This is a genomic window from Streptomyces spiramyceticus, from assembly GCF_028807635.1.
In the GTDB taxonomy this organism is placed as follows: domain Bacteria; phylum Actinomycetota; class Actinomycetes; order Streptomycetales; family Streptomycetaceae; genus Streptomyces; species Streptomyces spiramyceticus.
Map to the genome: position 1 here is coordinate 115,344 of NZ_JARBAX010000002.1, position 57,671 is coordinate 173,014.

The 57,671-nt window shown below is 69.8% G+C and carries 48 protein-coding genes (2 of these 48 cut by a window edge); 31 read left to right on the forward strand and 17 right to left on the reverse strand.

Features of this window, described 5'->3' with window-relative positions; all coding sequences use genetic code 11:
- A protein-coding gene (locus tag PXH83_RS24225; RefSeq protein WP_274563135.1) for a VOC family protein crosses the window boundary here: on the reverse strand, positions 1-497 show its 5' portion. 283 nt of this gene lie to the left of the window's left edge; only the first 497 of its 780 coding nucleotides appear in the window; the start codon lies at positions 495-497; its stop codon lies beyond the left edge, outside the window.
- A 173-nt stretch (positions 498-670) separates the two neighbouring features.
- Here PXH83_RS24225 and PXH83_RS24230 point away from each other — a divergent pair, with 173 nt between their 5' ends.
- Complete coding sequence (locus PXH83_RS24230; RefSeq protein ID WP_274563137.1) at positions 671-1,498, forward strand: sulfurtransferase; 828 nt, start codon at positions 671-673, stop codon at positions 1,496-1,498.
- Between the two features lie 81 nt (positions 1,499-1,579).
- On the opposite strand, the gene sepH is transcribed toward PXH83_RS24230, so the two are convergent.
- Positions 1,580-2,644, reverse strand: coding sequence for a septation protein SepH (sepH, locus tag PXH83_RS24235; RefSeq protein ID WP_274563139.1), 1,065 nt, complete (start codon positions 2,642-2,644; stop codon positions 1,580-1,582).
- A 491-nt stretch (positions 2,645-3,135) separates the two neighbouring features.
- On the opposite strand from sepH, the gene PXH83_RS24240 reads away from it, so the two are divergent.
- Positions 3,136-3,906, forward strand: coding sequence for a hypothetical protein (locus tag PXH83_RS24240; protein WP_338054755.1), 771 nt, complete (start codon positions 3,136-3,138; stop codon positions 3,904-3,906).
- Positions 3,907-3,928: 22 nt separating this feature from the next.
- On the opposite strand, the gene PXH83_RS24245 is transcribed toward PXH83_RS24240, so the two are convergent.
- Both PXH83_RS24245 and PXH83_RS24250 read right to left on the reverse strand, forming a co-directional pair.
- On the reverse strand, positions 3,929-5,257 hold the full coding sequence (locus tag PXH83_RS24245; RefSeq protein WP_274563142.1) for a D-arabinono-1,4-lactone oxidase: 1,329 nt from the start codon (positions 5,255-5,257) through the stop codon (positions 3,929-3,931).
- Complete coding sequence (locus PXH83_RS24250) at positions 5,208-6,464, reverse strand: MFS transporter (protein WP_274563143.1); 1,257 nt, start codon at positions 6,462-6,464, stop codon at positions 5,208-5,210. The genes PXH83_RS24245 and PXH83_RS24250 overlap by 50 nt, the downstream gene beginning before the upstream one ends.
- 92 nt (positions 6,465-6,556) lie before the next feature.
- Here PXH83_RS24250 and PXH83_RS24255 point away from each other — a divergent pair, with 92 nt between their 5' ends.
- Positions 6,557-7,696, forward strand: a complete 1,140-nt coding sequence (locus PXH83_RS24255; protein WP_274563144.1) for a ferrochelatase — start codon at positions 6,557-6,559, stop codon at positions 7,694-7,696.
- Between the two features lie 48 nt (positions 7,697-7,744).
- Positions 7,745-8,545 (forward strand): inositol monophosphatase family protein, encoded by an 801-nt coding sequence (locus tag PXH83_RS24260; RefSeq protein WP_274563145.1) that lies wholly within the window; start codon positions 7,745-7,747, stop codon positions 8,543-8,545.
- Between the two features lie 139 nt (positions 8,546-8,684).
- On the opposite strand, the gene PXH83_RS24265 is transcribed toward PXH83_RS24260, so the two are convergent.
- Complete coding sequence (locus tag PXH83_RS24265; RefSeq protein ID WP_214929383.1) at positions 8,685-8,858, reverse strand: hypothetical protein; 174 nt, start codon at positions 8,856-8,858, stop codon at positions 8,685-8,687.
- 328 nt (positions 8,859-9,186) lie between these two features.
- Between PXH83_RS24265 and PXH83_RS24270 the strand changes: the two genes are divergently transcribed.
- From PXH83_RS24270 to PXH83_RS24285, 4 genes are all read left to right on the forward strand, one after another.
- Positions 9,187-9,840: a response regulator transcription factor gene (locus PXH83_RS24270; protein ID WP_028814147.1), complete on the forward strand. Its 654-nt coding sequence runs from the start codon at positions 9,187-9,189 to the stop codon at positions 9,838-9,840.
- A 5-nt stretch (positions 9,841-9,845) separates the two neighbouring features.
- A complete protein-coding gene (locus PXH83_RS24275; RefSeq protein WP_274563149.1) occupies positions 9,846-11,078 on the forward strand; it encodes a sensor histidine kinase in 1,233 nt (410 codons plus the stop codon).
- A 393-nt stretch (positions 11,079-11,471) separates the two neighbouring features.
- Positions 11,472-11,768: a DUF4193 domain-containing protein gene (locus PXH83_RS24280; RefSeq protein ID WP_214929381.1), complete on the forward strand. Its 297-nt coding sequence runs from the start codon at positions 11,472-11,474 to the stop codon at positions 11,766-11,768.
- A 14-nt stretch (positions 11,769-11,782) separates the two neighbouring features.
- On the forward strand, positions 11,783-12,652 hold the full coding sequence (locus tag PXH83_RS24285) for a hypothetical protein (protein WP_274563150.1): 870 nt from the start codon (positions 11,783-11,785) through the stop codon (positions 12,650-12,652).
- Here the strand turns inward: PXH83_RS24285 and PXH83_RS24290 are convergent.
- Positions 12,649-13,119: a DUF3093 domain-containing protein gene (locus PXH83_RS24290; RefSeq protein ID WP_274563151.1), complete on the reverse strand. Its 471-nt coding sequence runs from the start codon at positions 13,117-13,119 to the stop codon at positions 12,649-12,651. The genes PXH83_RS24285 and PXH83_RS24290 overlap by 4 nt on opposite strands.
- Before the next feature lie 123 nt (positions 13,120-13,242).
- On the opposite strand from PXH83_RS24290, the gene PXH83_RS24295 reads away from it, so the two are divergent.
- The 7 genes from PXH83_RS24295 (at position 13,243) to PXH83_RS24325 (ending at position 19,825) form a co-directional block, all read left to right on the forward strand.
- Positions 13,243-13,785, forward strand: coding sequence for a PaaI family thioesterase (locus PXH83_RS24295; protein WP_214929411.1), 543 nt, complete (start codon positions 13,243-13,245; stop codon positions 13,783-13,785).
- Positions 13,782-14,297 (forward strand): dUTP diphosphatase, encoded by a 516-nt coding sequence (gene dut / locus PXH83_RS24300; RefSeq protein WP_274563153.1) that lies wholly within the window; start codon positions 13,782-13,784, stop codon positions 14,295-14,297. The genes PXH83_RS24295 and dut overlap by 4 nt, the downstream gene beginning before the upstream one ends.
- Position 14,298: 1 nt before the next feature.
- Complete coding sequence (locus PXH83_RS24305; RefSeq protein WP_274563154.1) at positions 14,299-15,087, forward strand: DUF3710 domain-containing protein; 789 nt, start codon at positions 14,299-14,301, stop codon at positions 15,085-15,087.
- Between the two features lie 246 nt (positions 15,088-15,333).
- Entirely contained in the window at positions 15,334-17,877 is a 2,544-nt protein-coding gene (locus tag PXH83_RS24310) for a sensor histidine kinase (RefSeq protein ID WP_274563155.1), read from the forward strand.
- 76 nt (positions 17,878-17,953) lie between these two features.
- The gene (locus PXH83_RS24315) at positions 17,954-18,637 is read left to right on the forward strand and encodes a response regulator (protein ID WP_274563156.1); all 684 of its coding nucleotides are present in this window, start codon (positions 17,954-17,956) and stop codon (positions 18,635-18,637) included.
- 33 nt (positions 18,638-18,670) lie between these two features.
- Entirely contained in the window at positions 18,671-19,069 is a 399-nt protein-coding gene (locus PXH83_RS24320; RefSeq protein WP_214929374.1) for an OB-fold nucleic acid binding domain-containing protein, read from the forward strand.
- Between the two features lie 3 nt (positions 19,070-19,072).
- Positions 19,073-19,825 (forward strand): DUF3159 domain-containing protein, encoded by a 753-nt coding sequence (locus PXH83_RS24325; RefSeq protein ID WP_274563157.1) that lies wholly within the window; start codon positions 19,073-19,075, stop codon positions 19,823-19,825.
- Positions 19,826-19,954: 129 nt separating this feature from the next.
- On the opposite strand, the gene PXH83_RS24330 is transcribed toward PXH83_RS24325, so the two are convergent.
- Both PXH83_RS24330 and PXH83_RS24335 read right to left on the reverse strand, forming a co-directional pair.
- Positions 19,955-20,632, reverse strand: coding sequence for a potassium channel family protein (locus PXH83_RS24330; RefSeq protein WP_274563159.1), 678 nt, complete (start codon positions 20,630-20,632; stop codon positions 19,955-19,957).
- Positions 20,629-21,300 (reverse strand): potassium channel family protein, encoded by a 672-nt coding sequence (locus PXH83_RS24335; protein WP_274563161.1) that lies wholly within the window; start codon positions 21,298-21,300, stop codon positions 20,629-20,631. The genes PXH83_RS24330 and PXH83_RS24335 overlap by 4 nt, the downstream gene beginning before the upstream one ends.
- 255 nt (positions 21,301-21,555) lie before the next feature.
- Between PXH83_RS24335 and PXH83_RS24340 the strand changes: the two genes are divergently transcribed.
- The 12 genes from PXH83_RS24340 to PXH83_RS24395 all read left to right on the forward strand — a co-directional run bounded on the left by PXH83_RS24340 (position 21,556) and on the right by PXH83_RS24395 (position 37,738).
- Positions 21,556-23,604: an APC family permease gene (locus tag PXH83_RS24340; protein WP_274563162.1), complete on the forward strand. Its 2,049-nt coding sequence runs from the start codon at positions 21,556-21,558 to the stop codon at positions 23,602-23,604.
- 100 nt (positions 23,605-23,704) lie between these two features.
- On the forward strand, positions 23,705-25,033 hold the full coding sequence (locus tag PXH83_RS24345; RefSeq protein ID WP_274563163.1) for a class I SAM-dependent RNA methyltransferase: 1,329 nt from the start codon (positions 23,705-23,707) through the stop codon (positions 25,031-25,033).
- Between the two features lie 306 nt (positions 25,034-25,339).
- A complete protein-coding gene (locus tag PXH83_RS24350) occupies positions 25,340-25,672 on the forward strand; it encodes a hypothetical protein (protein ID WP_214927992.1) in 333 nt (110 codons plus the stop codon).
- 11 nt (positions 25,673-25,683) lie between these two features.
- Positions 25,684-25,992 (forward strand): pore-forming ESAT-6 family protein, encoded by a 309-nt coding sequence (locus PXH83_RS24355; protein ID WP_214927993.1) that lies wholly within the window; start codon positions 25,684-25,686, stop codon positions 25,990-25,992.
- Between the two features lie 28 nt (positions 25,993-26,020).
- Positions 26,021-26,416 carry a DUF6507 family protein gene (locus PXH83_RS24360; RefSeq protein WP_274563165.1) on the forward strand — a complete coding sequence of 132 codons (396 nt, stop codon included), beginning with the start codon at positions 26,021-26,023 and terminating at the stop codon, positions 26,414-26,416.
- Positions 26,413-28,713 (forward strand): hypothetical protein, encoded by a 2,301-nt coding sequence (locus PXH83_RS24365; protein ID WP_274563166.1) that lies wholly within the window; start codon positions 26,413-26,415, stop codon positions 28,711-28,713. Before PXH83_RS24360 ends, PXH83_RS24365 begins: the two co-directional genes overlap by 4 nt.
- Positions 28,710-29,462: a hypothetical protein gene (locus PXH83_RS24370; protein ID WP_274563168.1), complete on the forward strand. Its 753-nt coding sequence runs from the start codon at positions 28,710-28,712 to the stop codon at positions 29,460-29,462. Before PXH83_RS24365 ends, PXH83_RS24370 begins: the two co-directional genes overlap by 4 nt.
- 68 nt (positions 29,463-29,530) lie before the next feature.
- Positions 29,531-29,782 carry a hypothetical protein gene (locus PXH83_RS24375; RefSeq protein ID WP_274563170.1) on the forward strand — a complete coding sequence of 84 codons (252 nt, stop codon included), beginning with the start codon at positions 29,531-29,533 and terminating at the stop codon, positions 29,780-29,782.
- A 13-nt stretch (positions 29,783-29,795) separates the two neighbouring features.
- Positions 29,796-31,166 carry a type VII secretion integral membrane protein EccD gene (gene eccD, locus PXH83_RS24380; RefSeq protein WP_274563172.1) on the forward strand — a complete coding sequence of 457 codons (1,371 nt, stop codon included), beginning with the start codon at positions 29,796-29,798 and terminating at the stop codon, positions 31,164-31,166.
- Between the two features lie 220 nt (positions 31,167-31,386).
- On the forward strand, positions 31,387-32,340 hold the full coding sequence (locus PXH83_RS24385) for a MinD/ParA family ATP-binding protein (protein WP_274563173.1): 954 nt from the start codon (positions 31,387-31,389) through the stop codon (positions 32,338-32,340).
- Positions 32,337-36,332, forward strand: coding sequence for a type VII secretion protein EccCa (gene eccCa / locus PXH83_RS24390; RefSeq protein WP_274563175.1), 3,996 nt, complete (start codon positions 32,337-32,339; stop codon positions 36,330-36,332). Before PXH83_RS24385 ends, eccCa begins: the two co-directional genes overlap by 4 nt.
- Entirely contained in the window at positions 36,329-37,738 is a 1,410-nt protein-coding gene (locus PXH83_RS24395) for a DUF6177 family protein (protein ID WP_274563176.1), read from the forward strand. Before eccCa ends, PXH83_RS24395 begins: the two co-directional genes overlap by 4 nt.
- A 705-nt stretch (positions 37,739-38,443) precedes the next feature.
- Here the strand turns inward: PXH83_RS24395 and PXH83_RS24400 are convergent.
- The 8 genes from PXH83_RS24400 to PXH83_RS24435 form a co-directional block, all read right to left on the reverse strand.
- Positions 38,444-39,646, reverse strand: a complete 1,203-nt coding sequence (locus PXH83_RS24400; RefSeq protein ID WP_274563177.1) for a cytochrome P450 — start codon at positions 39,644-39,646, stop codon at positions 38,444-38,446.
- A complete protein-coding gene (locus PXH83_RS24405) occupies positions 39,643-42,753 on the reverse strand; it encodes an AMP-binding protein (RefSeq protein ID WP_274563178.1) in 3,111 nt (1,036 codons plus the stop codon). The genes PXH83_RS24400 and PXH83_RS24405 overlap by 4 nt, the downstream gene beginning before the upstream one ends.
- Entirely contained in the window at positions 42,750-43,913 is a 1,164-nt protein-coding gene (locus PXH83_RS24410) for an aminotransferase class V-fold PLP-dependent enzyme (protein WP_274563179.1), read from the reverse strand. Before PXH83_RS24410 ends, PXH83_RS24405 begins: the two co-directional genes overlap by 4 nt.
- A 66-nt stretch (positions 43,914-43,979) precedes the next feature.
- Positions 43,980-44,957, reverse strand: a complete 978-nt coding sequence (locus PXH83_RS24415; protein ID WP_274563180.1) for a proline dehydrogenase family protein — start codon at positions 44,955-44,957, stop codon at positions 43,980-43,982.
- Positions 44,954-46,117 (reverse strand): fatty acid desaturase family protein, encoded by a 1,164-nt coding sequence (locus PXH83_RS24420; protein WP_274563181.1) that lies wholly within the window; start codon positions 46,115-46,117, stop codon positions 44,954-44,956. Before PXH83_RS24420 ends, PXH83_RS24415 begins: the two co-directional genes overlap by 4 nt.
- 56 nt (positions 46,118-46,173) lie before the next feature.
- On the reverse strand, positions 46,174-48,120 hold the full coding sequence (locus PXH83_RS24425; RefSeq protein ID WP_274563182.1) for a prolyl oligopeptidase family serine peptidase: 1,947 nt from the start codon (positions 48,118-48,120) through the stop codon (positions 46,174-46,176).
- Positions 48,117-50,399, reverse strand: a complete 2,283-nt coding sequence (locus PXH83_RS24430; RefSeq protein ID WP_274563183.1) for an ATP-grasp domain-containing protein — start codon at positions 50,397-50,399, stop codon at positions 48,117-48,119. The genes PXH83_RS24425 and PXH83_RS24430 overlap by 4 nt, the downstream gene beginning before the upstream one ends.
- Entirely contained in the window at positions 50,396-51,676 is a 1,281-nt protein-coding gene (locus PXH83_RS24435; RefSeq protein WP_274563184.1) for an ATP-grasp domain-containing protein, read from the reverse strand. The genes PXH83_RS24430 and PXH83_RS24435 overlap by 4 nt, the downstream gene beginning before the upstream one ends.
- 160 nt (positions 51,677-51,836) lie before the next feature.
- Here PXH83_RS24435 and PXH83_RS24440 point away from each other — a divergent pair, with 160 nt between their 5' ends.
- The gene (locus PXH83_RS24440) at positions 51,837-53,036 is read left to right on the forward strand and encodes an MFS transporter (protein WP_274563185.1); all 1,200 of its coding nucleotides are present in this window, start codon (positions 51,837-51,839) and stop codon (positions 53,034-53,036) included.
- Between the two features lie 60 nt (positions 53,037-53,096).
- On the opposite strand, the gene PXH83_RS24445 is transcribed toward PXH83_RS24440, so the two are convergent.
- The gene (locus PXH83_RS24445; protein ID WP_274563186.1) at positions 53,097-54,323 is read right to left on the reverse strand and encodes a helix-turn-helix domain-containing protein; all 1,227 of its coding nucleotides are present in this window, start codon (positions 54,321-54,323) and stop codon (positions 53,097-53,099) included.
- 301 nt (positions 54,324-54,624) lie between these two features.
- On the opposite strand from PXH83_RS24445, the gene PXH83_RS24450 reads away from it, so the two are divergent.
- The 3 genes from PXH83_RS24450 to PXH83_RS24460 form a co-directional block, all read left to right on the forward strand.
- Positions 54,625-54,852 (forward strand): hypothetical protein, encoded by a 228-nt coding sequence (locus PXH83_RS24450; protein WP_274563187.1) that lies wholly within the window; start codon positions 54,625-54,627, stop codon positions 54,850-54,852.
- 71 nt (positions 54,853-54,923) lie between these two features.
- Complete coding sequence (locus PXH83_RS24455; RefSeq protein WP_274563189.1) at positions 54,924-57,524, forward strand: ATP-grasp domain-containing protein; 2,601 nt, start codon at positions 54,924-54,926, stop codon at positions 57,522-57,524.
- Positions 57,521-57,671, forward strand: partial view of an MFS transporter gene (locus tag PXH83_RS24460; protein ID WP_274563190.1) — the 5' end (the start) only. 1,121 nt of this gene lie beyond the right edge of the window; only the first 151 of its 1,272 coding nucleotides appear in the window; it begins with the start codon at positions 57,521-57,523; its stop codon lies beyond the right edge, outside the window. The genes PXH83_RS24455 and PXH83_RS24460 overlap by 4 nt, the downstream gene beginning before the upstream one ends.

The following is a 57,671-nucleotide window of genomic DNA, read 5'->3' on the forward strand; positions in this document are numbered from 1 at the left end:
TCGTAGCCGAACACCGCCTGGTAGAACTTGCCGACCGTCGCCGTCTCACGCGTCATCAACTCGTTCCAGGCGGGCGTCCCGTGGGTCCCGGCGATCGCCGTGCCCAGATGCGCCGCGGCCTGCCAGATGCCGAACACCGCGCCCGAGGGGTCGGAGCCGATGGCCATCCGGCCGGCGTGGTCCGCGTCGAGCGGGCCGACGCCGATCGTGCCGCCGTGGCTCCTGATCGACTCGGCCGTGACATCGGCGTCCTCGGTGGCGAAGTACGGCGTCCACGCGACGGGCAGGTGCCGGTCCGGGGGCAGTTGGCCGATGCCCGCGACTTCCTTCCCGTCGAGCACCGCGCGGACGTACGGGCCGAGCTGCCCGGGTCCTGGCCTGAATTCCCAGCCGAACAGCGCCCGGTAGAAATCCTGGGTCGCGGCCAGGCCGTGCACCATCAGGCTTACCCAGCAGGGCGCACCAGGCGTGTGCCGCGGGATCGCTGGCTCGGTCATCGTCACTCTCTCCTTGGACCATCGGGTTGGTGGTCGTGCAGGAACCGGGCGAGCCGTCGTCAAAGGGGCGCACCCGTGCAGATCTTGCACCACCTGCCCCGCCGTGTGGTCCGGCCGCGCCGTTTTCACAGGTTCCCGCAGGAGAGAATGCCCGCTGCGCAAGGATGGCACTTATGAATGCCATCATCACCGCATCCCAACTCGCGAGCGAGTCGGCGGGGGACCGGCCGCCGGTCCTCCTGGACGTCCGCTATCAAATGGGCGGACCTCACGGCCGTGCCGCGTACGAGGCGGGTCACATCCCCGGGGCTGTCTTCGTCGACCTGGAGGCGGAACTCGCCGGCCCGCCCGGACCCGGCGGCCGCCACCCCCTTCCCGACGTCGAGGCGTTCGGAGCGGTCATGCGCCGTGCGGGCGTCTCTCAGGACAGGCCGGTCGTGGTGTACGACGGCGGGCAGGGCTGGGCCGCGGCTCGTGCATGGTGGATGCTCCGCTGGACGGGCCACCCGGACGTGAGGGTTCTGGACGGGGGTCTCGCCGCGTGGACGGGCCCGGTCGAATCCGAGGTCCCGGCCCCGGCTGCCGGTGACTTCACGCCCGTCCCCGGCGCCGTACCCCTCCTCGACGCCGACGGAGCCGCCGAACTGGCCCGTACGGGGCTGCTGCTCGACGCCAGGGCGGCCGAACGGTACCGGGGCGAGGTCGAGCCGATCGACCCGGTCGCCGGCCACATCCCGGGCGCCGTCTCCGCCCCGACCATGGACAACGTCGGGCCCGACGGCCGCCTGCTCCCCGCATCCCAACTGGCCGCCCGCTTCAAGGCGCTGGGCGCTGCCGACGCCCCGGCGGTCGGCGTGTACTGCGGCTCGGGCGTCTCGGCCGCCCAGGAGGTGCTGGCCCTGGAGGTCGCGGGCATCCCGGCGGCGCTGTACGCGGGCTCCTGGTCGGAGTGGTGCGCCGACACGTCCCGGCCTGTGGCCACCGGACCCGACCCCCTGTAGCCGCGCATGCCGGTGGGCCCGTACGCGATACGTACGGGCCCACCGGGCGGGCGTTACAGTGCTGAGGTTGGCCGAGGGTTGCTAGTCCTGCTTCTTGCGGCGCGTACCGAAGACGATCTCGTCCCAGCTCGGTACGGCAGCGCGCCGTCCCGGCCGGACCCCGTCGGCCTCTGCCTGCCGGTCCGTCGTACCAGTGAGCCGGTCGCGGTGACCGGCCACCGCACGCGGCATCAGGACATCGGCGTACGCGGAACCGGCGCCCGCGGAGGCGGCGGTTGCCGGGGGCTCCTCGGAATCGGGCTCCTGCGCGGTGGCGGGCTCGGCCGTCGGCGGCTCCGGTGGCGGCGCGGGCCGCTCGGGCACCACCATGTCGCCGCGGAAGCTCGGTACCGCCTCCAGCAGGCTGGTCAGCGAATCCCGCTCGCTGCCCGTGCTCTCCTCCGGCTCCGGAGCGGTCGGCCGCTCCATCTGACGGTCGAGGGCCCGGTCCAGCGGACGATCCCGGGGCAGCCGCGCGATCCGCGGTACGAACGGGAAGCTCGGCTCAGGGGCGGCGGCCGAGTCCGCGTCGGTCGGTTCGCCGATCAGCGACCGCGCCTCGTCGTCCACCGCCTGTACGAGCCGCCTGGGCGGGTCGTACGTCCAGCTCGCGGAGTGGGGCTCGCCCGCGACGCGGTAGACCAGCAGCACTTCCCACGTGCCGTCGTCGCGCCGCCACGAGTCCCACAGGACCGTTTCCTTGTCGGCGCCGCGCAGCAGCAGCCGCTCCTGCACCGCCTCGCCGAGCTGGGGTCCTGTCCCGGTGTTCTCGCCGGGGCGGCGTACCGGGGTCTTCCTGGCGCGCTCGGCCATGAAGGCGCGCTCGGCGAGCACGGGACCCTCGAAGCGGCGGACCCGGTCGACCGGAATGCCCGCGAGCTGAGCGACCTCCTCCGCGGAGGCACCGGCGCGTATACGCGCCTGGATGTCGCGAGGGCGGAGATGGCTCTCCACCTCGATCTCGATCTGACCGAGACGGGCGCGGTCGTTGCGCACGGCGGCGCGCAGCCGTTCGTCGATCGGAAGCGTGTACTCCGTGCTGTCAGCAGCCTTCAGCACCAGTCGTGTGCCGTCATTCGAGACGGCCACGACACGCAGTTCGGGCATGGGAACCTCCCGGGTGGTGCCTGCCGACGTCACGTGCGTCGCTGCTTCCGCTAGTCGAGTGTGGCCTGCCCGGGTGCAGCCTGCCACAACATTGCCGAGTTGCCCGGCGTGTCGGGCATCAGCCCCGGATGGCCGTTATGGCACGGTTACCGTTTCACCACTCATAGTGACTGCCTCGTCACTCTGTGCAGTGGGTGCCCCCGATTGGGCCGGACCCAGGGCTCGCCACAGTACTCCATTCGGGCCATGGGGGTGGACCGGCGCGCCACCGAAGTTCTCCCGGTGTACGGGAGTTGAGCCGATCTGTTCTTTCGTGCGAAGTGTGTGTGCGTGTCCTGCTTCACAGAATCGCCGGAAACGGAACTAATCACTTCGCCCAAATGTCTCTTCTTGTTGCAAGACGGATCAGATGGGCGATCAGAGGCTGGTACATGGGCGGGAAGCCGGAAACCGAGACAGGTGAGCAGAAAAAACCGCGAATCGATCTGAGCGTGGCTCAGGTCGCCGGCAGTGCGGTGGCCGCGATCGTGGCGGCGGTGCTCGCATCAAAGCTCGGCGTGTACGGGACGATCATCGGCGCGGGCGTGGTCAGCGTCGTCGCGACCAGCGGCGGCACGATCTTCCAGCATCTCTTCCGGCGTACCGGGGAACAGATCCGCGAAGTCACCGTCCAGGCGAAGCCGAAGGCACGTCAGGTGCCTGTGCCCGACGAGCCGATGCCTGCGTACGCCGACGAGTTCGGCGAGGCCACGACGCACGGCACGCGGGTCAGGGGCTGGAAGCGCTCCGCCGTCCCTGCCGCCCTCGTCTTCGTCCTGGCCATGGGTGGCATCACGGCGTACGAACTGGCCTCCGGCGGCGACCTCAGCGGCGGCACAGGCAGCACCGTGGGCAACGTCCTGCGCGGTGGCGGCGGGGAGCAGGGGCAGAAGCAGACCCCGGCTTCGGACACGCCGTCAGAAGGCAGGCAGAGCAGCGGTACGGACGGCGGCGAGAGCCCCGACAAGGGCTCAGAAGCCGGCACAGGCACCGGCACTGACCCTCAAACCGGCACTGACCAGGGCGCCGGCTCGCCCGACCCGGCCAAGACGCCCACGACGGACGGCGGCGCGACCGGCGAAGCGGCCCCTACGCCCACACCCACTCCCACCCCGACACCGACCGGCAGCACCGGCGGCGACAGCGGCGAAACGGAGAGCGGCGACGCCACCGGCAGTGGCGGCGACGACGCGACGGACAGCGGCAGCACCTCAACTCCGTAACCGGGCAGGGAGGAGCGAGGCGTCAGTCGCCCAGGACCCGGCGCAAGTAGTCATTGGCGAAGAGGCGCTGAGGGTCCAGCCGGTCGCGCAGCGCCGTGAACTCGCCGAAGCGCGGGTACGCCCCGGCCAGGTACTCGGCGTCGCGTGTGTGCACCTTGCCCCAGTGCGGACGGCCGCCGTGCGCGGTCATGATCCGCTCCACCGCGGTGAAGTACGACTGGTACGGGGTGCCCCTGTAGAGGTGCACCGCGATGTACGCCGTGTCCCGGCCGGAGGCCGTGGAGAGCGTGATGTCGTCCGCCGGTGCCGTACGCACCTCGACGGGGAAGCTGACGCGCAGCGGCGAGCGTTCGACGAGTGCCTTCACCTCGCGCAGCGCCTCGACCGCGGCCTCACGCGGGATGGCGTACTCCATCTCCATGAAGCGCACGCGGCGCGGACTCGTGAAGACCTTGTAAGGAATGTCCGTGTACGTACGGGCGGACAGCGCGCGGCTGGAGAGCTTGGCGATGGAGGGTATGGCCGCGGGGACGGCACGGCCGACCGAACAGGCCACCTGGAAGATGCCGTTGGAGAGGAGCTCGTCCTCGATCCAGCCGCTGACTCTGCCGGGCGGTGCGGCGGGGCCCGCGCTGCGGTTGTTGCGCTTGGTGTTGCAGTTGCCGGTGTGGGGGAACCAGTAGAACTCGAAGTGCTCGTTCTCCGCGTGGAGGGCTTCGAAGTCGGCCGTGACCCTGTCGAAGGTCATCGGCTCCTCACGGGCCGTCAGCAGGAAGACCGGCTCCACGGCGAAGGTGATCGCGGTGACGACGCCCAGCGCGCCGAGGCCCAGCCTGGCGGCCGCGAAGACATCGGGATTCCCCTTCTCGGAGCAGGTCAGCAACGAGCCGTCCGCCGTGACCAGTTCCAGGGCGCGTATCTGCGCGGCGGTCGAGGCCGAGTCGCGGCCCGTGCCGTGGGTGCCCGTGCTGGTCGCACCGGCCACCGTCTGCTCCATGATGTCGCCCATGTTCGTGAGCGACAGGCCCTCTCTGGCCAGCGCCACGTTCAGGCGCTTGAGCGGAGTGCCGGCCTCCACGGTCACGGTCCCGGCCGCGCGGTCGATCTTGCGGATGCCGGTCAGCAGATCGGGGCGTATGAGCACACCGTCGGTCGCGGCGGCCGCCGTGAACGAGTGGCCCGTGCCGACGGGCTTCACCTTCAGCCCGTCCTCCGCGGCCCTGCGCACGGCCTCGGCGAGCTCTTCCGCCGAGGCCGGAGTGACTTCCCGTACCGGACGGGCGGTCACATTCCCCGCCCAGTTACGCCACGTGCTCGCCGTCCGGGATGCCGTCCTGGATGTCGTGGCCATCTGCCCCGTGCCCTCCCCGCGTCGGTGCCGGCGTGCGCAGCCGGCGGTACCCCAGGAACGCGACGACGGCCGCGACAGCTCCCGCCGCGACGGGCACTCCGTACCCCGCGTCCGCTCCCGCCGCGTCGACCACCCAGCCTGCGGCCGAGGAACCGAGAGCGACTCCGACGGCGAGCCCGGTGCCTGTCCAGGTCATGCCCTCGGTCAGCTTGGTGCGCGGTACGTGCTCCTCGATGAGGGCCATGGTGGTCACCATCGTCGGTGCGATGGCAAGGCCCGCGACAAAGAGCGCCACGGCCAGAAACGGCAGGTTCCCGGCCAGTTGGAGGGGGATCATACTCACGGCCATGGCGCAGACCCCCACCAGCCACCTTCTGGACGCCGGGCCCTTGAGATGCAGCAGTCCGAAGACCGCTCCCGCGAGGCAGGAACCGAGCGCGTACACGGCGAGGACGAGGCTGGCGGCCGCCTTGTGACCCTGCTCCTCGGCGAAGGCCACCGTCACCACGTCGATCGCTCCGAAGATCACGCCGACGGCGACGAACGTGGCCACCAGCACCTGAAGTCCGGGGGAGCGCAGCGCGGAGCCGCCGGTGTGTTCGTCGCGGGGGTGCGGGACGGGCTCGGTGGCGCGCTGGGCGGTCAGCCAGAAGACGCCGATGACGAGGAAGGCGGCGGCGATCAGCGGGCCCGCCTCGGGGAACCAGGCGGTCGAGAGCCCGATGGAGACGATGGGGCCGAAGATGAAGCAGGCCTCGTCGGCTATGGACTCCCAGGAGTACGCCGTGTGCAGTTCGCGCGGTGAGCCGCGGTAGATCTCCGCCCAGCGGGCCCTGGTCATCGATCCCACGCTCGGTACGCAGCCCGCGCCCGCCGCGAAGACGAAGAGCGTCCACTCGGGGGCGCCCTGATGGGCGCAGATCAGCAGGCCCGCGACCGCCGCGACGGCGACCAGGGTGGCCGGGCGCAGGACGCGGCGCTGCCCGTACCTGTCGACGTAACGCGATATCTGGGGGCCCAGCACAGCGGCCGCCATCGCGAGCGTCGCGGAGAGGGCGCCCGCCAGCCCGTACCGGCCGGTGAGCTGAGAAATCATCGTCACGATGCCGATGCCCATCATGGACAGCGGCATCCGGCCGAAGAAGCCGGCCACGGAGAACGCCTTGGCGCCGGGGGCGGAAAATATCGCGCGGTAGGGACTGGGCAAGGGAGTGCTCCGGTAAGGCGTATAGGTGGGCACTACAGCTTACGGCGGTATCGGGTTCCCGCTCGCCAGTTGAGGGTGGCAGGATCGGAGCCATGCCCGACCAGCGCGATCCCGCCCCTTACGACGCCCTGCTGCTGCTCTCCTTCGGCGGCCCCGAAGGCCCCGACGACGTGGTCCCGTTCCTGGAGAACGTCACCCGCGGCCGGGGCATCCCCAAGGAGAGGCTCAAGGAGGTGGGGCAGCACTACTTCCTGTTCGGCGGAGTCAGCCCCATCAACGAGCAGAACCGGGCGCTGCTCGACGCCCTGCGCAAGGACTTCGCCGAGCAGGGCATGGGCGGTCCGGGCGGCCTGCCGGTCTACTGGGGCAACCGCAACTGGGCGCCCTACCTGACCGACACCCTGCGCGAGATGGCCGCCGACGGCCGACGCCGCATCGCCGTACTCGCCACGAGCGCGTACGCCTCGTACTCGGGCTGCCGCCAGTACCGCGAGAACCTCGCCGACGCCCTCGCGGCCCTGGAGGCCGAGGGGATCGAGCCGCCGCGCGTCGACAAGCTGCGGCACTACTTCAACCACCCGGGCTTCGTACGACCGATGGTCGACGGCGTCCTGAAGTCCCTGGCGGGTCTGGATCCGGACGTACGGGCGGGCGCCCACCTCGCCTTCACGACCCACTCCATCCCGACCGCCGCGGCAGACACGTCCGGCCCGGTGGACGAGCACGGCGACGGCGGTGCGTACGTCGCACAGCATCTGGACGTCGCCCGGCTGATCGCCGAGACCGTCCGCGAAGAGACGGGCGTCGAGCACCCCTGGCAGCTCGTCTACCAGTCGCGCAGCGGCGCCCCGCACATCCCGTGGCTGGAGCCGGACATCTGCGACCACTTGGAGGCGCTGCACGGCGCGGGAGCGCCCGCCGTCGTCATGGTCCCGATCGGCTTCGTCTCGGACCACATGGAGGTCCTGTACGACCTCGACACCGAGGCCACCGCCAAGGCCGCCGAACTCGGCCTGCCGGTCGCCCGCTCCGCAACGGTCGGGGCGGACCCGCGGTTCGCCGCGGCCGTGCGCGAGCTGCTGCTCGAACGGGCGGCCACCGAGCGGGGGCGCGCGGTGGAGCGCTGTGCGCTGGGCGCACTCGGCCCTTCGCACGACCTCTGCCCGGTCGGGTGCTGCCCCGCCAGGTCGCCCAAGCCCGCTGCGGCGGGTGCCGACAGCCCGTACGCCTAGTTGTCTCATTCGGTACGCATCCGTACGTCCGTACGCACAAGGAGAGCTGTGACCGACACCCTCAAGTCCGAGCTGCTCGAACTGGCCCTGGAAGCCGCCCGCCGCGCCGGCGAACTGCTGCGGGACGGCCGCCCCGCCGACCTGGGCGTCGCCGCCACCAAGTCCAGCCCCATCGACGTCGTCACCGAGATGGACATCGCCGCCGAGAAGCTGATCACCGGCTTCCTCGCCGAACACCGCCCCGACGACGGAGTCCTGGGCGAGGAGGGCGCCAGCACCGAGGGCACGAGTGGGGTCCGCTGGGTGATCGACCCGCTCGACGGCACCGTGAACTACTTGTACGGGCTCCCCACCTGGGCCGTGTCCATCGCGGCGGAACAAGGCGGCGAGACGGTCGTCGGCGTCGTGGCGGCCCCGATGCGCCGCGAGACGTACCAGGCGGTCCTGGGCGGCGGCGCGTACGCCAACGGCAGCCGGCTGCACCACCGCGCGGCCCCGCCGCTGGACCAGGCCCTGGTCTCGACCGGCTTCAACTACGTCGCCACCGTGCGCACTCACCAGGCGGACGTCGCCCAGCGCCTCATCCCGAGGCTCCGTGACATCCGGCGCAGCGGCTCGGCGGCCATCGACCTGTGCGACGTCGCCGCAGGCCGTCTGGACGGCTACTACGAGCGCGGACTGAGCCCCTGGGATCTGGCGGCGGGGGACCTGATCGCGCGGGAGGCGGGCGCGGTGACGGGTGGGCGGCCCGGGCAGCCCGCGTCGGGCGAGCTGACGATCGCGGCGTCGCCGGGGGTCTTCGAGCCGCTCCAGGCCCTGCTGGAGGACTTCGGCGCCTGGCACGACTAGACGGGCCGGACCGGCGGGCAACGGACCGCTACGCACGGGGGACCGGCAGGCACGCGAAAGGGCCCCGCACCTTCCCCTCGGTGCCGGGCCCTTCCTTACGTGTACGTGTACGTGTGCTCCGTACGGTCGACCGGGCGGGTCAGGCGCGCGCGGCGCCCACCTCCACGCCGTGTTCCGCAGCGAGGCGGTGCAGGTCGTCCAGCTCTGCCTGCTCCACCTCCGCGAGGAAGTCGTCGCCCGTTTCGCGAGCCATCGTGAGGTCGGATTCCGTGGCCTTTATGCGCTGCAGCAGGCCTGCGGTGAAAGCGTCCATGGGTGCGCCCCCTCGTCATGGGTCGGTGGCACGGGGGTGTGCCGAGGGTCGGGTGGATCACGCGGACCGTCTGGGTACAGGGGACAGAGCGGGCTGTGGCGTGCCACATACAGGGCGTGATCGCGGGGTGTGCAGTCGTCCTCCCCACGGGCTGCCTCATGAAAACCTCAACTGGCCCGAGAATCATGGAATTACCCCGCTGTGCCCGGTCAGGGGCCCGTTCCGGCCCCCTGCCTTACCGCCGGTTTATGGCCGAAAGGGGCAGGATGGCAGCGCACAGTCAATGGGACAGACCTGCCCTCAGGGGCATCAGCGGAAGGAATGCGACGTGCGCGTACTCGTCGTCGAGGACGAGCAGCTGCTCGCCGATGCGGTGGCCACCGGACTGCGCCGGGAGGCCATGGCCGTCGACGTCGTGTACGACGGCGCGGCCGCTCTGGAACGTATCGGGGTCAACGACTACGACGTCGTCGTTCTCGACCGTGACCTCCCGCTCGTCCACGGTGACGACGTCTGCCGCAAGATCGTCGAGCTGGGGATGCCCACCCGCGTCCTGATGCTCACCGCCTCGGGTGACGTCAGCGACCGCGTGGAGGGCCTGGAGATCGGCGCTGACGACTATCTGCCCAAGCCGTTCGCCTTCAGCGAGCTGACCGCGCGGGTACGTGCCCTCGGGCGCCGTACGACCGTGGCGCTGCCGCCCGTCCTGGAGCGCTCCGGCATCAAGCTCGACCCGAACCGCCGCGAGGTCTTCCGCGACGGCCAGGAGATCCAGCTGGCGCCGAAGGAGTTCGCGGTGCTGGAGGTGCTGATGCGCAGCGAGGGCGCCGTCGTGTCGGCCGAGCAGCTGCTCGAAAAGGCCTGGGACGAGAACACCGACCCGTTCACGAACGTCGTGCGCGTCACGGTCATGACCCTGCGCCGCAAGCTCGGGGAGCCGCCGGTCATCGTCACGGTGCCCGGCTCCGGCTACCGGATCTGACGCCCGTGGCCGCGACCCCGGCGCCGCCCGCGGCGCCACCGAAACCGACCTGGGACCCGAGCGGGCACCGGACCTCGTTCCCCTGGCTGCGTCCGACCATCCGGATACGACTGACGCTGCTGTACGGCGGCATGTTCCTGATCGCCGGCATCCTGCTGCTCTCGATCATCTACCTGCTGGCCGCCCAGGCCCTCACGGTGGGCAGTGACCTGCCCTTCAGGATCGTGAGCGGCAAGGTCGAGAGCTCGGTGTGCGACCTGCCGGACCAGGCCACGCCCGAGCAGTTCAACGCGGCCATGAACGCCTGCGTCAACGACCAGCGCCAGCACGCGCTCGACCAGCTGCTCAGCCGCTCGCTGCTCGCGCTGCTCGGGCTCAGCGTCATCGCCTTCGCCTTCGGTTACGCCATAGCGGGCCGCGTCCTGGCGCCGCTCGGCAGGATGACCCGTACGGCCCGCAGGGTGGCCGGTACGGACCTGACCAGGCGGATCGAGCTGGACGGCCCGGACGACGAGCTCAAGGAGCTCGCGGACACCTTCGACGAGATGCTCGACCGTCTGGAGCGGGCGTTCACGGCCCAGCAGCGGTTCGTGGGCAACGCGTCGCACGAACTGCGCACGCCGCTCGCGATCAACCGGACCCTGCTGGAGGTCCACCTCTCCGACCCCGGGGCGCCCCCCGAGCTCCAGCAGCTCGGCAAGACGCTGCTGGCCACCAACGAGCGCAGTGAGCAGCTCGTGGAGGGCCTGCTGCTGCTCGCCCGCAGCGAGAACCAGATCGTGGAGCGCAAGCCGGTCGACCTCGCCGAGGTCGCCACGCGCGCCATCGACCAGACACACGGCGAGGCCGCGGCGAAGGACGTGGAGATCCGTGGCGAGCGAGCGCCCGTCGTCGTACAGGGCAATGGTGTTCTGCTGGAGCGGATCGCCCTCAACCTCGTGCAGAACGCCGTGCGCTACAACGTGGCCGAGGACGGCTGGGTCGAGGTGACCACCGAAGTCCAGCACGGACAGGCGGTCCTGGTGGTCTCGAACACCGGTCCAGTGGTTCCCGCGTACGAGATTGACAACCTCTTCGAGCCGTTCAGGCGGCTGCGTACGGAGCGGACCGGCAGTGACAAGGGTGTGGGCCTCGGCCTGTCCATCGCGCGCAGCGTCGCGAGGGCCCACGGAGGCCGTATCATCGCGGAGCCCCGCGAGGGCGGCGGCCTCGTGATGCGTGTCACTCTCCCGATCTGAGACGTTTCGCGAAGCAGCGCGGCTTGTTCGCTTTACGCGGAATTTTCGGGACGTAATCCTGGAAGGCCCGTGTGTGATCGATCACAGGAGCGGATTTCTGGCCGTCTACTCTCCGTGATCGCCAACGCCCCTGGAAAGCCGGTAAAAGTCCGGGTTTCCTGGGGGTGAGATAACGGGAAGTACACGAGGTGGCGCTCGTGAAGTGTGGCCTCAGGACCGTGTACGGTCCCGATCGCCATCCAAACCGAGCACTCCTGAGGGGCTCGGTTGGGTGTCGATTGAGTAACAGACCTTGATGTGAGGCAAAATCTCCGCCTCAGGTCGGGCACAAGTCCGGCCTCTCACGCGTTACGTGCGCTGAGACACCGCAACCACCCAGAGGGGGAGAGCGACATGGCAACGGATTACGACACCCCACGCAAGACCGATGACGACGTCGACCAGGACAGCCTTGAAGAGCTCAAGGCACGTCGGAGCGACAAGACCGCATCGGCCGTTGACGTGGACGAATTCGAGGCCGCCGAGGGGCTGGAACTGCCCGGCGCGGACCTCTCCAACGAAGAGCTCGCCGTACGGGTCCTGCCCAAGCAGGCCGACGAGTTCACCTGCATGAGCTGCTTCCTCGTGCACCACCGGAGCCAGCTGGCCAGGGAGAAGAACGGTCAGCCGATCTGCCGCGACTGCGACTGAGGTCGGGGTCGGCCGTGGCAGGCGCGACACCGTCAGAACCGTCAAGGAGGAAGCGCTTCCGGCGGAAGGGTTCACCGGAGGCGCCGCACGGCGTGAGCGCGGCCGTCGGCGCACGTGACGACGAGCGAGGCCTGCCGGCCTCGCTCGAAGCTGCGGAAGGGCCCACAGCTCGGGCCCGGCGCCTGGCGGCTGTCAAGCGGCACGCACGCAAGGGCGGCGAGAGCGCGAAGGCCTGGCTCGGTCACCTGGCCGACCGGGTCATCGAGATCGCGCCGCGCATTCCTGTGCGCGACCTGGCGACACTGCGCAAGCAGTTCCCGGGCCTCGGCCCCGAGCAGCTTGCCGACAAACTGGTGGCGGGTGCGGCCAACGGCACCTCCACCGTGGGCGCGGGCATCGGTGCGGCCGCCATGCTGCCCGTACCACCCGCGATGCCGGCCGAGCTGGCCGCCGAGGTCACCGGCGTCGCCGCGATCGAGCTGAAGCTCATCGCGGAGCTGCACGAGGTCTACGGCGTACGGCCGCCCGGCAACCTCAGGGAGCGCAGCACCGCCTACCTCAACTCCTGGTCGCAGGAGCGGGGGATCGACGTGACCAAACCGGCCACGTACAACGCCGCGCTCGGCAGCCAGATGAAGCGCGAGCTGCGGCAGCAGATCATGAAGCGCATGGTCCGCAATCTGCCGAACCTCATGCCGTTCATGGTCGGCGCGGCCGTCGGCGCGGTGATGAACCGGCGCGACACCAGAAAGCTCGCCCACCGGGTCCGCAAGGATCTGCGCAGCATGCAGGTCCCCTGGGACGCACTGCCCCTGATGGCCCCGCTGGAACAGCCGCAACTGCCGCTCGACTGGCAGCCCGGCCGCAAGGAGCTGGAGGGCTAGCCCGCCCGTACGGCCGTGAGAGCCGCCTTCAGGGCCTCCGGGTCGCGCGTCGAGAGGTAGACATACGGAGTCGCGTCGTCCGGGTCGGTGATCTCTACGCGCAGCGCCGTCGGGATGTAGCTGCGCAGCAGCATGTGGGCGCGGGTGTCGGCCTTGTACGACCGCCAGGCACGGGCCTCGTCGGCGTCCAGCACGTGCGCCTCTCCGAGCGCCGAGACCGGGATACGGGCGTCGCCCGCGACGAGCGCGTCGCCCACCACGCGGATCCGCTGGGAGCCGTACGAACTCACCCCGGCCGCGGCGAGCGCGCAGCCGCCGATCAGGCCGCCCAGCATCGGCAGGAGACCCAGCGGCAGCAGCATCAGAGCGCCCGAGACGCCGACGAGTGCGGCGATGATCCACCACGAACGGGGTGCGGTCAGACGTTCTGTGTAATGCGGGGCGTACTGCGGGGCGGAAGGCTGCATGAATCCAAGCTTGGCACGGCGCGACCACTAGTAGCCGCGCGGGTAAGGTCTGCGCCTGTGAGTACTGAGAACTCCCGGGAGACGGCCCCCGGGTCCGCGGCCCTCAAGCCCCCGGCCGACGCCATAGCCCCGGTCCGGCACCCCGACGCACCACCGCCCGGAGAGCTCCTCGGTGCGCACTACGAGCACTGTTTCGGCTGCGGCGGCGGACAGCCCCACGGACTGCACCTCCAGGCGCGGGCCGGCGAAGGTGTGCGTGTCTCGGCCGAGTTCACGGTCAAGCCCGCCCACCAGGGTGCTCCCGGCCTCGCGCACGGCGGCGTACTGGCCACGGCTCTCGACGAGACGCTCGGCTCGCTGAACTGGCTGCTGCGGGTGATCGCGGTGACCGGCCGGCTGGAGACGGACTTCGTGCGTCCCGTGCCCGTGGACACCGTGCTGCACCTCGACGCCGAGGTCACCGCCGTGCACGGCCGCAAGATCTACTCCACGGCGACCGGACGGATCGGTGGCCCCGACGGGCCCGTTGCCGTCCGTGCCGACGCCCTCTTCATCGAAGTCAAGGTCGACCACTTCATCGAGAACGGACGCCCGGAGGAGATCCGGGCGGCGATGGCCGACCCCGATCAGGCCAGGCGTGCCCGCGCCTTCGAGGTGAACCCATGACACGTAACCCTGTCGATGTGCTGATCCGCCGGGTCGACCCCGACGTACCGATCCCTTCGTACGGACATCCGGGCGATGCCGGGGTCGATCTGGTCACCACCGACACCGTCGAACTGGCCCCCGGCGAACGGGCGGTCCTCCCCACCGGGGTGTCCATCGCGCTGCCCGACGGGTACGCCGCCTTCGTGCACCCCCGATCCGGCCTTGCCGCCCGCTGCGGAGTCGCCCTCGTGAATGCCCCGGGGACGGTGGATGCCGGGTACCGTGGGGAAATCAAGGTGATCGTGGTCAATCTCGACCCGCGCGAAAGCGTGCGGTTCGAGCGCTTCGACCGGATTGCCCAACTGGTCGTCCAGCAGGTCGAGAAGGTGCGCTTCCACGAGGTCGCGGAGCTTCCCGGCTCTGCGCGGGCCGAGGGGGGCTTCGGTTCCACCGGCGGTCATGCCGCAGTGGACGGCCGGGCGGGTGGGAATCGATACGCATCGGTCGTATCCGACCGGGAAGGACAGTGACGTGTTCGGACGTCGCAAGAAGAGCGAAACCGCCAACTATGTGGCGGGCGAGGCCGAGCAGGTCGTCGACGACGTCGAGACCGACGCGGCCGTGAATGGCGCGGACGGCGAGGACGGCGAGGGCGCAGTGCGCAGGGTGAACCTGCCGCCGGCACCCCGCCCGGACGGTCCTTGGGACGTGTCCGAGGTCATCGAGCCCGGAGAGGGCAGGGTCGACCTGGGCGGCATGTTCGTGCCCGGAGTCGAGGGCATGGAGCTGCGGGTCGAGGTCGCGGGGGATGCGATCGTCGCCGCGACGGTCGTACTGCGCGACAGCGCCGTCCAGCTGCAGGCTTTCGCGGCGCCCAAGAAGGAAGGCATTTGGGGCGAGGTCCGCGAGGAGATCGCGTCGGGCATCACCCAGCAGGGCGGCATCATCGACGAGGTCGAGGGCCCGCTGGGCTGGGAGCTGCGGGCCCAGGTGCCCGTACAGCTTCCGGACGGCACGGGCGGCGTGCAGATGGTGCGCTTCGTCGGTGTCGACGGGCCGCGCTGGTTCCTGCGCGGAGTGATCTCCGGCCAGGGCGCTGTGCAGCCCGAGGCCGCGGGTGTGCTGGAGCACGTCTTCAAGGACACCGTGGTGGTACGGGGCGAGGGGCCGATGGCGCCGCGCGACCCGATCGTCCTCAAGCTGCCGAACGACGCCCAGATGGTCCCCGAGGGCGTACAGCAGGAGGAGCAGGAGGGCTCGCGCTTCTCCGGTGGAATGGGGCAGCTGCAGCGCGGCCCCGAGATCACCGAGGTCCGCTGACCTGAGAGAGACCTGGCCGGTGGGCCGTACTCCCGATCCGGGAGTACGGCCCACCGGCTTTTGTTCAACGCGCGGCGGCGGACGTCAGGGCTCCGTCAAAGGCGTCAGGGTTGCGTCAAACACGTCCCGGAAGCCCGCGCTCGTCCCTTTTGTCGGAATCCATGGATGTAACTTCGGAAGCGCCGCCTGATCGGGGCCGCAATATCTCGCAACATCTTCAGATACGACAATGATGACAATGGGGCCATGGGACGCGGCAAGCTTCGGATCTACCTCGGCGCGGCTCCGGGCGTGGGCAAGACGTACGCCATGCTCTCCGAGGCCCACCGACGGGTCGAACGCGGCACCGACTGCGTCGTCGCCTACGTCGAGCACCACGACCGGCCACGCACCGAAGTCATGCTCCACGGCCTCGAAGAGCTCCCCCGCCGCGAGATCGGATACCGCGGCTCGGCCTTCACCGAAATGGACGTCGACGCCGTCCTGGAACGCCGCCCCGCCGTCGCCCTCGTCGACGAACTGGCCCACACCAACGTGCCTGGCTCGCGCAACGCCAAGCGCTGGCAGGACGTCGAAGAGCTGCTCCAGGCCGGCATCGACGTCGTCTCGACCGTCAACATCCAGCACCTGGAGTCGCTCGGCGACGTCGTCGAGTCGATAACCGGCATACGGCAGCGGGAGACCGTACCCGACGAGGTCGTCCGGCGCGCAGATCAGATCGAGCTGGTCGACATGTCTCCCCAGGCCCTGCGCCGCCGCATGGCCCACGGCAACATCTACAAGCCGGACAAGGTCGACGCGTCGCTGTCCAACTACTTCCGCCCGGGCAACCTCACCGCCCTGCGCGAACTCGCGCTCCTGTGGGTCGCCGACCGCGTCGACGAATACCTCCAGCAGTACCGGGGCGAGCACAACATCCGCTCCACGTGGCAGGCACGCGAACGCATCGTCGTAGGTCTCACCGGCGGACCCGAGGGCCGTACGCTCATACGCCGCGCATCCCGCATGGCGGCCAAGGGCTCCGGCAGCGAGATCCTCGCCGTCTACATCGCCCGCAGTGACGGCCTGACTTCCGCATCGCCCAAGGAACTGGCTGTCCAGCGCACCCTCGTCGAGGATCTCGGCGGCACCTTCCACCACGTCATAGGCGACGACGTCCCGTCCGCGCTGCTGGAATTCGCGCGGGGCGTCAACGCCACCCAGATCGTGCTCGGGTCGAGCCGCCGCAAGGCCTGGCAGTACATCTTCGGCCCCGGCGTCGGTGCCACCGTCGCCCGGGACTCCGGCCCCGATCTGGACGTCCACATCGTGACCCACGACGAGGTCGCCAAGGGACGCGGACTCCCCGTCGCCCGTGGCGCACGCCTCGGCCGCGCCCGGATCGTCTCGGGGTGGCTGGTCGGCGTGGCCGCCCCCGTCCTGCTTTCGCTGCTGCTCACCAGCCTGGAGAACGGCCCGGGGCTCGCCAACGACGTCCTGCTCTTCCTCTTCCTGACGGTCGTCGCAGCTCTGCTCGGCGGCCTGCGGCCCGCGCTCGCCTCCGCCGCCGTCGGCTCCCTGCTGCTGAACTACTACTTCACACCGCCCACCCACACCCTGACGATCAGCGACCCCAAGAACATCGTCGCCATCGTGATCTTCTTCGCGGTGGCCGTCTCGGTCGCCTCGGTGGTGGACCTGGCGGCCCGCCGCACCCACCAGGCCGCCCGGCTCCGCGCCGAGTCCGAGATCCTCTCCTTCCTGGCGGGCAGCGTCCTGCGCGGCGAGACAGCCCTCGACGCCCTGCTGGAACGGGTACGCGAAACCTTCGGCATGGAGTCCGTGGCGCTCCTGGAGCGTGCGAGCGACGTCGAACCCTGGACCCGCGCCGCGAGCGTCGGACCGAGGCAGCTGGACCGGCCCGAGGACGCCGACGTCGAAATGCCCGTCGGCGACCACATGGCGCTCGCCCTCTCCGGCCGCGTCCTGCCCGCTGAGGACCGCAGGGTGCTCGGCGCCTTCGCCGCCCAGGCCGCCGTCGTACTGGACAGGCAACGCCTGGTCGGCGAGGCGGAAGGAGCGCGCAAGCTCGCAGAGGGCAACCGCATCCGCACCGCCCTGCTCGCCGCCGTCAGCCATGACCTGCGTACGCCGCTGTCGGCCATCAAGGCCGCAGTGACGTCCCTGCGCGCCGACGACGTGGCCTGGTCGGAGGCGGACGAGGCGGAGCTGCTCGCGGGCATCGAGGAAGGCGCCGACCGGCTCGGCCACCTCATCGGCAACCTCCTCGACATGTCCAGGCTCCAGACCGGCACCGTCACCCCGCTCATCCGCGAGACCGACCTCGACGAGGTCGTCCCGATGGCGCTCGTCGGCGTACCGGCGGACAGCGTCGGCCTCGACATCCCGGAGTCGCTCCCGATGGTCGCCGTGGACCGGGGCCTCCTGGAGCGGGCCGTCGCGAACATCGTCGAGAACGCCGTCAAATACAGTCCCGACGACACCCCCGTCTGCGTCGCCGCCAGCGCCCTCGGCGACCGCGTCGAACTGAGGGTCGCGGACCGCGGACCGGGCGTCCCCGACGACGCAAAGGGCCGGATCTTCGAGCCGTTCCAGCGCTACGGCGACGCACCGCGCGGCGCCGGAGTGGGCCTCGGCCTCGCCGTAGCCCGCGGTTTCGTCGAATGCATGGGCGGCACGCTCGAAGCCGAGGACACCCCAGGGGGCGGCATGACCATGGTCCTCACCCTCAGGGCCGTCCCCGGACACGTACCGGTCCGCCCCGAACTCCCCGCCCGGGTCGCCTCGTGACCGCGCGCACGACCCCGCTCATCACCTTGTCTACGTACGCCTTGAGCCGTACGCCCCGCAGAAAGGCAGGCATCCAATGACCCGGGTGCTCGTGGTCGACGACGAGCCGCAGATCGTACGCGCCCTCGTGATCAACCTGAAGGCGCGCAAGTACGAAGTGGACGCGGCCCCCGACGGAGCGACCGCGCTCCAGCTCGCCGCTGCCCGCCACCCCGACGTGGTCGTCCTCGACCTCGGCCTGCCCGACATGGACGGCGTGGAGGTGATCAAGGGCCTGCGCGGCTGGACCCGCGTACCGATACTGGTCCTCTCCGCCCGCCAGACCTCCGACGAGAAGGTCGAGGCGCTGGACGCCGGCGCGGACGACTACGTCACCAAGCCCTTCGGCATGGACGAGCTGCTGGCCAGACTCCGCGCCGCCGTCCGGCGGGCGGAGCCGACCGGGGCCGCCGATGACGACGTGATCGTCGAGACGGACGACTTCACCGTCGACCTGGCCGCGAAAAAGGTCCACCGAGGCGGCAAGGACGTACGCCTGACCCCCACCGAATGGCACCTCCTGGAGGTGCTCGTACGGAACACGGGCCGCCTGGTCAGCCAGAAGCAGCTCCTCCAGGAGGTCTGGGGCCCCTCGTACGGCACCGAGACCAACTATCTGCGGGTCTACATGGCCCAGCTGCGCCGCAAACTGGAAGCAAATCCCTCGCATCCCAGGCACTTCGTCACCGAACCGGGCATGGGATACCGCTTCGAGCGGTGATCCGTCCTCGTCACTCCCCGGTAGGCTTCCTGTATGAGTGCCGTACCTCGTTCGGAGAAGCCTGCCGGCCGTTTCCGCCGCATGCTCGACCGGCTGTCCACCTCGCAGGAGGAGCTGCACTCCGCGGAGCTGCAGGAGGATACGCAGGCCGCGGGGTGTACACCCATCTGCGACTGCGGCGACCGTCAGATCGTCAAGGTGACTGGTACCTTGCGCACGGTCACCCTGCGTCCGCGGGCCGGCGTGCCCGCCCTGGAGGCGGAGCTGTTCGACGGCACCGCGCCCCTGGACGTGGTGTGGCTGGGCCGGCGTTCCATCGTGGGCATAGAACCGGGCCGCAGGCTCATCGCCTCGGGCCGGATCTCCATGAGCCACGGCCGCCGGGTGCTTTTCAACCCCAAATACGAACTCCGACCGCTCGGACAGGAGTAGCCGGTGACGTCTATCGACAAGCCGACCGCGACGGACCACGACAGCGAAGCAGATGACGCCCAGGCCGCGAAGGCGGTCACCGAGGCCGCCCTGTTCGAGGCCTTCGGCGGCGTGCGGGGCATGGTGGAGACCGTCCTCCCCGGCCTGTTGTTCGTGACGATCTTCACGGTCAACAAGGACCTGCACCTCTCGGCCATCGCCGCCCTCGGCGTGTCTTTGCTGCTCGTCGCCGTGCGGCTGATCCGCAGGGACACCGTCAAGCACGCCTTCAGCGGCGTCTTCGGCGTCGCCTTCGGTGTCGTCTTCGCGATGATGACCGGCAATGCCAAGGACTTCTACCTGCCGGGCATGATCTACACGCTGGGCCTGGCACTCGCGTACATCGTGACCACCATCGCGGGCGTCCCGCTGATCGGCCTCATCCTCGGGCCGGTCTTCAAGGAGAACCTCTCCTGGCGCAAGCGCAACCCCGGCCGCAAGAAGGCGTACGCCAAGGCGAGCTGGGCCTGGGGCCTGATCCTGCTCACCAAGTGCGCGATCCTCTTCCCGCTCTACTGGTGGGCCGACACGACGCAGCTCGGCTGGGTCCTGGTCGCGCTGAAGATCCCGCCGTTCCTGCTCGCGGTGTATCTGACCTGGGTCTTCCTGGCGAAGGCGCCGCCGCCCATCGACGTGTTCGCCGAGATGGAGGCGCAGGAGCAGGCCGAGAAGGAGCGCAAGGCGGCCACGGCCGCGGCGCAGCGCGGCGAGGCCTGATTTCGCTACGCGTGATTTCGCTACGCGTGATTTCGGCACAACTGATTTCGGTACGTGCCTGATTTCGGTACGACGAGGAAGGGCCCGGAACCCACCCAGGTTCCGGGTCCTTCCTCGTACGTACGCCCGTCAGCTCGCGGCGTCTTCCCTGCGCACCGACAGCAGGTCCTCCAGCTGATCCTCACGCGCCTGAGCGGCCACGAACAGCAGCTCGTCGCCCGCCTCCAGGGTCTCCTCCGGGCCGGGAGTCAGGACGCGCGTCCCCCGGATGATGGAGACCAGCGAGGTGTCCTCGGGCCACGCCACATCGCTGACCTGCGTGCCGGCCAGCGCCGACTCGGGCGGCAGCGTCAGCTCGACGAGGTTGGCGTCGCCGTGGCTGAAGCGCAGCAGCCGTACGAGATCGCCGACGCTCACCGCCTCCTCGACCAGCGCCGACATCAGACGCGGCGTGGAGACCGCGACGTCGACGCCCCACGCCTCGGTGAACAGCCATTCGTTCTTGGGGTTGTTGACACGGGCGACGACCCGCGGCACCCCGTACTCGGTCTTGGCGAGCAGCGAGACGACCAGGTTGACCTTGTCGTCACCGGTCGCCGCGATCACGACGTTGCAGCGCTGCAGCGCCGCCTCGTCGAGCGAGGTGATCTCGCACGCATCGGCCAGCAGCCACTCGGCCAGCGGCACCCGCTCCACCGAGATGGCGGTCGGCGCCTTGTCGATGAGGAGGACCTCGTGCCCGTTCTCCAGCAGCTCGCCCGCGATGGAACGTCCCACCGCGCCGGCCCCGGCGATAGCAACCCTCATCCTTGACCGCCTTCCTCGGGACCCTTCGCGCAGGCCGCCTCGACCTTCGCGATCTCGTCCGTATGCATCATCACGTGGACGAGGTCGCCCTCCTGGAGCACGGTCTGGGAGGTAGGCAGAACCGCCTCGCCCAGCCGGGTGAGGAAGGCGACGCGTACGCCCGTCTCCTCCTGCAGCCTGCTGATCTTGTGCCCGATCCACGCGGGGGACGTGTGCACCTCCGCGAGCTGCACGGCGCCACTCGGATCGCGCCACAGCGGCTCGGCCCCGGACGGCAGCAGCCTGCGCAGCATCTGGTCGGCGGTCCAGCGGACCGTGGCGACGGTGGGGATGCCCAGGCGCTGGTAGACCTCGGCGCGGCGCGGGTCGTAGATGCGCGCCGCGACGTTCTCGATGGCGAACATCTCGCGGGCCACCCGCGCCGAGATGATGTTGGAGTTGTCACCGCTGCTCACCGCGGCGAAGGCGCCCGCCTCCTCGATGCCGGCCTCGCGGAGAGTGTCCTGGTCGAAGCCGACTCCGGTGACGCGGCGGCCACCGAAACCGGAGCCCAGACGGCGGAAGGCCGTGGGGTCCCGGTCGATCACGGCGACCGTGTGCCCCTGTTGTTCCAAGGTCTGCGCGAGAGCAGCTCCCACTCGCCCGCAACCCATGATGACGACGTGCATCGTCCCGTTACCCCGCACTCCTGGTCGCCCCGCTGACCTGCACAAACACCCTGCTCACATCTCTCTGCTCGACTCACCGGGGCGGCATGGGGCAAAAGCGCCCGAATATTGCCTTGCCCCTGTCTTCGTCCACCGTAGCGGCAACTCCGAACGCGCCATCGATCACGTCGCGCATTGGGGGTGCCAGACGGAGATTCCGTGGTTATGGAGGTGGTGGGTGGGCGGCGTCGATTTCGAACGCTTACGATCCTCTGCGTGTCCAAACTGACCGACGTGCCCAAACGGATCCTGATCGGCCGGGCGCTGCGCAGCGACAGGCTGGGGGAAACCCTCCTGCCCAAGCGCATCGCACTTCCCGTCTTCGCCTCCGACCCGCTCTCGTCCGTGGCGTACGCACCGGGAGAAGTGCTCCTCGTACTCTCCATCGCGGGCGCGTCGGCGTACCACTTCAGCCCGTGGATCGCGGCCGCTGTCGTGGTGCTGATGTTCACCGTGGTGGCGTCGTACCGCCAGAACGTACGTGCGTACCCGAGCGGCGGCGGTGACTACGAGGTCGCCAACACCAACCTGGGTCCCAAGGCCGGGCTGACCGTCGCCAGTGCCCTGCTGGTCGACTACGTCCTCACCGTGGCCGTGTCGATCTCGTCGGGCGTGGAGAACCTGGGCTCGGCGATCCCCTTCGTCGTCGAGAACAAGGTCCTGTGCGCCATCGGCATCATCGTGCTGCTGACGCTCATGAACCTGCGCGGTGTGAAGGAGTCGGGCAAGCTTTTCGCCATCCCGACCTATGTCTTCGTCGCCGGCGTCTTCATCATGATCGCGTGGGGTGCCTACAAGGGGATCGTCCTCGGCGACACCATGCAGGCCCCGACCGCCGACTTCGAAATCAAGGCCGAGCACGAGGGCCTGGCCGGCTTCGCGCTGGTCTTCCTGCTGCTGCGGGCCTTCTCCTCCGGCTGCGCCGCGCTCACCGGCGTCGAGGCGATCTCCAACGGAGTCCCCGCCTTCCGTAAGCCGAAGTCGAAGAACGCCGCGACCACGCTGGCGATGATGGGCCTGCTGGCCGTCACGATGTTCTGCGGCATCATCGGACTGGCCATGGCCACCGATGTGAAGATGGCCGAGACGCCCGCCCATGACCTGCTCCGAAACGGGGTCCCGGTCGGCGACGACTATGTCCAGAACCCGGTGATCTCCCAGGTGGCGGCCGCTGTGTTCGGCGATGGAACGTTCTTCTTCGTGCTCCTCGCCGCAGCCACCGCCCTCGTCCTCTTCCTGGCCGCCAACACCGCGTACAACGGCTTCCCGCTCCTCGGCTCGATCCTCGCCCAGGACCGCTACCTGCCCCGCCAGCTGCACACCCGCGGCGACCGCCTCGCCTTCTCCAACGGCATCGTGCTGCTGGCCGGTGCGGCGATCCTGCTCGTCTGGGTGTACGGAGCCGACTCGACCAAGCTGATCCAGCTCTACATCGTCGGTGTCTTCGTCTCCTTCACCCTCAGCCAGACCGGCATGGTCAGGCACTGGAACCGGCATCTGAAGACCGAGACGGACCCGGCCGCCCGCCGCCACATGATCCGCTCCCGCGCGATCAACACCTTCGGTGCCTTCTTCACGGGCCTGGTCCTGGTCGTCGTCCTCGTCACCAAGTTCACCCACGGCGCGTGGGTCGCCCTGCTCGGCATGGTGATCTTCTACGTGACGATGAGCGCGATCCGCAGGCACTACGACGGGGTCTCCGAGGAGATCGCGGCCGCAGAGGAGCGACCCGACGAATACGTACGCCCCTCCCGGGTTCGTTCCGTCGTACTGGTCTCCAAGCTCCACAAGCCGACGCTGCGCGCGCTCGCCTACGCCAAGCTGCTGCACTCCGGCGAGCTGGAGGCGCTGACCGTCAACGTCGACGCGGCCGAGACCAAGGCCCTCAAGGAGGAGTGGGAGCGGCGCGCCATCAATGTGCCGCTGAAGATCCTCGACTCTCCCTACCGCGAGATCACGCGGCCGGTCATCGACTACGTGAAGAACATCCGCCGGGACAGCCCGCGCGACGCGGTCAGTGTCTACATCCCCGAGTACGTGGTCGGCCACTGGTACGAGCAGCTGCTGCACAACCAGAGCGCCCTGCGCCTCAAGGGCCGGCTGCTGTTCACGCCGGGCGTCATGGTCACCTCGGTGCCGTACCAGCTGCGGTCCTCCGAGGCCGCGAAGAAGCGGGCCAAGAAGCGCCAGGAGTGGAACGCGCCGGGTTCGGTGCGGCGGGGCCCGGTGGACCGGCGCCCGAAGGAGCCGAGCGGCAAAAGCTGACCGCACTGTGTTCACTGTGGTGAACGGCCGGACGACACCCACGTAGACTGGAGGGCTGTTGTCCGGCCGTACCCCTTTGACCCTCTGGAGCCACCCCGTCATGCAGAACGAATCCCAGGAATCACTGGTCGGGGTGGAGTACGAGGTCGAGGTCGGTCCTGTCGCCCACGGCGGCCACTGCATCGCCCGCACCGAAGAGGGCCGCGTGCTGTTCGTACGTCACGCGCTGCCCGGCGAGAAGGTGCGCGCCCGCGTCACGGACGGCGGCGAGACCTCCCGTTACCTGCGCGCCGACGCCGTAGAGATCATGGAGGCGTCCAAGGACCGCATCGAGGCCCCCTGCCCGTACGCGGGACCGGGCATGTGCGGCGGCTGCGACTGGCAGCACGCGAAGCCGGGCGCGCAGCGGCGGCTCAAGGGCGAGGTCATCGCCGAGCAGCTCATGCGCCTCGCGGACCTCACCCCGGAGGAGGCGGGCTGGGACGGCACGGTCATGCCGGCCCCCGGCGACAAGCTGCCCCAGGGCGAGGTGCCCGCATGGCGCACCCGCGTGCAGTACACCATCGACGACGACGGCAGGGCCGGACTGCGCAAGCACCGTTCGCACGACGTGCAGCCGATCGACCACTGCATGATCGCCGCACCGGGCGTCACCGAGCTGGGCATCGAGAAGCGCGAGTGGCCGCAGATGGCGTCGGTCGAGGCCATCGCCGCCACCGGCTCCAGCGACCGGCAGGTCATCCTCACCCCGAAGCCGGGCGGCCGCCTCCCCCTCGTGGAGCTGGACAAGCCGGTCTCTGTGCTGCGCGTGGAGGAGAAGGACGGCGGCGTACACCGCGTGCACGGCCGCGCCTTCGTGCGGGAGCGGGCCGACGAGCGTACGTATCGCGTAGGCATGGGCGGCTTCTGGCAGACCCACCCGCAGGCACCGGACCTCCTGGTCAAGGCCGTGATGCAGGGCCTGATGCCGCGCAAGGGCGAGTCCGCACTCGACCTGTACTGCGGCGTCGGCCTGTTCGCGGGTGCGATCGCCGAGCGCATCGGCGACAAGGGGGCGGTGCTCGGCATCGAGACCGGCAAGCGCGCCGTCGAGGACGCCAGGCACAACCTCCAGGACATGCCCTACGTACGCATCGAACAGGGCAAGGTGGAGCAGGTCCTGCCGCGCACGGGCATCACCGAGACCGACCTGATCGTCCTCGACCCGCCCCGCGCGGGCGCCGGCAAGCAGACGGTGAAGCACCTGGCCTCCCTGGGCGCCCGACGCATCGCCTACGTCGCCTGCGACCCGGCGGCGCTGGCCCGCGACCTGGCGTACTTCCGGGAGGGCGGCTACAAGCCGCGGACGCTGCGGGCGTTCGACCTGTTCCCGATGACGCACCATGTGGAGTGCGTGGCGATCCTGGAACCTGCAGCAAAGGGCGTCTGACCTGCAGCTTTACTTGGTGTGCGTTATGTGCGCCACGTGCGTTACAGGCGACATTTTGACGCTGCTTTGACGCACGCCCGACATATATTCTGACGAGGCATCAACTACGAAAGCCGCCTCCCCGGACCAGGCTGTGTCGCTGGTCCGGGGAGGCGGCTTTCGTGTGTAGTGGCTCGGTTCGAGCCACCACCGAGCAATAACGTCGCGAATGCAACGTCGAGTTGGCTGGTCCGCGCGAACAACTAGAGTGTCAGATACAACGACTTTGGACTATGTGACTGCCGTTCAGAACTGTATGGGGGATCTGTGAAGTTCGATATGGGCAGTACGACGCTGTCCGGACTGACCAGCAGCACGGTGGGGTCGAGTACCGATCTCGGCACGCTGATTCAGATGCTGATCGCGGCTGCGGAGCCGCTGGAGGGCAAGTTCAACGGATCGGGGAAGGTCGCGTTCGATTCGTTCAAGAACCGTTCGGACGAGATCACCGCGGCGCTCAACGGATCCCTGAACGCGATCCTGGGCGGCCAGTCCGGGATGGACAACGCCTTCGGTACCGGTGACCAGGAGACCGAGGACAACGCCACCCAGCACATGGCATCTGCGAACTTCGACGCGGCCCGGTTCTCCGGGCGATAGGGGGAACTTCCATGGCAAGTCAGGACCGGCGCAGCTACGACACAGGCGCCTCGGTAGAGGTGCAGAGCGGGCTGCAGGGCATCGTCGGGCAGTTGGAGCGGGTTCTCGCAGATCGGGACAGGGCGGTGAAGGCCGCGATGACGGAATTCACCGCCGATGGAGTCTCGGACGAGTACCACGGCAAGGAGCTCCGCTGGAACGTGGCGGCCAATGAGGTGCGCAACATCATCAAGTTGGTGCGCACGACGCTGGAGAAGAACGATGCCACCGCGCAGGCAACCTTGGCCCGGGCCAAGGCCGCGGTGGACGCCATCGGCTGACTCGGCCGTTCACAACTAGGGGGATGACGTGACGGGTTGGGATTTGGAGCCTGCCGGGGTGAAGGGTGCACTTGCGGTGACCTCCGTCTCGGTGGACTCACTGCCGGGGCAGGTGAAGGCTTTCGCCACAGACCTGGAAAGCGCCGCCAAGTGGGCGGGCACGCTGAGCCAGGAGGGTTCGGACGGGGACGGCACGGCCGGCCTTGTCGGGGCTGCGCTCATGCAGTTTGCGGTGGCTCGCCGAGAGCAGTTGGTGTTCATGCAGCGGCGTGCCGTCAAATCAGTGAATGGCGCCAGGGCGGCGTTGGCGGCGTACGAAGCCGGCAACCTGGAGATGGCTCACACGGTGCAGCAGGAGGCCCTCAAGGCGCCCACCATCCCCGATCTCAAACTGCCTGGGGTCGACGGGAAGAGCACCAAGTGATCAAACCCGAGGACATACCCAGGTTCACCGGACGTCAGGAGGAGCTGGAGAAGGCAGTCGGGGCGCTGTCCGCCGACGGCTCAGGATTCACCTCTACGGGCACGGACATCCACAGCCGGTTCCAGTCACTGTCCTCGTACTACGAGGCTCCTGAGGCAGAGAAGCTGTTCGCCACCACGGCCGCGGTGCAGACGGCCGGGGAGAACCTCGGCGCTGATGTGGAGAGTGTGGCCCGCGCGCTCGGTGAGTACGCGAACGAGATACGGCCGCTGGTTTCCCGGCTCGACGATCTGCGGAAACAGGCGATCGCGTTCGTCGCTGAGGCAAAGGGCGACGAGGGCCTGCTGAACAGCTGGCAGCGCGACCAGGAAAAGGTGGACAAGAACGAGGCTCTTGTCAACGACGTCACTGCCACGACTGTCGCGTTCTGGGAGGCGGAGCGCACGGCCGCGAACAAGATCATGGCCTTGTTCAGTTGCGTCAAGTACCAGGCCAACGACGGTTCCAACAAACCAGATATGTACGGGTATTCGGCCGATGCCTTGAAGGATGCGGAGCTCCCCTGGGGCACCGTCGAGGAACGCACGTTCCTGCCGGGCAATATCGACCGCCACATCAAGAGCTTTGTCTGGGACGGCCTGATCGTCGACAACATCTGGGGGACCATTCAGGGCCTGGGCGCGCTGGTGGGCATCGGCGCGGACGCCTCCGACACATGGGCCGCGCTGGGCCGCGTCTTCCTCGGAGCGGGCGACTACGTGCAAGACCCTCACAACGAGCGCCCGGGGGGCTTGGGAGACCTGCCGCTCGTCCAGGAGAGCAGGAAGGACGCCAAGGAGTTCGCCAAGGGCCTGGTCGCCTGGGACATGTGGAGCGAGAATCCGGCGCGCGCCTCCGCCACGGTCGTCTTCAACGTCCTCACCCTCGGGGTGGGCCCGCTCAAGGCGGGAACGGCCGCCAAGGCCGGTCTCGGCGCCAAGACCGCGAGCACCGCGGCCAAGATCGGCGGGCTGCTCGACCCCGTCTCCGCAACGATCAAGGCGGCAGGAGCGGCCGCACCGAAGATCGCCGAGATCACGGCCGGCCTGCGCAAGGCCGTACCGGACCTCCCCGACGCCGCGGATGGGTCAGTCCTGCTCCCTGAGGGGTACATCCTGCGGGCGGACGGGGAACTCGTACGACCGGACGGAAGCGTCGCCGGGAAGGGCGCGGGCGAACTGTCCGCCGCAGACCGCGCCGCCCTGGATGATGCCGCACGCTCCGCGGAACAGACACCGATTGGTGTCGGCTCGGGCGCCCGCGCGGCTCCTGGCGGAGGCACAGAACTGCCGACCACGCACAGCGGTGACGTACGCAGCGGTGTCGGATCCGGATCCCCGGCCAACCAGCATATGAACCAGGGTGGTTCGGGGAATGGAGACTTTCCCTCCTCTGGATCCGGAGATGCAGCTCATGGCGCGGTCGCCGGCGGAGACCGTCTGGATTCGGTGAGTGAGGGGGCGACGGGAGCCACCTCCGACGGAGCCCCAGGAGCGGCTGCAACCGACGGACCGGCTGGACACGGCGACGGACAGAGTGCTGGTCACGGCGATGAGCCGATCGGCGGCCACAGCGACACCAACGGTACGACCGACGAGCACGTCAACAGTCTCGACCACCCGCCGCTCGAGTCGGCATCCCGGGTCAGGTCGGACGGTGCGCGCTACGTCGTTGAGCCCTCCGAGTACTCAGGGCGCGTCTTCGATGAGATCCGGGCCACTCCCGACGCGGTGGACATCCCGGCCATGTCCAGGAACACCGGCATCAGCGAATCCGTGCTGCAGCGCGCTAAGACCCACCTGTTCCGGACAGAGCATGTGGTCGTCACGGAGAAGGGTGTGGCCAGGAAGGGACTCTTCACGCCGCGCGACGACCCGGGCGACCTCTGGCAGGCAGCTGGGCAACGTAACCTGGACGAAGGCGAGGCGGTGAGATTCCAGCGTCTCGTGGCGCATGAGTACATCGAAAGTCACCTAATGAACGCAGGGCTCCCCTACGTATTCGACCGCCCGCAGTCATGGACGGTCGACATGGTGAATGGTGTCCCTGACGGCCACTACCGCGCCTGGCCCAGTGGCTGGGAGGACGCCGGCGCCCACGAGCTCTCGATCAGTGAGCGCAAGGGGGGCTTCGCGCAATGGGAGGGGCTCGGGCTGGAAGCGCCGAAAGTTGAGCTGGCGCCCGACCTGTCCAATATTGACGAGGTGATGGCAGCTGCCTTCCAGGAGCTGCGATCGAAGGGAATGGAACTGAAGTGACCGATGGCCTGACGACCGCCACGCTGGAACGGCTTCGCGCCGTCGACTGGTCCGGTGACTGGGACTACGCCTTCGGACACGCTCAGTCCCGCCGCCTGCTGATGCACGAACACCTGCGGCGTTCTGCTCTGTGGGCCCGGGCATGTGGCGCGGAAGACGCTTGGCCTTTCTTTGACGTCACCGGATACGTCGACCCGGGGTTCCAGCTCCCTTCGGAACTCGCCGCAGAACTCCATGAGGTTCTCAAGAAGGCCGCGTACAGCGCGAGGAAGACCTGCAGTGGAGCCGTACGATTTGCGGAACTCCGCGCGCAGGGCAATGCCACACTGCCCGACCTACCCGACCCCTACGAGCCGCTGATCCTCTTCTACGAGCGCGGGGGGGAGTACTTGCAGGACGATGCGGGATTCCTCGACCTGACCGGCGTTTCTATCAAGCCCAGGAGCCTGCAGGACCATCTCGTGGCTATGCCCTTCCTCACCTTCCGTACCACCACGCTCGATGCCCTGGATGGCGAGGGATCGATCTCCTACTACGCGACAACGGACCGCCGAGGTCCCGTCCTGAGGCGGCGTCTCCTGAGGGGAGCCGAGCAGCGCGACGAGGCGTTTACCCACAACTGGCGCTGGGAGCCGACAGAACAACTGCAGCTCTCCGAGCAGGAGAGGACCGATGTCTACGTCCAGATTGGCGACATCGAAGCGGCCAGGCTCATCGAGACGGCACAAGGAGTTCGGTACAGCGGATGAAGGCTCAGGCCCTCTCCTGGCACGCGCAAGGCTGGGCCGGTTCGAGGCGTGAGTAAGGGAGAGCAGCAGTGACGCAGGACTACGACAGCCAGTTGCTGGAGTCGGTGTCGGTCCGGCGTCGGCGGATGTGCGATGCCTTGCTGTTCGGGGCCCTGCGGGGGCGGCGCTCGGCCAATGAGCGGTTGGGGAAGGTCTTCGCCGGGATCGTGATCGCGGCCGTGTTGTGTGCCGGCTGCGTGGGGTGGTCGTTCGTCTCGAATCGGCTGGTCGGGCAGGGGCAGGGAGCGGTTCCGGGTCCTGTGAGCAGTTCTGCTCGGTGATAAGTTCGATCGGATGGGGACTTTGGGGGCGGCGGCGGTGCAGCGTACGGAGTTGAGCCGGATCACTCTGGTGGGTGACCAGCGGCGTATCGATCTCGTACTGCCGTCGGACGAGCCGATTGGGCGGCTGTTGCCGGAGGTGATCCGGCTGCTGGGTGACCGGGTCGCCGCGCAGCCGATGCTTCGGCAATTGGTCACCACCGACGGTTCGTTGATCGCGCAGGAGAGCACGCTGGCTGCAGCAGAGGTGCCGGACGGCGCGGTGCTGCGGCTGGTGCGCGTGGAGGATATTCCGTCGGCCTCGGTCGTGCACGACGTCACCGATGAGGTGGCGGAGGATCTTGGCGTACGGGCCTGGCGGTGGCGTCCCGCAACGCGGCGGGTGACGGCGGGCATCGTCACAGTGTGCCTGGTCGTCACGGCGGCGATGCTGGCGCGGGCCACGTTCTCAGCTGCCGTTGTCGGGGCCGTACTGCCCGTTTTCGCACTGGTGTTGGCAGGCGGTGGCGCTCTGGCCGGCCGCCTGGGTAATCGTGGGCTGGCCACCACGCTGATCACAAGCAGTGGGGCACAGGCTGTACTGGGTGCCTGGTGGCTGGCCGATGCCCACGGGTGGTCCGGTTCCGGACGGCTGGCGGGTGTCGCCGGGGCAGGCGCGCTGATGCTGCTGTTGCTGGGCTGGTTCTCGCCTCTGGGCCGCGGTGGTCTGATCGGTGCCGGCGCGGTTGCGGTGTCGGCCGTCGGCTGGGAAGTCGTGGCGGCCGTGCAGAGCGGAGCGGGCACAGCGGTTCAGCAGGCCCGGCTCGGGACGGTGCTGGCAGTGGCGTCCGTGGTCGTACTGGGGGTACTGCCGCGCCTTGCTCTGATGGCTGCCGGCCTGACGAGGCTGGACGACACACGCTCCGGCGGGGCTTCGGTGAGTCGGCATCAGGTGGCTACGGCGCTGGCAGCCGCCCATCGAGGGCTGGCGCTGACGACCGTGGTTATGGCGGTTTCCGCGGGGGCTGCCGGGCTGCTGGTGGTCCGCGAGCCGACGGTGTGGACCGTGACTCTGGCGTCTGTGGTGGCCGTGGTGCTGTTGCTGCGTGCGCGGGCGTTTCCGCTGGTGGCCGAGGTTGTGGTGCTGCTCGCGGTGGGGCTGGCCCTCGTGGTGCGCCTGGCCATGCTGTGGCTGGAGCATTCCGCGGCGTACGGACCGATCGTCCTGGTGGTGGGGCTGGCTGTGGCCGGGCTCGTGGTGCTCGCAGTGGAGCCCGCCGAGCATGTGCGGGTGCGGTTGCGGCGGATCGGGGACATGGCCGAGTCGGTCGGCGTTGTCGTTCTGTTCCCTCTGGCGATCGGTGTGTACGGCGTGTACGGGCGTCTGCTCGACACGTTCCGGTAAGGGGTACGTGATGGCTGGGGACAGCTGGCAGCAGGACATTCTGCGGGAGTTGCGGCAGCCCGGGGCCTTGGAAGGGCAGAGAGAGGCACCGCGGTCGGCCGCTTCCGCGGTTCCCCCGGAGCCGCAGCGTCCGGCCCCCGCCGTACCAGCGACCGTCTCGACGGACGGACCCGCGGCTCCCGGATCCAATCCCTCCACGGGCAGGCCCCCATCCGCCCCATTGGCCGGAAACCCAGCAGTCAACTCCCGCCCCACCCCGGAGTCTGTCCCCGTCCTCGATCCGCGGCTCGCTCTCCTCAAGGGGCGCTCGCAGCACGGCGATTCCGCGATGCGCCGCACCGGACGTTCCCTCCGGCGCCTGGCCGTTACCTCCGTTGCCCGTGAGGTCGCCGAGACAACACGCATCGCAGAGCAGCTGCAGCAGCCGGTCACCACGGGAAGGCACATCGCGGTTACCAGCATCCGTGGTGGCGCGGGCAAGAGCACGGTGTCGGCGCTGCTGAGCCGGACCTTCAACCATTACCGGCACGATCCGGTGCTGACTCTGGAGGCGGACACGGCGCTCGGAACCTTGCCTGTGCGGCTAGGTGCCGAGTCGGTCCGCTGGTCGTGTTCCGACCTGGCGCAGATCCTGCGTCCGTCGATGCTGCTGACCGACATCACCGGCTATCTGGTGCCGCTGGAGAACGGCGGCTGGCTGCTGCCCGCCGGACAGGGGCGCGTCGGTGCGCAACTCGACGTTCGTACCTATCGATTGGTGACAGTGGCGTTGAGCCGGTACTTCGGAGTGACCGTGGTGGACTGCGAATCGCTTCCGGGAGACATAGCCCGCACGGCGTTGGACACCGCCCATGGACGGGTGCTGGTGGCTCCGGCCACGCTGGAGGGCGTCGCAGGCGCCCGGACGGTGCTGGACTGGATGGCAGGACTCCCGCGTCCAGCGCTGCCGGGCACGGTTGTGGCGCTCAATTCGGTCTCGCCCGACATGACCACCGATCTGAAGGCGGCCACCCGGCACTTGCAGGAGGCCGGTGTTCCTGTAATCGGCATCCCGTACGACCGGCATCTGGCCGCGGGCGGACCGGTCCGCACTGAACTGCTGGGGCAGGCGACGCGGGAAAGTGTCACCGGGCTGGCCGCCGAGGTTCTGCGGCGTGCGGTCGGTGTGCGGTGACGTATCGGCTGATTCACCGGCCGGCCCGCGCCACGCGCCCGCTCACGCCGCCCGGCCCCGTTACCGTTGAGGCTCCGCCCAACCTGCCCGAGGGAAAGATCGGAAACGCGGCGGCCGCGTTGCTGCCCATGGCCGGTGTCATGGGTTCCGTGGTGATGATGACGGTGATCCGCAACAGCCAGTTCGCCGCCATCGGTGCGATCGTGCTGGTCTTCGCCTTGCTGGGTGCCGTCGCGCTGTTCGTGTCTCAGCGGGGCAAGGCGCAGCGCACCCGGCGCTCCCAGCGCGAGCGGTATCTGGAATATCTGGAGGAGCTTCGCGAGGAGTTCGGCCGACTGGAGCGTGAGCGCCGGAAGGCTGCACGGCTGCTCGATCCGCCGCCCGAGGCGCTGTACGACGTCGTACGTGATCCATCGCGGTTGTGGGAACGACGCCGTACGGACGCCGACTTCCTGCGGGCGCGGCTCGGCACAGGTGAGGTGCCCCAGCAGGAGCTGACGGTCGCACAGCAGGGCGTCAGCAGTGTGCTGACACCTCCCGACCCCTTCATGCTCAACGAAGCCAATGCCCTGATCGCTCGCTTCTCGGCCGCTACCGATTTCCCGCTGACTGTCCCGCTGGACCGCGCCGGCAACATCAGCATCATCGGCGAGCGCGACAGCGTGGTGCGGGTGGCCCGTAACCTGCTTCTCCAGACCGCTGTGGCGCACTCACCGGACGATGTTGCCCTGGCCCTCGGATTCCCCGGTGAGCGGGAGGACGAGTGGGCGTGGGCGAAGTGGTTGCCGCACGTGCTTGCGCCCGAGAACGGCGAAGCCCCGGTGGCCGCCCGGCGGATCGCGCCCAGTCTCACGCAGTTGGCGAAGCTGATCGGTGACGAGCTGCGGGCGCGCGCCGCCTATGCGGCGGAAGTACGGCGAGGCCTGTCCAGCCATGATGCCTTGCGCATGACCGATCGGCTCCTGGTGATCAGCGACGAGTACGGGAACGTCGCGGCCGAGCTCCCCAGGCCGGACGAGGCCGTCACTCTCACAAACATGGGTGTCACCGTGCTGCATCTGCTGGAGAAGCAGGTGCACGAGCCGGACCAGGTGACGGTACGGATCCGGGTGGACGGCGACCGAGTGACGATCGAGGATCTGCGCACCCCCGGGACCCGCCCCACACACGGCACCCTCGACGCACTGCCGGTGCCCGGCGCCGAGGGACTTGCCCGGATGCTGGCGCCCCTGCGGCTGTCGGCCGAATCCCTTTCCGAGGGCACCCCGGTCTCCGGCCCCGTGGACTTCGCGCAGCTGCTCGGCGTGGCCGATCCGGCGAATCTGGACCTGGACGCGTTGTGGGCGCCGCGTGGTGACCGGGCTTTCCTGCGGGTGCCCATCGGTGTCAACGACCGGCACGAGGCGGTGCTGCTGGATCTCAAGGAGGCCTCGGAACTCGGAATGGGGCCGCACGGACTGTGCGTGGGCGCCACCGGCTCGGGCAAGAGCGAGCTGCTGCGTACGCTCGTCCTCGCCCTGGTCGCCACGCATCCACCCGAGGACCTGGCCCTGGTGCTGGTCGACTACAAGGGCGGCGCGACCTTCGCACCTTTCGCGGACCTGCCGCATGTGGCCGGTGTCATCACCAACCTGGAGAACCAGGCCGGGCTTGTCGAGCGGGTCCACACCAGCCTCGCCGGTGAGGTCAAGCGCCGCCAGCAGGTACTCAAGGACGCCGGGAACATCGCGGACATCGGGCACTACGCAGCGCTGCGTGCCCAGAAGCCGGACCTGGAGCCACTGCCGCATCTCTTCGTCGTGATCGACGAGTTCGGTGAACTGCTGACCGCCAAACCGGACTTCATCGATCTGTTCCTCTCGATCGGACGGATCGGCCGCTCCATCGGCGTGCATCTGCTGCTGTCCAGCCAGCGCATCGAGGGTGGCAAGCTCAGGGGCCTGGACACGTATCTGTCGTACCGACTGGGCCTGCGAACATTCTCGGCCGACGAGTCGCGCACCGTGCTGGACACCACTGACGCCTTCCACCTTCCGCCGCTGCCCGGCTTCGGTTACCTCAAGGTCGACACCTCGACGTACGAACGCTTCAAGGCTGGGTACGTCTCTGGGGCTTACCGTGGCCCGGCGCTGCGACGCCCGGCGGCGACCGACAAGCCGACTGTGCTTTCCTACGGCGTCTTCAACACATCCACCGATCCGGATGCAACGGCCACGACGGCACCCGAGATGCGGGAACGGGAGACCGGACCGACCGTGATGTCGGTGATGGGCGACCAGTTGCGGGCAGCCGCCGCTCCGGTACGGCGGATCTGGCTGCCACCGCTCCCCGCCGCACTCACCCTCGATGCGACCGCCGGTCCTGTCGAAGTCTCGGAGCGCGGCCTGCACCTCGCCAAGCGCCCAGGTCTGATGCGCGTGCCGCTGGGGCTGCTGGACGACCCCGCCAGGCAGTGGCAGGGCCCTTGGAACCTCGACCTCACCGTGGCCGGCGGCCATGTCGCTGTCATCGGTGGTCCGCAGTCCGGAAAGACAACCCTGCTGCGCACGCTGGCCCTGTCGCTGGCCATGACGCATACCCCGCAAGAGGTCGCGATCTACGGCCTCGACCTGGTCGGCGGCGGCCTCGCCGCCCTGGCCGGGCTGCCGCACGTCGGCGGGGTGGCCGGACGTATGGACCGTGAGCGGGCCGCACGCACCGTCGCCGAGGTCCGTGCCATGCTCGGCGCGCGAGAGGAACTCTTCCGCGACCTGGGCATCGACTCCATCGACCAGCTCCGCGCCCTGCGCGCCTCGGGGCAGGTGCCACAACTGCCTTCCACCGACATCGTCCTGATCATCGACGGCTTCGGCGCGCTGCGCGACGACTTCGACGACCTGGACGACTCAGTGACCGAACTGCTGCGCCGTGGCAGCGGCTACGGCATCCACGTCGTCGCCGGCATGCTCCGCTGGAACGACGTCCGTATCGCCACCCAATCACTGTTCGGCACACGCGCTGAACTGCGGCTCAACGACCCGGCGGACTCAGGTGTCGACCGTAAGCTCTCCGAGACACTCGCTCCCGACGAGCCGGGGCGTGTGCTCACCGACGCCAAACTCTTCGCGCACGTCGCCCTGCCCCGGATCGACGCCGTCGCATCCGCTGCCGGAATCGGGCCGGCGCTGGAAGAGGCCGCCCGTACGATTCGCATGACCTGGCACGGTGAACTCGCCGCACCAGTACGCGTCTTGCCCACCACGCTGATTGCCGACGGGCTGCCGTCCCTGGCCACCGAGCCGAAGCTGGTCCCCATCGGTCTGGGCCAGGAGGCACTGGAACCCGTGCTCCTTGACTTGTTCGGGCACGATCAGCATCTGCTGATCCTCGGAGACACCGAGTGCGGCAGGACCAACCTCCTCAAGCTCATCTCACAACAGCTCATCGACCGCTACTCGGAGGACGAACTCGTCTTCGCGGTCTTCGACCCGCGCCGCGGACTGCGCGGAGTCGTCCCCGAGCCCTACCGTGGCGGATACGCCCACAACGCGAAGCTGGGCTCCGCCCTCGCGTCAGGCATCGCCACCGAACTCGACAAGCGGCTGCCGGACAACACCGCGGACCACGACTCCCTCGCTGACGTCCCCGGCTTCACCGGCCCCCGCATTGTCATCCTCGTCGACGACTACGACATCCTCGCCACCGGCGGACAGCAGCCGCTGGCCCCGTTCCTGCCGTACATATCCTCCGCACAGGACATCGGCCTGCACTTCGTCGTCGCCCGACGCGTCGCCGGCTCCTCCCGCGCCCTCTACGAACCGTTCCTGACCACCCTGCGCGAGACCGGCACCACTGCCGTCGTCATGAGTGGCGACCGCTCCGAGGGGCAACTCTTTCCCGGCCTGTACGCGTCCGCGCAGCCGCCGGGCCGCGGCACTGTAGTCCGCCGAGGCCACCCCCATCAGCTGATTCAGACTGCTCTCGCTCCAGAAGGCCCAGGACACACCTTGTGACGAACGACGTCATCGCCCTCACCCCGAAGATGCCCGACCTGTGGACTGTCGTCGCAGGACTTCATGCCGGAGGGCCGGATCTCGGCGTGGCCACCACCGCGGACGGAGCCGTGATCCAGCTCTGCGGACCGGGCGGACGCCCGCTGGTCTCCATCGAGGCGCCGATCCTGGTTCACACTCCCGGGGAGGTGGAACGGCTGCTGGGCACCGTGGCTGCGGGCGCTCCGACGGCACCACTGTGGTGGACCGAGGCCCGAGCTTCGACCGCCGTCCCCCAGGCGGAGCGCCTGGCCGGATCGTTCGCCGGCCGACTGACGACTGTGCTCGGCGGCGTCACCTGGCCGCCGGAGGCCGCACACACCGCCGTCGTACCGCTCAGCCCCGACGTCACTGCCCTGCCTGCGGACGCCGACGCCCTTCCTGCCGTGGACGTACTCACCGGTTCCACCGCTGTCGTTCTGTCCGAGCGGCCGCTCGTCGCCATGACAGCGTGGCTCTCCGACATCCTGAGTGTGTGCACCGAGACCGACAGGGCGCTGCACATCGTCACCCCGCCCCATGCCCGCCTCACCCTGGCCACGCGCACCGCACTGACCGGCGCACCGAACCGCTGGGTCGTCCAGGACGAGGAGTGCGGCTACTACGACGGCCTTTCCGGTGCCGTACTGCGATGGCAGGACGGCACGTTCGCCCCGGTCCGCACCGATGCGGGTGCCACGGCCGTAGCTTCGTCCTTCGCGCGGGGCGCCGAGACAGATGAGCGGCAGCTCATCCTCTCCTTCAGTACCCGGCACGCCCCTGACGAGCAGCTCGTCCTCGGACGGGCGCTGGAAGCGGCATGGCAGACGCTCACCGGAAGTTCACCGGCGGGCTGGAGTACCGCCGAGCCGATCAACCTTCCATGGTCCACTCGCCAGTTGACAGACTTCGCACGTCACCGGGCCCCCAAGCCCACCTGGCTCCTTGCCATTGGCTCCCCGGACCGTCCGGCCATCGCCACCATGCAAGTCACGCGGACCAAGGACGGCGTCGAGGAAGAGGTCACTCTCGTCACCGGCTACCGCCCTGACGAAGAGCCGCCGTTGCACGCGGTCCAGCCCGTCGCCGAGACACTCGCCACCCGGCACGGTCTGTCGTCCATGATCGCGTCCGTGCGTGCTGCGCGCCGCGATCTGACCATCCCTCCGCGGCTGGAGACACCACCCGTCCCCATCGCCTACACCCTCGGGCCCGACAGCGTCAGCGACATCGGCCTCGGCCACGCCCGGCGCCCTCCCCTGAACCTCCGCCCCGTTCAGCTCGGTCCCGACAGCCGCCCCGGTCTGCACTACCCCCTCGGCAGCGGCACTGACGCCGAGTCTTGGACAGTGCTCCAACAGCTCACGCGACACCTCCGCACCCCGTAACGAGCACCCCACAGTCGGCACGGCGGCGAAGCACCGCGGGCGGGCGGCTGTGCCGAGGGGGTTCGGCAGCGCCTGCGTGGCCGCGAATGAGATCCGCCTGGCGTCTGCGTATGTTTCCTGGGACGCATCACGTGGAGTGCGTGGCGATCCTGGAGCCTGCGACAAAGGGCGTCTGACCTGTGGATTCGGGCTATGCGCGTCGTGGGCGGTACGGGCGGCATTTGACGCACGCCCGACGCACTTTCTGGCGGGGGTAGCGGTAAGCCGCCTCCCGGACCAGGCTGTGTCCCCGGTCCGGAGGCGGCTCAGAAGACCGGCAGGGCGGTCAGTGAGTGCGAGTCGTGGACGAAGACGCGGTTGCCGGCGGCTGCGAGGCCCCAGCGGCTTCCTTCGCCGGTCTTGTACACCATGCGGGGGTAGCCCGTCGTCAGGTCGAGGCCGACGGACGATGCATCACTACGGATGCCAAAGCAAACACGTAAGCCTACTCATGCAGCCGAGCCGGCCCGGAGGGTGGTCAGCTCGCGGTCGGTCGGAAGGGCTCCTTGCCACGACCTGGAGCGGCGCCGTCGGTCCTGCCCGCCTCGCGGTTTCCTGTACGCGGGCTCGTGGTGCCCCACGGCAACAGGCCTGTGGGCCATCGCGGTCCGGATGCGGGCCGTGGTTTCTCGGAGGGGGAGGCCAGCGTCATGACGGTGTAGATGTTCATTTCGCGGTGATCCTTACCGGGAGGCTCTCCAGGCCGTTGACGACGATTGAGCGCAGCGGGACGGCCGGGCCGGTCTGTTCGATGTGCTGTACGGAGTCGAGCAGTTCCGTGAAGAGGATCCGCATCTCGGTGCGGGTCATCATCGCCCCGAGGCAGAAGTGTTCCCCGGCACCCAGCGCGAGGTGGCGGTTGGGGCGGCGGGTGATGTCGAAGACGTCCGGGTTCTCGAAGTAGCGCTCGTCCCGGTTGGCCGAGGGGGTCCACATGACCACCCGGTCGCCTGCCTCCAGCAGGCGGTCGCGAAGCGTTACAGGCTCGGTCACCGTGCGCATGATGTGGGTCGCGCTGGAGGTCCAGCGCAGTACCTCTTCCACCGCCGTGGGCATCAGAGCGCGGTCGGCGCGCAGCCGTTCCCAGTCGGCGGGATGGTCGAGGAAGGTCTTCATTCCGCCTGCGACCGCGAGGCGGACGTTCTCCGTGCCGCCCACCAGGAGGTTGTCGCAGTTGAGGAGGATGTCTTCCTCGGAGAGCAGGTTGCCGTCGACCTCGCCGTTGACCAGGGCGCTGACCAGGTCGTCCTCCGGCTGGTCCATCCGCCGGTACATCAGTTCGAGGAAGTACGCCATGATTTCCTGGTGCGCGATGCTGCGGGTCTCCGCCTCGCCCGCGCCAAAGGCCTTGCTGGTGAGGGAGAAGAGCATCTCCTGCTCGTGGTCCGGTACTCCCATCAGCCGGCAGATGACGTAGAGCGGCAGCCGTGCTGCGATGTCGGTGACGAAGTCGCACTCGCCCAGTCCGGCCGCCCGGGCCACGACCTGGCGCACCGCACCGCGCATCGCCTCCTCCAGCGCGCGTACCGATCGCGTGGTGAACCAGTCGGCGACCAGCGAACGCAGGGCCTTGTGGTGCGGAGGGTCGGTGAGGGCGAGCGTGCGGCCGCCGCCGGGGTCCTTGCCGTGGGCGAGGGGACGCAGCAGGATGCCCTCGGCCGAGCTGAAGACCCGTGCGTCGTTGTAGACGGTGCGGATGTCGTCGTACCGCGTGACCGACCAAAAGGCGGGGTACTGGGTCGCGGCGTGCAGCCGTACAGGGTCGTTGTCCCGCATCCAGCGCCAGACGGGATACGGGTCCCCGGTCGCGTACAGCTCGGGGTCGACGAGGTTGGCGAGGTCGACGGACTCGGGGGCCAGCACGGTCATGACAGGTCTCCTTCGGGCAGCGGCAGGGTGTGTACGAGGTCGGCCAGCCGCTTGACGAGCTCGTGGGCGGTGATGTCGGGGACCGCGTCGGGCCGGTAGTTGAGCGCGAGCCGCAGCCGGCCGTCGGGCAGGGGCCAGAACTCCGTCTGGACCTCCAACGGGATGTCCAGGTACGGCGGGCGGAGGTGCACGGTCGTGAGCCCGGACAGTGCGAGTTCCGGGACGGCGTTGTCCTGCAGCACCAGGAGGGTCTGGAAGAGCGGGGGCCGCCCGGTGCGCGGCGGGTTGAGCAGACGTACGAGGTCGTGGAAGGCCACGTCCTGGGCGCCGAAGGCCCGGTCGATGATGCGGCCGGCCTCGGCGATGGCGTCGGAGCCTCCGTCGAGGACCTCCCCGCGCAGTCGCAGGCACGCCATCTCGATGTGGCAGCCGACGGCCTCTTCGAGGCGGGTGTCGAATCGCTGCGCGACCGGTGCTCCGACCGCGAAGTCGCGCCGGCCGGTCACTTCGGCGAGCAACTGTCCGTAGCAGGCCAGCAGTACGGCATACCGGGTGACGCCCGCGCGGGTGGCGGCCGCGTCGATGCGGGCCGCCGCGTCCTGGTCGAGCAGCCGCTCGATCCGTACCGGACGGCGGACATCATCCGTACGGTCGGGCGCGAGGGGCCACACCAGCTCCGGTACGCCGGACAACTCGGCCTCCAGCACCCCTCGTTGGCGCTCCAGGTCAACCAGAGCGAGCCGTTCCGAGCGCAGGCCTGCGCTCTCGGCGGCGGAGAGCGCCGCGGGCCGGGTGGATGTGCCCGAACCGGCGAGGGCCGCGTTGTACGCATCGGCGAGGTCCGCCGTCATCACGGACTCCGACCAGCCGTCGAAGGCGATGTGGTGGACGACGCAGCCGAACACCCAGGACCGGCCGGACTCCAGCGGCACCAGTGCGGTACGCCACACCTCGCCCTCGGTGAGTTCGAGCGGTGCGCCGAGCGTCTCGCACAGCACCGCGGTCGCCGCGTCCGCGTCCGGTTCGGCGTCCAGGACCTCCAGTACGGGGGCGGGGAACTCCACGGCACAGGCGACGGGTTCGGGCGCGGCGCGGTAGGCCATCCGCAGCACTTCGTGGCGGTCGTGCACGGCCTCGACAGCGCTGTCGAGGGCATCCAGGTCCAGCTCGCCGTCCGCGCCGCCCTCTCCGTCGATGCGGAAGAGAAGCAGGCAATGGGCCGAGCGGTCCTCGGGATTGAGGAGATGGTTGGTCAGAAAGCCGGTCTGCATGGGCGTGAGCGGCACATCCGCGCCCTCCCCGACGGCCGTGCTCCCGGCGGAGCCCATCCGCGCCAGCCACTGCCCCAGACCGCGCGCGGTCGGGTGCTCGTACAGCCGTGATACGGGCACGGGCCGCCCCAGTTCCGCCGCGAGCCGCGCGCACACCCGGCCGGCGCCCAGCGAAGTGCCGCCGAGATCGGTGAAGGCGATGTCGGCCGGTACGGAAGCCCGGTCCAGGACCGCCGCGAAGACGGCGGCGGTCAGCCCGACCAGCGGCTCGTCATCCGGCTCGTCATCCGGTTCGTCGTCCCGGGCGACGGACGGCGTCTGCGGGAGACCGACGGGGGCCGCTACCGGCGCATGGGCCACAACCGGAGCCGATTCCAGCAGCGCCCGCTCGTCCAGCTTGCCGTTGGCGGTCACGGGGAAAGCGGCTACCGGAACCACGGCGTTCGGCCGCTGGTAGTGCACCAGCCCGGCCCTCAGGACGTCTTCGGCCCCGGCCAGCCCGTCTCCCGGCGCTGTGGGTACGCAGAAGGCCAGCAGACCCTCGGCGTTCCCGTCCTCGTCGCGGCGAGCCACCACTCGGCACGTGCGGACACCGGGGAGCAGTGTCTCGATCTGCCGCTCGACCTCGGCCGGCTCGATCCGGTGGCCCCGGATCTTGACCTGCCGGTCGGCGCGTCCCAGGTAGTGCAGGACGCCGTCCTCGTCGAACCGGCCGAGGTCGCCGGTGCGGTAGACGCGAACGTCCCTGCCCCGTACGGGAATGCTGGGGAACTTGGCCCCGGTGAGGGCGGGGTCACCGAGGTAGCGCAAGGCGAGTCCGTCGCCCGCGACACAGATCTCGCCGTCGACGAGGTGGATCTCCGTACCCGGGACCGGTCGGCCGACGGGAATGCCGCCGGGCAGGTCGCAGTCGGACGCGGTGATGCGGTGGGTGGTGGCGAAGACGGTGCTTTCGACCGGCCCGTACCCGTTGATCAGGGCGATGCCGGGATGGTGGCGGAGGAAGGCGCGTACGTGCGGGACGGACAGCCGTTCGCCGCCGGTCATCACCTGGTGCAGACCCCGAAAGGAATCCGGGTCCTCGTCGACGATCATGTTGAGCAGGCTGCTGGTGAGCCAGACCGTGTCGGCGCCGTGGTGGGTGACCGCGTCGCGGAGCACCTGCCCGGACAGATACGGCTCGTCGACGACGAGCGAGGTGCCGCCGCTGAGCAGCGCGGTCCACAGTTCCAGCGAGAACGCGTCCCAAGGCAGTGCGGCAGCCAGCGGGATCACTGTGCCGGTGCCGAACCGGGCGAAGGTGCCGGGGCGCACCAGGCGCGCGGTGGCGCGGTGCGGGGTGAGAACTCCCTTGGGCCGCCCGGTCGTTCCCGAGGTGAAGAAGACACAGGCGGGCGCGTCGGCGGTGACCTCGGCGGGCCGGAAACCGGCGGGCGGCTCCCGGTCTTCGCGGTGGGCGGCGGGCGACCACACCGGTAGCCCCGTCTGACCTCCGTCGGGGTCCTCCGTGACGATCAGCCGCGCCCCGAGTTCGGCGGTCACCTCCTGGATACGACGCTCCGGCCAGGCGGCGTCGAGCAGCGCGTACGCGGCTCCCAGCTTCAGCACGGCGAGTACCGAGGCGATCAGCTCGGCGCTGCGCGGCAGCAGTACGGGGACCAGGTCGCCGGGGCCGACGCCCCGGCGGGCCAGGGAAGCGGCCCAGGAGTCGGCGGTGCGGTCGAGTTCCGCGTAACTCAGCCTGCGTGCTCCGTGCACGACGGCGGTCGCCTCGGGGCGTTCGGCTGCCCAGCGGCTGACGGTGGTGTGCAGGACTTCCTGACGGCGGGCGCTCATGCCCCCGCTCCGAGGGTGTCGCGCAGGACCCGTCCGAACTCCTCGATCTCCTCAAGGGTGTTGTAGTAGTGCGCCGAGACGCGGACGGCGGTCTCCACGCCGCGTTCCGCCATGTAGATCGGGGTGTGGTGCCCGACGATCTTCCATACGTTGATGCGCTGTTCGGCGAGCCGGTCCCTGACGGTCTCGGCGGCGACGTCCGGGTGCCGGAAGGAGAGGATGCCCGACTGCTCGGTGCCGGGGGCGATGAGCTCGATGCCCGGGATGTCCTCCAGGGTGGCGCGCAGTGCCCGGAACACCTCCTTGTGGTCGAAAGGAGTGCCCTCCTCGAACAGAGTGAGCGCGGTGTTGAACCCGGCCACGGCGGCGGTGCTGCGCTCGGCGAGCTCCAGGGAGCGGGCGCTGTGGTCGTCGATCCGGTAGCCGGTGGCCGAGTCGATTCGGGCCACGTGCAGATCGTGGAAGTCCGGGACCAGCGCCGCGCGCAGTTCGGGTGCGACGTAGGCGAAGGCGGTGCCGCGCGGGCCGCGCATGAACTTGCGGCCCGCGCCGGTGAGGAGCTGGCAGCCGATGCGCTGAACGTCGACCGGCACCTGGCCGATGGACTGGCAGGCGTCGACGGCGTAGAAGCAGCGGTACGGGGCGAGCAGGCGCCCGATCGCCTCGACCGGGTTGACGATGCCGCAGCCGGAGGGGATGTGCGTCACCGACACGAGGGCGACGTCGTCCGCGATGTTGGCCGTCATCCACTCCAGGTCGAGGTCGCCGCCCGGCAGGGTGGGGACGACCTCGATCCGACAGCCGGTGCGGTCGCGCAGGTTGAACAGGGAGATGAGGTTGCCCGCGTACTCGTAGGGCGTGACCCAGACCCGGTCGTCCGGGCCGAGGGACAGCCGGGGCACGACGGCGCACCAGGCGCGGGTGGCGCTGTCGAACAGGGCGACGTCCGCGACCGGTGCGCCCAGCACGCGGGCGAGCCGGCGGTAGACCTCGTCGTTGATGATCCCGTCGAAGAAGCCCTCCGTCTCGTAACAGCCCGTGGCTGCCTCACGGTCGAGGACGTCGGCCATGGTCCGCCGCACCTCGGCGGGTACCAGACCCGCTCCGGCCGTGTTCAGATGAATCAGCCGGTCCGCTCCTGCGGCCCCTGTGTTCCTCATCGTTCTCCACCTGCTCTGTTGTGTGCGTGTACGTGATCGACTCGTGCGGCTACCAGGGGCGTGTCCCTAGTAGCCCGCGCCGACGGTCCGGCTGTCGCCCCGGTGCCGTTCGGCGATGTCCGCGAGCGCGGTGAGCACCATCGGCGGGTGCTCGGCCAGGCGGTGCAGCAGGTGCAGCCACCAGTTCTCGCCGTAGGTGGCGTAGATCCGGCACGCGTAGCCGGCCTCGCGGTACGAGCGCAGCAGGTCGGGACGTACGCCGTGGAGCATTTCGATCTCCTCGACGCGGTCCAGCAGTCCGCTCTCCCTGGCCGTGGCCAGGACCGTCGGGTCCTGCGTGGCCAGGCTCAGGCGGGCGCCCCGGTCCAGAAGGCGCCCGGCGAGCCGCAGATACCGCTCGTCGAGTGCCGGGCCGCGCCCCAGCGCGATCTCGGTGGGCGCCGTGAAAGCGCCCTTGACCAGGCGGATCTTGCGCTCGTCCACCGGAATCGTGTCGATGTCGGCCTCGGTGCGGTGCAGGTAGGCCTGGACGGTCACGCCGAGGTTGGGGTGCTCGGACGCGAGGTCACGATAGGTGCCGAGCACCTCGTCCACGGCGGGCGCCCGCTCCATGCTGAGGACGACCTCACAGCCCCGGGCCGCCGCCGCCTCCGTGATCCGTGCGGTGTTCTTCCGGGAGAGTTCCTGGGAGAACGCGAGGCCCAGGTTGGAGAGGTCGAAGCCGAGCTGCTCCGGGACCGGCTCATGGGCGAGGACCGTCAGGTACTCGTCGACGACGCGCTCGATCTCGGCGGGGTCGGAGTTCTCCTCGCCCACGAACTCCACGGCGATCCGGTACGACTTGCCGCGCAGGATGCCGAGGTGGTCGAGGAACTCGTCCCGGCCCGCGGCGAGTACGTACCGGCGCGCGGCCGGCGACAGCACGTCCTGGAGGACCGAGCCGGGGGTGGTGAACGCGGTGCGGCACCGCTCGTCGGCTGCCAGGATGCGCAGGCCCTGACCGGCCGCCTCGTGCAGGGCACGCTGGGACATTGCCGACTTCATGAGAGCACCTTGGCCTTTTCGTCGTCGCAGGAGAGCTGCTCGGTCCCTGACAGGACGAAGTCAGCGGGGTCGCCGGCCGTGCCCGACCCGGCGGCGAGCACCATCAGCTGGGCGAAGCTCGGCCCAGCGGCGGCCGGATCGCCGCCCAGTCGGCGCCATGTGCGGTACTTGGCGGCGTAGCTGATCACAGTTTCCTTGTCGCGCCGGTCGCGCGGCCGGGTGAAGGCGCCGGCCCACAGGCCGTCCCACGCGGCGTAGCCGGGGTCGCCGAGCAGCACCTGGTGGGCGCGGCCGAGGTTCCAGAACGGGATGCCGGCGTTCATGTGGTGGACCAGGTGGTAGCGGTCGTTGTGACGGCTGATCAGGAAGCGCTCCAGGAAAACGCCGTGGCGGTTACGGGTCAGCAGGACCTGCTTGTTCTCGCTCTCGGGCATCGGGTAGTGCTCGGAGAGCTCGGCCAGCCAGCCGATGGCCACGTTGGTGGTGAACAGCGGCACGAACCAGAAGAGCAGCAGCTCCGGCAGGAACCCGAACCAGGCCGAGGCGCCGAAGATCGCGGCCCACTGGGTCACGAAGACCAGCTGCTCCGTGCGCAGCGGCACCGGCACCGACACGGTGATCTGCGAGCTGTCGCAGAAGACCCGCTCGCGCGCGATGTAGCCGAGGTACTTGAGGGTGCGCAGGCCCAGCGCGGAGGCGACCACTTCCTTGAGGAAGAAGTGCCGGTCGGAGCGCTCGGTGTCGTACAGGCCGCACTCGATGTGGAAGCTGTAGTCGGGGTCGTTCTGCGCGTCGCCCAGGTTGCGGTGGTGATTGCCGACGTGGGAGCTGCGGTAGGGCCCGTACAGATGCCACACCAGATACCCGGAGAAGAGGGAGCCGCCTGCCAGGTTCAGGACCTTGTTCCTGGCGAGCACCTTGTGGCTGGACTCGTGCAGGAAGTGCGCCAGGAACCGTTGTACGGAGCCGATGACGACCAGCGCCACCGGATAGAACCAGTAGGAGACCCCGACGCAGAGCGCCACGGACGCGGCGATGAGCGTGTACTCGAAGAGGATGGCGAGCGGGGCGTGATGGTTGTCCAGGGTCCGGAGGTTCCTGAGCTCCCTGCGGATGCCAGGAGCCAGCCGGTCGAAGTTCAGTTGCTCAAGTGTGGACATGAGGGTGCCTCTGTTCGTTCAAGGAGCGTGGGACCGCGCGGGGCGCGGGAGCGCGCTCAGTGCGCGGGGGCGAAGCCGAGTGCCCGGCCGTAGAGCCGCAGTTCGGCCCGGAGCGAGTCGGCGATGGTGGCGGAGCGCCGGAAACCGTGCCCCTCACCTTCGAAGGTCAGACAGTGGTACGGGGCTGTGTCGGCTGTGCAGCCGTCGATTCGCTGGAGCAGCCGCTCCGCCTGTGCGGGCGGGCAGACGGTGTCGTCCAGTCCCTGCAGGAGGACGAAGGGTGCGCGGATGCGCTCCGCGCCGGCCAGCGGCGACTGCTTCTCGTACTGGTCGACGGCTTCCGGCCAGGGGCCGATCAGGCTGTCCAGGTACCGGGATTCGAAGTCGTGGGTCTCGTCGCGCCAGCTCACCGGGTCGAGCACCGGGTAGTAGATTCCGGCCGCCCGGTAGAGATCCGGTTCGGCGGCGATCGAGGCGGCTGCCGTCCAGCCGCCCGCACTGCCGCCGCGGATCGCGACGCGCTGCGGGTCCGCGAGCCCCTCGGCGATCAGGCCGCGGACCGCGGTGGCGCAGTCGCTCACATCGGTCAGGCCCCAGCTCCGGCGCAGCCGTTCGCGGTACGCCCGGCCGTAGCCGGTGGAGCCGCCGTACTGGACGTCGAGGACGCCGATGCCCCGGCTCGTGAAGTAGCTGATCTCCTGGTTGAGGACCAGGTGCGTGCGGCTGGTGGGGCCGCCGTGCACGAAGACCAGCCAGGGCGGCAGTTCGCCCTGGGGGCCGGTGATGCCGGGGTGGTACGGCGGGTACACATGTGCGTGGACCGGTTCCCCGCCGCTGCCGGCGTACGTGCGCCGGTACGGGGTGGTGGCGTAGGCGTCGAAGGAAGCCCCGGCCGGGGCCCGTACGACCTCGACACTGCCGTCGGCCGGGTCGGCCACGACGACGGTGCGCCGCCGGCCGGGCGACGAGGAGACGGCGGCGACCCGGCGGCCGTCCGTCGCGGCGAAGTGCCATTCGGTGGCGGGGTCGTCGAAGTCCATGAGCGTGCCGTCGGCGAGGATGCCGAGCCTGCGCTCGCCCACGCCGTGGATCACGGCGAGGCTGCCGCTGCGCAGCGGCAGGCACCAGCGCAGGCCGATCCGCCACAACGCCTCGCCGAACTCCTCGGGGCGGGGGCACAGATTGCGGACCCGGCCGCCCCGGTCGATCGCGTGGACGTTCCACCAGCCGTCCGGGTCGCTGACGGCGTACAGACTGCCCGAGCCGTCGGTGGCCCAGTCGGCCTGGGTGACCGATTCGCCGTCGCCGCCCAGGAGCCTCGTCGCCTCGTCGAGTGTGCCGTCCGGACGGATGCCGGCGACCATCAGGTCGGTCGTGTCCCAGGGCATGTCCGGGTGGTTCCAGCCGAGCCACGCCACCCGGTCGCCGCCCGGTTCGATGCGCGGACCGGTCATGAAGTGGTGGGTGGCGGCCAGTTCGCGGACGAGGGACGGGTCGCCGGCCGCGCTGCCGTCCAGCGGCAGCGCCACGAGGTGGCGCTCGGCCGTGCGGGCGGTGTCGTCCGTCACCGTCTCGCGCAGGCACCACACCTCGTCGCCGCGCACAGCGAAGTCGGCGTACCGCAGTTCGCCGGCCCAGGCGCCGGCCGGGCTCAGCGGTACGGGCACGGTGCCCGGCCGCCAGCGGTAGACCCGCTGGTCGGGGCCGTTGCTGAAGACGAGGCCGTCCTCGGCGCGGTCGGAGAGGGCCAGCCAGGGGCGGCCGCCGTACTCGATGACCCGGGTACGGACGTCCCAGCCCGCCGGGAGCACCTCGCGGATGCCGTCCGCGGAGCGGCACATGAGCCCGCTGCGGCCCTCCTCCTCCGGGAGCACTTCGGTCCAGCACACGTGCTCGCCCAGGAAGCCGACCCATTCGAGCAGGACGTCGCCGCGTGCGGCGTCCTCGGCTCCCACGGGGGAGTCCCAACTGCCGTACGGGAGGCGCTGCTTGACGTCCGTCATGCCGGATCACCCGTCCCGTACGCGATCCGCGGGATCCCGGGGCTGCTGCTGTCCAGTTCGTACGCGGCGACTGCCGGGTCGTCGCTCACCCAGAAGTGGCCGTCCAGGTCCGACCAGTCGGACAGGCCCGCGAGCTGGGCGGCGTACGCGATGGCTCGCGGCGGCTCCAGGAAACAGCCCAGCATCCGGGCGGCGCCCTGCTCGGTCGCGCCGGTGAGGGCGGTGAGTGCGGGCAGGAGACCGCCGAAGCGCATCAGCTTGACGTTGAGACCTCCGGCCGCGCGCACCGCGAACTCCGCGTCCGCCGGGGTGGCGACGCCCTCGTCGAGCAGGACGGCGGTGCCGGGCAGCGCGGCGCGGATCTCGGGCAGGAGCGCCGGATCGCGCACCGGGTCCTCCAGGACGGCCGGGGCGAGCCCCGTCACCAGGGGGCGAAGCCGCTCCCAGTCCTGCCGGTCCCAGCCGCGGTTGGCATCGAGGATCAGCGGAGCGTCGACACCGACGAGCGAGCGGAGCACCTGCTCGTCGTCCGGACCGCCCAGCTTGATCTTGAGCGGCCGGCCGTCGAGGGGGATCTCCTCGCCGATGGGCACGGTGTGCAGCAGTCGGACGCGGCCGGGCTCGGGGAGCCGGAGGAGCTGCCAGACCGGTACGCCGGCCAGCCGGGCGGCGCGGTCCAGGAAGGCCATCTCCACCAGCATCCGGGCGGGCGCACTGACGCCGTCCGCCGCGGCCTTCTCCAGTCGGGCGCGGACGGGCGCCACGCGATCCGCACCGCGGTCGCACTCCCCGGCCAGGGCGCGGGCCAGCAGCTCTGCCTCGGCGGCGATGGCCGGGCCGTCCTGCCCGTAGCCACTGTCGGCGGCGATCTCGCCCTCGCCGACGGTCGCGCCGCCGGCCAGCAGGCGCAGCCGGAGGATGTCGACGGTCTCGATGGTCATGTGGGAGATCTGGAACGAGCTGGTGAGCGGCCGGGCTTCGAGGGTGAGTGACACCTCCGGTGCCGGCTCGACCGGCTCGATCGTGAACCGGACCGAGTCCACGAGCCGGCGGGCCAGTTCGCGCGCCTCCGACGGGGTGTCCGCGCCGACGACCACCGCGCCGACCCGGTCGCCGCCGCTGCGGAAGCCGGAGACCACGTCGCCGGGAGCGACGTGCAGTTCGGCGTGGAGCACGGACGGGTGCGAGCGGAGCTCGTCCCAGCCCTCGACGGCGGTCACCCGGCCCGCGGGCGGGGTGAAGTAGCGGGTGGCGGCGGCCCGGGTGGCCGCGGGCAGTTGGACGGGGTGGCCGAGTACGTCGTCGTAGACCGTGCCGTACAGCTCAAGTCCGGGCAGCGCGTGCGGGAGCATCCGGTGGATCCAGCCGCCGCCGATGCGGGCATGCACCTCGCCGAGCACGATCCCGTCGGCGGTCAGCCACAGCTCCACGTGGAAGAGGCCGAAGCGCAGCTCCAGGGCGGTGAGCGCCGCGGTGACGGTGTGCTCGATTTCGCGGCGGGTGTCCTCCGGGAGGCCGGCGGGCAGCACGTGCCCGATCTCGACGAAGTACGGGGGCTCCAGCTTCTCCTTGGCCGTGACGGCAAGGACGCGCGGGGTGCCGTCGAGGAAGACGCCCTCGACGCTGAACTCCGCGCCCTCGACGAACTCCTCGACCAGGAACGGGGCTTCGCGGTCAGGCAGCTGTGCCAGCGCGGCCGGCAGGTCGTCGACGCCGGTCACCTTGCGCACCCCAGCGCTGTCCGCCCCGTCGCGCGGCTTGACGACCCACGGGCCGGCCGAACCCGCGAGGAAGGCGCGCGCCTCGGCTTCGTCCGCGCACAACCGGACGGCAGGCTGGCGGAATCCGGCGGCGGCCAGCGCCGCCCGGCAGGCGTCCTTGGTACGGATGCGGCGTACGGCGGCGGGCGGATTGCCCGGCAGCGCGAGGGCCTGTGCGGTCTCGGCGACCGCCTCCTGCGCCATCTCCCGTACGCCGAAGACGACGGCCGGGCGCTCACCGGCCGCGGCGCGGGCGGCCGCCCAGTCGGCGGTGTCGCCGGGGCGGGTGAAGTCGACGGCGCTCGCGCCGCCGGCCGCGGCCGTGACCGCAGGGGTGGCGGCGAGTGTGTCGCCCAGGTTGGTCACATGGGTGCGCAGTCCACGGGCTCGGGCCTGCTCCAGTGCCTGTACGGCGACGTCGACGCTGAGCGTCATCGCGCCGCCGCCGCCGATCAACAGCAGCTCGGGGGAGGGGGGATGGGACTCGGGCTGGGAATGGGTGTGAGGTGCGGTGTTCACGCGGCGGCCCGCCCCGAGTCGTCGCGCAGGCGGTAGACGCGGTCCTTGAGCTGCCGGATGCGCGCGTAGTCCTGCTCCAGGACCTCGGCCGACGCATGGCAGAGGTGCGCCGCGAGGGTGGCGGTGTAGAGGTCGACGGTCGGACGCATCCGGCTGCCGGGAGCCAGTTTGGGGACGAGCTTGTGGACGGACGGGAGCGACTCGATCTCCGCGATCACGTCCTGGTCGAGGCTCTCGACGACGCCGTCGAGCTCGGTGGCGGTGAAGACCATGCTCGCGTGGGTCAGCTTGCGGTAGGTACGGCCCGCGTACCGGTCGAGGAACTCCTGCGGCCTGGCATACGCGAGGGCCGTGATGTCGGCCTGGTTCCCGCCCAGGCAGATGTCATGGAAGTCGGGCAGCGTTCCGCCGCTGAGACGGGCGCCGACCTCGACGAGGGCTGGGCCCTGCGGGGTGACGATGACCTCGGCGTGGGTGGGGCCGTACTGGATGCCCAGCGCGTCGAGCACCTGGTGCATGTACGCGATGATCTCGGGCGCGGGGCTTGTGTCCGGCGGGGTGATCGAGTCGCGGTCGTACAACTGGTGGGTGCCGTCACGGCGCTTGTGGTACTGCCAGACGCCGCAGATGTGGCGCTGCCCCGCGTACGAGACGACGTCGATCATGTACTCCTCGCCCTGGAGGAAGGACTGGATCAGGACCTCGTCATTGCGCTCGTGGAAGATGTTGACGGTGCCGAGCACGGCCTCGGCGGCCTTGCGGACCTCTTCGGCGCTGCCGCAGATGGCCACGCCCTCGGTCGCGGCGGAGGAGAGCGGCTTGACGACCACGGGGTACTGGCCGCGCTGCTCGGCCCAGGCGACGAGCGCCTCGGCGCTGTCGCTCTTGAACTGGTCGGCGCAGCGGACGCCTGCGCGGCGCAGGGTCTCGATCATCTCGTACTTGTCGCGGCGGGCGGAGGAAAGGGCCGTGCCGTTGCCCGGCAGGCCGAGCAGCTCGGACAGTTCGTCGGCAAGCGGTACGCCCGGTTCCTGTCCGGCCACGACGCAGACAGGGCTGAACTCCGCGAGGCGCGCGGCGGTTTCGGCCGGGGTGCCGTACGGGATCGTTGCCCGGTATGCGGTGAGATCGGGCAGCCTCATGGAGGTCATGAGCTCGGGCGTGCTCTGGACGTGCACCACGTCGACTCCGAGTTTGGCAAATGCTGGAGGCAAGTGATTGCCCGTCGTGTAGGCATCCACCAGTACTGCCACCGGAGGTACTTCCGCGCTCCTCATGTACTCCACCTTGCGATCAGGGAACAGCCCGCAGCCGTGTCGGCGGTGCCGTTTTCCAGGGATTGGCAAGAGGTTGCCACATACATTGCCTCAATGGCAATATGATCCACGCATCGTCCACAGATCTGGTCAACACAGGTCAACACAGAGGGGATCGACCTTGACCGTCGAAGCACCCACCGCACCGCCCCGCTCGGGCCTGGGGCGCGGGACCGCACTGACCCTCGCTGTCGCGGGCGCCCTCACGGTCGCCAACATCTACTTCCCGCAGCCACTGCTGGACGCCATCGCCTCGGGTCTCGGGGTCTCGGGGTCGGCGGCCGGCCTGGTCGCCACCGCCGCGCAGATCGGGTACGCGCTCGGCATCAGCCTGGTGGTCCCCCTCGCGGACGTCGCACGACTGCGCCGCCTGACCACCGCGCTGCTGCTGCTGACGACCGCCGGGCTGCTGGTCGCGGCGGCGGCTCCCAACCTCGCCACGCTCACGATCGCCACAGTCGCTTTGTCGACCACCACGGTGATCCCGCAGGTACTCATGCCGACCGCCGCCTCCATGGCGGGCCCCGCCCACAGCGGCCGCGCCGTGGGGATGATCGGGATCGGCCTCACCCTCGGGTCGACGCTCTCGCGCACGCTCTCCGGCGCGGTCGTCGAACTCAGCGACGACTGGCGCACCGCCTACCTGGTCTCGGCCGCGCTCACGGGCGCCCTCGTCCTCGTCCTGCCGCGGCTGCTGCCCGAGCACGGCGCGGGGGACCGGACCGTCCCGTACCGGAAGCTGATCGGGTCACTGCCGAAGCTGCTGCTCGCCCATGCCGAGTTGCGGCTCTCGGCATTCCTGGGCGCGACGGTCTTCGCCGCCTTCAGCGCCTTCTGGGCGACGCTCGCCTTCCACCTCGCCGGGCCGGCCTTCGGCAAGGGGGTCGCCTGGGCAGGGCTGTTCGGGCTGTTCAGTCTGCCGGCAGCGCTGCTGTCCTACTCGGCGGGCAGGCTGAGCGACCAGCGGGGCCCCTTGTACGTCAACACGCTCGCCCTGGCGTGCGTCAGCGCCGCGTTCCTGCTCCTGGGCACCTTGGGGGGCAGCTCGATGGCCGCGCTCGTGATCGGCTCCAACCTGCTGGTGTACGGCGGAAGCTGCTGGCAGATCGCCAATCAGGTGCGGATCTTCCGGCTGGACGAGCAGATCCGCGCCAGGCTCAACACCCTCTTCATGCTGGCCAGTTTCGCCGGCGGCGCGGTGGGGTCGCTGACCGGCACCGCGCTCTACGGGACGTACGGCTGGAGCGGCATGATCCTGGGCTGCGGTGGCTTCCTGGTCCTGGCGGCCGGTGGGCTGGTGCGCGGGCGACGCATCGGCTGAACCCCGGCCCCCAGCCCCCGGGCACTCCTCGCCCGACCGAGCCTCCTCCGCCCGACGACGTCAGGCGGGGGAGGCTCCGCGCGCGTCCGCGAGGGTCTCGGCGAGCAGGCGCCAGATGTCGGCGGCCAGGTCGATGTTCGACGCGGCCTGTGCCTCCTCGGCGAGCGCCCGCATCCTGCGCAGCCCCTCGTGTTCTTCGCCCTCGATGATCAGCAGGCGGCTGTCCAGGACGTCCAGGCGTACCCGGTTGCGGTACGTCATGTGCGGATCGGCGCCGCGTACCCGGTCGAGCAGCGCGCGGGCGTCGGCGAAGCGTCCCCCCTGGAAGGCGATTTCGGCCTTGAGGGAGATCACCTCCTGGTCCAGCGCGGGAATGCCGACAAAGGCGAGGCTCGTCTCGGCCTGCTCGACGTACTGCTCCGCGATGTCCAGCTCCGGCGGCGTCTTCTGGAGGTGCAACCGGGCCGCCGCCACCCGCAGGCGCGTCCACAGCGCCAGGTTCTCCGAGCTGTTGAAGCCGTCCAGCGCCTGCTCCAGCAGCTCCTGGGCGGCGACGAGGTCCCCCTGGCGCACCCGGACGGCGGCAGCCGTCCACCGTGCCTCGGCCCACAGGGAGTCGGACCGGTTGTCGGTCAGGGCGGTCAGCTGGTCCGCGTGCGCCCGCGCCTCGGAGAGCCGGCCCGCCTCGGCCTCGGCCGAGACCAGGGCCAGCAGGCTGGCCGCCATGTCCTGTACGGGCAACTCGCTGTCACGGGCCAGCTGATGCGCGGTGGTGGCCGCATCGACGGCGAGGGTGATCTCACCACAGGCTCGCAGGCAGCGCGCCAGCTGGGTGAACCCGCGGGAGCGCAGTGCGGGCAGGCCCAGTTCGTCGCCGAGCCTGACGAGCTCTTCGAGGAACTCCCGCTCCTTGGCGTGCTCGTTGTGCCGGCGGCGCCACTGCGCGACGAGCCACAGGGCCTGCCAGCGCAGCAGAGGGTCCTGGCCGACGCCCACGGACAGTGCGCGCTCCAGTGCCTCGACGGTCTCGTCGGAGTTGGTCGATGTGGCGTTGGCAAGTGCTTGCGCCAGCGAATCGGTGACGCCGGGTTCCTCGAAGGCCGAGGCCTTGACGCCCAGTTGCGCTGTCAGGTGTTCCACGGCGCGGGCGGTGGGCTGCCGGGCGCCGGACTCCAGCCGGGACAGATAGCCGGTGGACATGCCGTCACCGGCGAGCGCGGCTTGTGACAGGCCCCGCTCGCTCCGCAGCTGCTTGAGCCGACGCCCGAAGAAAGGCTGTTCCAGCAAGAGATCAACCCCAGAGGTCGTACAGGCGGTGGAGGGAGGGGGCGGGCTTCTCACGGCCCCCATACAGGGCGCACGTTGCCGTTGTCGAAGCAAAGGCTAGCCGGGGACCGGACGCTCGGGCAAATTCTTGCCCAGTACTTGAGACCGATTGGCGGGGATCGTGTGGCCCCCACCTGGACCGGGATTGCCAATTCTTGGCAACCACTTGCCAAGATCCGTACGGCTGCTCTAGTTTTCTCGGCAACGCGGCAGCCACAGATGCTCCGCGGACCTCGTGATTCATTTCTGCCAAGGAGTCTTTGTGCGGTCCTTCCTGCGCGCCACTCGCATCCGTATCTCGGCCGGCGCGTTCGCCTTCGTAGCGCTCTTCGCGGTCGCCGCCGGTCCCGTGGGTGACATCGGCTGGCCGGTTCCGATCGCCAAGTCCGTCGTCGCGGGCGACATCGGCTGGCCGTCCCCGGCCCCGCAGCCCGCCTCGGCCGTCCTCGCCGAGGGTGACATCGGCTGGCCCGCCCCTCCGGCCGCTTAGGGCGTGTCCTGACGGACCAGTTCCCGCCGACCGTTCGTGCATCGCACACCGCACAGAGAGTGATGGACTCGATGGCTTCCGACTCGACCCCGGCCCGCCCGGTCAAGACCGCTGTGATCGTGGACGGGTACTCGACCGGCACCTTCCTGCCCCCGGCCTTCGCCCGGCTCGGCATCGACCTGGTGCATGTCCACAGCACCGCCGACCCCATGTCGACCATGCTCCAGCCGGACCTCGGCGCCTACCGGGAGAACTTCCACTGCCCGGACGACGCCGCCTTCGAGCGGACCGTCGAGGCACTCACTGCCCTCGGTCCTGTGGCCGTGCTGGCGGGCCAGGAGCCCGGTGTCCCGCTCGCCGACGCGCTCAGCGAGCGCCTGGGGCTGGCCACCAACGGCACGGCGCTCTCCAGTGCCCGCCGCGACAAGTACGAGATGATCGAGGCCCTGCGCCGCGCCGGAGTGCACTGCGCGGACCAGTACAAGAGCACCAGCCCGCAGGCCCTCGCCGACTGGGCCGAGCGGGCGGGCTCGTACCCCGTCGTCGTCAAGCCGCTGAGCTCGGCCTCGACCGACCACGTCTACCGCTGCCACAGCTCCGCCGAAGTCCTGGCGGCAGCCCGCGCGGTGCTCGGTTCCACGGACATCTTCGACCGGCCCAACACAGAGGCCCTCGTCCAGTCCTTCCTGGAGGGCACCGAGTACATCGTCGACACCGTCAGCGTCGACGGCGACCGGTACGTGTGCGGAGTCTGGGAGTACGAGAAGCAGATTCTGCCGGGCGGCAAGAACATCTACGACCTCGATGTCCTGCTCGACCCGGACACCGAGCCCGTACCCGAACTGATCGCCTACGTCGACACCGTGCTGAAGGCACTCGGCATCGAGCACGGCCCCGCCCACGCCGAGGTCATCATGACCCCGCAGGGCCCGGCCCTCGTCGAGATCGGTGCCCGCCTCAACGGCAACATGAACCCGGGCTTCCACGACATCTGCCTGGGCGCCAACCAGGCCGACCTCACCGCCCTCGCCTACGCCCGCCCCCAGGAGTTCACGGACCGGTACGCCGGCCGCGTCTACTCCCCGCGCGCGGCCGCGGCCGTGCACAGCACCCGTACGGAACTCGACGGCGTCGTGGAAGCCGTCAACCAGGACGTCGTCGACCGCATCGCGGCCCTGCCCAGCGTGCACCTGGTCGGCGTCAAGCTCGCACCCGGCAAGCGGATCAGCCCCACCGCCGACCTGCTCACCAGCCCGATGCGGATCTTCCTGACGGCACCCGACCCGGCCACGATCCGCGCGGACCGCGACACGATCCAGACGCTGAAGGACGACGTCTACGAGGTGGCCGGGGAAGACTGCCGCCCCAGCGTGCTCCTGCTCGGCACCGACAAGTACGTCATGCAGGCCTGCGTACGCAACGGCATCGACGCCGTCGTCGTCTGGGGCGCCGCAGGGTACGACCACGGACTCGCCGAAGTCCCCGAGGAGTTGAAGGTCCTCCTGGTCGAAGACCAGAAGAACCCCGAGACCATCCTCATGGCCCTGCACCGGGCCGGGCTCGGCAACCACCGCTTCGACGCCGTCCACACCTCCGACGAGTGGGGGCTGGTGACCGCCGGCGTCCTCGCCTCCTACCTCGGCTGCCGCGCCATCGACCCGGTGACCGCCGTCTACTTCCGGGACAAGTCGCTCCAGAAGCAGAAGGTCGCCGAGGCCGGGATCCCCACCGCCCGCGTCACCGTCATCGACGACGTCCACGACGTCTCCGGTGTCACCTGGGAGTACGAGAAGGCAGTGCTCAAGCCGGTCGCGGGAGCGGCGACCGCACGTACCGCCGTCGTCGACAGCCTGGAGGGCCTGCGCGCCCTGAGCCGCCGCTACCGGGCGGACCGCACCGCGCAGCGCACCTTCGTCCTGGAGGAGTACATCGGCGGCGAGGAGTGGATCGCGGACGGCTTCCTCCACGACGGCGAACTGCGCTTCCTGGCCGTCGGCCGCTACGGCGCCCCCTGCCTGACCATGATCGACCAGCAGACCCCGCTGTGGATGAGGCACTTCGACCCCAAGGACGAGACCTGGGCGTACGACCGTGCGGAACCGGTGATACGTCGCTCACTCGACGCCCTCGGCCTGCGTGACGGCGTCTTCCACATGGAGCTCTTCCACGACCCGGAGACCGGCCGCCTCACCTTCAGCGAGTGCGCGGCCCGCCGCGGCGGAGCCCTCATCCACGAGCAGATCCAGGCGAAGTTCGGCATCCACCTGGGCGAGGCGGCGCTGCTGAGCGTCCTCGGCCGGGAGCCGCGCGCAGATGTCGGACACCGCCCGGAGATCTTCGGCACCAGCTACCTCAAGGGCCGGGCCGGGACCCTCCTCACCTGCCCGTCCCCGGCCGAGCTGCGCACCCTGCCGGGCGTCGAGTTCGCCCGGGTGGAGTTCCCGGCGGGAGGCACCTTCCTCGGCGACATCGACAACACCAACCACCGGATGGGACAGGTACTCGTGTCGGCGGCGAGCGAGGAGGAGCTCGAAACACGCTTCGCCGACGTACGGGCCTGGTTCGACGAGCGCCTCGTGGTGGCTCCGCAAGGTGTCACCGGCCGCGAACTGCGCGCATGGGGCCGCGAGCAGCGTCCCGACGCGGACTTCCGGGACACGCTGTGGCAGTGACCACGGGCCCGGAGGCCGGCCCCTCCGCCGGCCGGCCGGGACCGCTCGCGCGGCTGCTGCCGGAGCGCGGGCCCCGACGCACCCTGGCCGGGGCGACGTTCGTGAACGCCTTCGGCAGCGGGATGTTCATGTCCTCCAGCGCCCTGT

What these genes read in the sequence shown, in the direction of transcription:
- PXH83_RS24400 (WP_274563177.1), bottom strand. Translation starts at nt 39,646, where the DNA reads ATGACCGTGCTGGCCCCCGAGTCCGTCGACCTCGCCAACCTCGTCGAC.
- PXH83_RS24425 (WP_274563182.1), bottom strand. Translation starts at nt 48,120, where the DNA reads ATGACGGACGTCAAGCAGCGCCTCCCGTACGGCAGTTGGGACTCCCCC.
- sepH (WP_274563139.1), bottom strand. Translation starts at nt 2,644, where the DNA reads ATGCCCGAACTGCGTGTCGTGGCCGTCTCGAATGACGGCACACGACTG.
- PXH83_RS24345 (WP_274563163.1), top strand. Translation starts at nt 23,705, where the DNA reads ATGCAGAACGAATCCCAGGAATCACTGGTCGGGGTGGAGTACGAGGTC.
- PXH83_RS24320 (WP_214929374.1), top strand. Translation starts at nt 18,671, where the DNA reads ATGAGTGCCGTACCTCGTTCGGAGAAGCCTGCCGGCCGTTTCCGCCGC.
- PXH83_RS24315 (WP_274563156.1), top strand. Translation starts at nt 17,954, where the DNA reads ATGACCCGGGTGCTCGTGGTCGACGACGAGCCGCAGATCGTACGCGCC.
- dut (WP_274563153.1), top strand. Translation starts at nt 13,782, where the DNA reads ATGACACGTAACCCTGTCGATGTGCTGATCCGCCGGGTCGACCCCGAC.
- PXH83_RS24410 (WP_274563179.1), bottom strand. Translation starts at nt 43,913, where the DNA reads ATGAGGAACACAGGGGCCGCAGGAGCGGACCGGCTGATTCATCTGAAC.
- PXH83_RS24230 (WP_274563137.1), top strand. Translation starts at nt 671, where the DNA reads ATGAATGCCATCATCACCGCATCCCAACTCGCGAGCGAGTCGGCGGGG.
- PXH83_RS24280 (WP_214929381.1), top strand. Translation starts at nt 11,472, where the DNA reads ATGGCAACGGATTACGACACCCCACGCAAGACCGATGACGACGTCGAC.
- PXH83_RS24355 (WP_214927993.1), top strand. Translation starts at nt 25,684, where the DNA reads ATGGCAAGTCAGGACCGGCGCAGCTACGACACAGGCGCCTCGGTAGAG.
- PXH83_RS24420 (WP_274563181.1), bottom strand. Translation starts at nt 46,117, where the DNA reads ATGTCCACACTTGAGCAACTGAACTTCGACCGGCTGGCTCCTGGCATC.
- PXH83_RS24415 (WP_274563180.1), bottom strand. Translation starts at nt 44,957, where the DNA reads ATGAAGTCGGCAATGTCCCAGCGTGCCCTGCACGAGGCGGCCGGTCAG.
- eccD (WP_274563172.1), top strand. Translation starts at nt 29,796, where the DNA reads ATGGGGACTTTGGGGGCGGCGGCGGTGCAGCGTACGGAGTTGAGCCGG.
- PXH83_RS24330 (WP_274563159.1), bottom strand. Translation starts at nt 20,632, where the DNA reads ATGAGGGTTGCTATCGCCGGGGCCGGCGCGGTGGGACGTTCCATCGCG.
- PXH83_RS24255 (WP_274563144.1), top strand. Translation starts at nt 6,557, where the DNA reads ATGCCCGACCAGCGCGATCCCGCCCCTTACGACGCCCTGCTGCTGCTC.
- PXH83_RS24265 (WP_214929383.1), bottom strand. Translation starts at nt 8,858, where the DNA reads ATGGACGCTTTCACCGCAGGCCTGCTGCAGCGCATAAAGGCCACGGAA.
- PXH83_RS24455 (WP_274563189.1), top strand. Translation starts at nt 54,924, where the DNA reads ATGGCTTCCGACTCGACCCCGGCCCGCCCGGTCAAGACCGCTGTGATC.
- PXH83_RS24290 (WP_274563151.1), bottom strand. Translation starts at nt 13,119, where the DNA reads ATGCAGCCTTCCGCCCCGCAGTACGCCCCGCATTACACAGAACGTCTG.
- PXH83_RS24245 (WP_274563142.1), bottom strand. Translation starts at nt 5,257, where the DNA reads ATGGCCACGACATCCAGGACGGCATCCCGGACGGCGAGCACGTGGCGT.
- PXH83_RS24310 (WP_274563155.1), top strand. Translation starts at nt 15,334, where the DNA reads ATGGGACGCGGCAAGCTTCGGATCTACCTCGGCGCGGCTCCGGGCGTG.
- PXH83_RS24335 (WP_274563161.1), bottom strand. Translation starts at nt 21,300, where the DNA reads ATGCACGTCGTCATCATGGGTTGCGGGCGAGTGGGAGCTGCTCTCGCG.
- PXH83_RS24435 (WP_274563184.1), bottom strand. Translation starts at nt 51,676, where the DNA reads ATGAGGAGCGCGGAAGTACCTCCGGTGGCAGTACTGGTGGATGCCTAC.
- PXH83_RS24405 (WP_274563178.1), bottom strand. Translation starts at nt 42,753, where the DNA reads ATGAGCGCCCGCCGTCAGGAAGTCCTGCACACCACCGTCAGCCGCTGG.